Raw genomic sequence first — 57,671 nt, 5'->3', positions numbered from 1 at the left:
CACGCCATGTGGACGTACCTGACCGAGCCGTACGTCTTCACCCGCCCCGGGGTCGAGGTGGAGGAGATCGGCCCCTGGTCCGAGCGGGGGCAGACCTGGCAGCGCCTGCGGGTGCGCTTCCCCGACGAGATCGTCACCATGAGCCGCGAGCAGGTCGTGCACGTCGACGGCGACGGCCTGGTGCGGCGCCGGGACTACCAGGTGGACGTCATGGGCGGCTCCCCCGCCGCGCACTACCTCTCGGGGCACCGGGAGGTCGGTGGCATCGTCGTCCCCACCTCCCGGCGCATCTTCGTGCGCGGTGAGGACGGCCACGCCCTGCCCGAACCGCTGCTGGTCTCCATCGAGCTGACGGACGTCACCGTCGCCTGAGGTCGGCGCTGCCGAGGAGCCACCCGGAGCACGGCACCTGCCCGCGGCCTCGCCGCGGGCAGGTGCCGTCGTGCGTTCAGGCGGGCACGCCCGCGGGGACGGCAGCACCCAGCCGGGCGGCCAGCACCGTCACGTCGTCGTCGCTGGTCTCGCCGGCGACGCGCTCCAGCAACCTGTCCACCAGCGCCTGCGGCGGCAGGTGCGCCTGGCCGGCCAGGTCGGCGCGCAGCCGCTCCAGCCCGCCGCCGGCGTCCTGCGAGCGCGTCTCCAGCAGCCCGTCGGTGACCAGCAGCAGCGTCGAACCGGCTGGCACCTCCTGCTCGTGGTCGCGGCGCGCGGCCCGCGGGTCCACGCCCACCGGCAGTTCCGGAGCGCTCACCAGCGGCAGCACCCGCCCGTCGGGCAGCAGCACCAGCGGCGCGGGGTGGCCGGCGTTGGACCAGCGCAGCCGGTAGCCGCCGGAGGGCGCCGGCGCCAGCCGCAGCACCACCCCGGTCGCGCCGGCGGGCAGGTCGAGGCGCTCCACCGCGCGGTCCAGCCGGGTCAGCGCCTGCGCCGGGAGGTCCTCGAGGGCGTGGCTGGCCAGCACGCCGCGCAGCAGCGCGGCCGCGGCGGCGACCGCCGGGCCGTGGCCGGTGACGTCACCGACGACGAGCACCGTGGAGCCGTCGTCGGCGGCGAACGCGTCGTACCAGTCGCCGCCGACGTCCCCGCCGGCCCCGCCCTGCGGGCCCGGGCCGGCGGCCTGGCGCCGGCCGGCCAGCTGCACGTGCGGCGTCGAGGTCAGCTCCCCGGGCACGACCGCCTGCAGGGAGCGCAGCAGCGAGCGCCCCCGGGCGGCGGACAGGCAGCGCTCCAGCGTCTGCGCGCACCCGGCCGCGAACTCCTCCAGCGTCCGGCGCAGCTGCGCCGGCAGTTCCCGCTCGGCGTCCCAGCCGATCAGGAGGAATCCGGTGACCTGCCCGGAGACCGTCAGCGGCACGTCCGCCAGGGCGCGCAGCCCCGCCGCGCGGACCACGCCCTGCACGATCGCGCACCCGGTGCTGAAGGTGCTGAGGTCCTCGTGGAAGTCGCCGCGCCCGCGCCGGGCCGGGTCCAGCGAGGGCGACTCCTGCGCGAGCGAGGCCGTGCGCCAGCCGTGGGCGTCGACGTCGAGGCCGCCGCCGCGCACCGACCAGTGCCGCACCACCCGCGGGCGCGGACCGCGCAGCACGACGCTGACGAGCGCGGGTCCCAGCTCGTCGACGAGCTGCCGCGCGGCCGCGGCGGCCACCTCGTCGACGCTGACGGCGGTCACGACCGCCTCGGCGAAGCGGGCGAGCAGCGGCGGGCGGGAGACTGCCGGGGCGGCCGGGGCGACCGGGGCGGCCGGGGCGGCCGGGGCGGCCGGGGCGGCCGGGGCGACCGGGGCGACCGGGGCGGCCGGGGCGACCGGGGCGACCGGGGCGACCGGAGCGGCGACGACGACCCCGGTGCTGGGGACGGCGCCGCCGGGGACCGCGGGCGCTCCCGACGGTTCGGGCGCGGGTGCGCCGGGGTGCTCCACCGCCGCGGCCGGGGCCTCGATGGCATCGCGCAGCTGGGTGCGGTGGGTGATGCCCAGCTTGGGGAACACCTTGTACAGGTGCGCGGCGACGGTGCGGTGGGAGAGGTAGATCTTGTCGGCGATCTCCTTGTTGGTCATGCCGCCGGCGGCCAGCCGGGCGATCTGCAGCTCCTGCGGGGTCAGCAGCAGGGCGGGGTCCTCGCGGCCGGTGCGCGCCGCGCCGGAGGGGACGACCCCGGCGGCGCGCAGCTCCGCGCCCGCGCGCTCGGCCAGGGTGCGCGCACCGGCCGACTCGAACGCCGCCAGCGCGGCGGCCAGCGGCTCGCGGGCGTCGAGGATGCGCCGCTGCCGGCGCAGCCACTCCCCGTGCAGCAGCTGCGTGCGGGCCAGCTCCAAGCGCGAGGGGCCCGGCGCGCCGACCCGGGCGGCCGCCTCGAAGGCCGCCTGCGCTCCGTCGACGTCACCGGCCTCGGCGCTCAGCAGCGCGCGGGAGCGGTGCACCAGCGCCTGCAGGTGCGGGGCGTGCAGCAGCTGCGCGCTGCGCTCCACCTCGGCCACCGCGGCCACCGCGGCGCCGACCGCGTCGGCCCGCCCGGCGCGCACCGCAGCCTCCACGAGGTCGCCCAGGGCCAGGGCGGCGGTGGGCGGGTGCACGTCCACGCCCCGCAGCTGCTCCCAGGCGTCGCCGGGGCGCTGCTCGGCGAGGGCGACGAGACCGGCCGCCCAGCGGCGGGAGGCGACGGTGATGGCAAACGGCTCGGGGCCGGTGGCCTGCGCGGAGCGCGCGCAGGCGGCCAGGGCCTGCCCGTGCTCCCCGCGCCAGGCGTGGGCACGGGCCAGCGCGGCCTCGCCGTAGCCGGCCATCAGCATCTGGTCGCTGTCCACGGCGATCCGCAGGCTCAGCTGCAGGTCCGCGACGGCCTCCTCGAGGTGGCCGGTGACCACGCGCAGGCAGCCGCGCCCCAGCAGGGCGTGCGCCTCGTCGGAGAGGGCACCGGCCTCGTGGGAGCCGCGCACCGCGGCGTCCCACACCTCGTGCGCGCCCTCGAGGTCGTGGACGGCCTCGGCCACGTGCGCGACGTGGGCGACGGCGTCCGGCTGGTGCTGCGCGGCACCCGCGGCCAGGCTCGGGAAGCGCCCGCGGACCCGGTGGGCGTGCCGGTGCGGGTCCAGCGCGGCCAGCGCCACGTCCCGCAGCGGGTGGCCCGGGGGGACGTCGAGGGCGGTGAGCGCCTCTTCGACGGGGCGGCGCTCGCGCTCGTCCAGCCCGAAGCCGGAGGCCTGCACGGCGGCGCGGAAGAGCAGGGAGACCCGCTCGGCGGGCGCGCCGGCGCCGTCGGGGCCGCCGAGCCGGTCGGCGAGCTCGACCAGGCCGCGCACCAGGTCCACCGGCCCGCGGTTGTCGCTGCCGTGCACGACGGCCAGCGCGCTGGCCGTGGTGGCGAGCCGGGTGACCACGACGGGGTCCTCGGCCAGCGGCGCGGCCGCCCGCACCGTGCGGGCCGCGTCGGCGGCCAGCCCGGCGCGCCGGGCGACCTCGGCGGCGGCGGCCAGCCGACGCACGCGGGCGGGCAGCCGCGGGCTCAGCGCCGCCGCACGCTCCAGCGCCGCGAACGCCTCCTCGGGCGCCCCCCGCTGCACGGCGCGGTGCGCGCTGGCCTCCAGGGAGGCCGCGACCTCCTCGTCGGCGACGTGGGTGCCGGCGGCGCGGTGCCAGGCGGCCCGACCGGCGTCGGTGGCCACGGCGGCCAGCGCCCGGTGCGCCGCGGCCCGCTCGGGCAGCGCGGCGCCACCGTAGACGGCCGAGCGCACGAGGGGGTGGCGGAAGCGGACGAGGTCGCCGCGCACGCTGACGAGGTCGGCGCGCTCGGCGGCGTCGAGGTCGTCGACCGCCTGCTCGGGGACCCCGCTGGCCGCGGCCAGCCGGGGCAGCGGGATCTCCCCGCCCTCGGCCGCGGCCAGCAGCAGCAGCCGGCGGGTCCCCGCCGGCAGCCGGTCCACCTCGGCCAGGAAGGCCCGCTCCAGGCGCTGGGTCGTCGGCAGGCCCTGCCCGGGCGGGGGCACGGAGGCGAGGCCGGCCAGGGCGGCGCCCAGCTCGCGCAGCGCCAGCGGGTTGCCCCCGGCCTCGTGCAGCACGCGGGCGCGGGCGGCGGGGCGCAGCCCGCCGGCGGTGGCGTCCAGCAGCGCGGCCGCGTCGGCCGGCTGCAGCGGGAGCAGCTCAAGGCGCTCCCAGGGCGCCGCCCGCCAGGGGGCGGGCCGGGCGCTGCTGGTGCGCGCGGTGGCGAGCAGCAGCACGGGGGTGGTCGTCAGCCGGCGCGCCACGAAGGCGACGACGTCGGCGCTGGCCGCGTCGAGCCACTGCAGGTCCTCGACGACGACGAGCAGCGGGCACAGCGCGGCCGCCTCCTCCAGCAGCCCCAGGGCGGCCAGCCCGACGAGCAGGCGGTCCGGGGCGGGTCCGTCCTCCTGGCCGAAGGCGGTCAGCAGCGCCGAGCGCTGCCGTGCCGGCAACGCCTCCGCATCCCGCAGCAGCGGGTGCAGCAGCTCGTGCAGCCCGGCGAAGCCGCTGCCGGCGCCGGCCTCCACGCCCGTGCAGCGCAGCACCCGCAGCGGGCCGGGACCCGTGGCGGCCTCCAGTTGCGCCACGAGGGTGCTCTTGCCGATGCCGGCCTCGCCCTCGACGACGACGGCCACGCCGCCCGCCCGGGAGTCCGCCAGCCGCCGGCGCAGGTGCCGCAGCTCGGCGTCGCGCCCGAGCACGTCCCCGGCGCCCGCGTGCACCCAGCCCGGGGCCGCGCCGACCGGTGGTGCGCCGGCCGGTGGTGCGCCGTGCAGTGCCTCCGTGGTCGGGAGCGGGGACGCGGCGAGCGCGGTCGCGGCCACCCGCACGCCCTGCCGCACGCCCTGCCGCACGCCCTGCCGCACGCCCTGCCGCACGACCGCGGCAGCGGTCCGGGGGCGGTCATCGACGGCGCTCATGGGGTCCTCCCGGGGTCGACCGCTCGTGGTGCATCTCGCCCGCCCTCACCGGCCGGACGCCCCCGCCGCTCCGGAGGGCTCGCCCTGCGGGGCCGGTGCCCCCGCCGCGAACGCGGAGGTGGCGGAGAGGAAGAGCGTGTAGGGGTTGCCGCGGCTGCCGTGGCGGGCGTCGACGCGGGCGACGAGCTCGTCGGCGCTGTCGCTGGCGGCCAGCGCCTGCTCGTAGTCGACGAGGTACTGGCGCGTCTCGTCGAGCACGCGGGCCGCGTCGTCGTCGGGGGCGCCCGGATCGCGGTGACCGGCGACCACCCGGCGCGCGCCCAGCCGCTCGACGGCGTCCAGCGCGGCCAGCCACTCGTGCCGCCCCGCGGCGTCGGAACCCACCAGCCAGGGGTGAATGCCGTCGTAGGCGACGTCGCCGGAGAGCACGACGTCGGCGTCGGGCACGTGCACGACGGTCGTCGGGCTGGTGTCGCTGCGGCCGACGTCGAGGACGTGCAGCGGGCGGCCCTCGACCTCCAGCGGCCCGGTCAGCGGCGCCGGCTGCGCCAGCCGCGCCGGCAGCTGCCCGGGGAAGAGCCCGTTCCAGACGGCCATCCCCTCCGCGCCCAGCTGGCCGGCGGCCTCGGGCGCCACCTGCGGCAGGCAGACGAGGTCGGCGCCGGGGCTGGCGGCCAGCAGCCCCGCCAGGCCGAGGAAGTGGTCGCCGTGGCCGTGGGTGACGTAGACGCGCGTCAGCCGCTTGCTGCTGGCCAGCACCCAGTCGGCCAGCTCCCGCGACTCGGCATCGGTGACCAGGCCGTCGACGAGGACGGCCTCGCGCTCCCCGGCCACCAGGGTGCTCGTGGTGGCCGGCCAGGTCGCGGGCCGCGCCGGGTCCCAGCCGGGCGCGGGGTTCGCGACCCTCTTGTAGGGGGCGACGTGGACGCTGACCCGCAACCCGCCGGAGGTGCCGGCGGAGGTGGTGGAGGTGGTGGTCACGGCAGCGGACGCTAGGCGCCGCGGGCGGTCGCGGAATCCGTCGAACGACTCAGGTGCACCGCCCGGTCCCGCCGCTGGCGTGCCGCTGCCCCGTGGCCGCCGGCCGCGCCGGGACAGCGCCGGGCGGGGCCGCAGTCATCGTGCTGATGCCCGCGCGGGGCTCGGGCGAGCACGCTCGGCGTGCCCGCCCGAGCGCGTCGGGCGAGCTGAGGAGCACGGATGCTCGAGGAGGACCCGGTGCAGGCGAGACCCCTCGAGGCCCCGGCGCACGCAACGGTGAGCGGACCGGTCACCGGCACCGGCACCGGCGCCCTGGTGGCGCTGGTGGCCGGGCAGCTGGCCGGGCTCCCGGCGCCGACCCGCCGGGCGCTGCTGCTGGCCGCCGCGGGAGCCTCCTCGCCCGCGCCGGAGCTGCTGGCCGCCGCCCGGCGGCTGGGGCTGTCCGCGGACGACCTGCGACCGGCCGCGGCCGGCGGGCTCGTGCGGGTCGAGCACGGCCGGGTGCGCTTCCGGCACGCCCTGGTGGTCACCGCCCTCGAGCGCGAGGCCGCCGCCGCGGAGCTGGTGGCGGTGCACACCGCGCTCGCGGACGCCTGCACCGACGCGGCGCGCGCCGCCTGGCACCGCGCCGCGGCCCTGGCCGGTCGCGGCGACGGGCCCGACGACGCCGTGGCCGACGACGCCGTGGCCGACGCGCTGGAAGCGGTCGCGCTGCGCGAGGCGCGGCGCGGTGCCCGCGCCGAGGCGGTCACGGCGCTGCGCCGGGCCGCGGCGCTGTCCGGGCACGACGGCTCCCGGGCGCGCCGGCTGGCGCGGGCCGCGGAGCACGCCCGCGAGGGCGGGCTGACCGGGGAGGCGGTGCAGGCGCTGCGCGAGGGGTTCCGGGTGGCCGTGGACCCGGCCGTGGTGCGCGAGCTGACGATCACCGAGTGGGTGCTGGCGTACTCCACGGGCGTCACGGCCGGGCACTCGGTCGACGACATGGTGGACGCGGGCCTCGCCGTGGGCGCCGGGGACGACCCGGACGCGGACGACCGGCACGCGGACGGGCTGCGGGTGCTGCTGGCGGCGGCGACGCGGGTGTGGGCGTTCCCGGTGCGGGCGGGCGCGGCCGAGCGGGTGCGCGCGGCGCTGGACGCGGGCGCGGCGGGCGAGGGGCCGCTGGAGCGGGTGCTGCGCTCGGTCGGCCGGGTGCTGCTGGAGCCGGCCGCCGTACCCGCCCGCGAGCGCGCCGCCCTGGCGGACGTCGTGCCCGCGCTGGCCGCCCTGCACCCGGTGGTGCTGCCGGCGGCCGCCTTCGCCGCCGAGGCGGCGCAGGACCTGCGCACGGCCGCTGCCGCCTGGGACACCGGGGTGCGCGCCTTCCACGAGGGCGGGTCGGTGGGCGAGGAGTGCCTGGCGCTGGCAGGCCGGGCCGGCTCGCTCATCGGTGCGGGCCGGCCGGCCGACGGCCTCGCGGATGCGCAGGTGGGCATCCGGACCGCCAGCGACCTGGAGCTGCCGCTGCTGGCCGCCCTGGCCGCAGCCGGCGCCGCCCGCGCGCACGCCTGGCTGGGCTCGCGGGCCGAGGGCGAGGAGGTGGCGCGGTGGGCCCGCGAGCTCGTGCGGGACGAGCCGCCGTGCCGGCTGGGCCGGGCGCGCGGCGCGTGGGCGGTGGGGCTGCTGGCGCTGGCCGACGACCGCCCCGCCGACGCGCTGGCGCCGCTGCACCGGGTCGCGGTGCACGCCACGACCGCGCACTGGGCGCTCGCGGACCTCGTCGAGGCCGCCGTCGCCGTCGGCGACACCACCGGGGTGGCGGCGCGGGTGGCGGCCACCGCCCGCGCCGCCGAGGTCCTCGGCTCCGACCACCTGCGCTGCCTGGTGCACCGGGCGCGGGCGCTGCTGGCGACGGACCCGGTCAGCGCCGAGCGCCACCACCGGGCGGCGGTGGCGGCGGGCCGCACGAGCGGGGCCCCGCTGGAGCTGGGCCGCGCGCTGCTCGCGCACGCCCGGTGGCTGGCCGGGCGCGGGCGGGGCGGCGAGGCGGCGCAGCGGGCCGGCGCGGCCGCCGAGCTGTTCCGGGCGGCGGGCGCGCTGCCGTGGGCCGAGCGCGCGCAGGCGCTGGCCTAGCGCCCCGGGCCGTGCCGCAGCGCGGCCAGCGTGGGCAGCACGGTCGCCACCAGCAGCAGCACCAGCGCCGCCCCGGCGGTGGCCGCCGCCGCTGGCACCCCCGTCGTGGGCGCGGTGCCCGGGGCCGCGGCCGCCACCGTCCAGGTCGCCACCGCCGCGGTCACCAGCACGCCGAGCAGGCCGAGCAGGGTGGCGGTGACGACGTGGACCAGTGCCTCCCAGACCGCGGCGAGCAGCACCGTGGCGCGGGGAGCGCCGGCGGCCAGCAGCAGGGCGACCTCCCCCTCGCGCAGGCGCCCGGCCGTGAAGATTATCGCGGCGGCGCCGACGGCGGCCAGCAGCAGCGGCCCGCCCAGCAGCAGGACCGCCGCCCGGGCCGAGAGCGCGGCAGCGGGCACGTCCAGGGCCGACAGGGCGGAGCGGACGGTGCCGCCGGCCGCGTACAGGCCGCCGGTGAGGGCGACCGCGAGCACGAGGGGAGCGGTGACGGCGCCGCTGCGCCCGGAGCCGTGCAGGACCGCGGCGCGGGCCAGGTGCCAGGAGACCGACAGGCGTGCGGGCACCAGCGCCGTCCACGCGCGCAGCACCGGGACGACGACGAGCGGGCCGAGGGCGAGCAGGACGCCCGCGCTCAGCGGCGCCAGCAGCAGCAGCCCCGTCTCCGCGGCCGCCAGCTCCTCGGCGCTGCGGCGCCCGCCCAGGCTCGCGGTGACGGAGGCGGCCGCCAGCGCCAGCACGAGCGCGAGCACCCAGCGCAGCGGCCCGGGGCGCGGCTGCGGCGGGTCCGGCGTGCGCACCAGCTCCACGGGGTCGGCGCGGGCGGCGAGGGCCGCGCTGCGCCGGCCGCCGAGCAGGACGACGAGCAGGACGGCGGCCACCACCCAGCCGCTGCCGCCGGCCTGCAGCCGCACGCCCTCCAGCCCGCTGGTGCCGGCCAGCAGCCAGCGGCCGGCGGCGGGCACCAGCGGGCGGGCCAGCAGCACCCCGAGCACGGCGCCGGCCGCGCCCACGAGCAGCAGCTGGGCGAGCACGATCGCGCGCACCGCGCCCGGGCCGAGCCCGACGAGCTGCCACAGGGCGTGCGAGCGCCGCTGCAGCCCGACCACCAGGCCCGCCACGGAGCCCAGCACGGCCACCGCTGCCACGAGCGTGAAGGCCAGGACGGTGCCGCTGAGCGCGTACAGGGCCAGCGCCGGCGTGCCGCCGACGCGGCCGGCGGTGACGAGCAGGGCCGCCACCGGGGTCCCGACGGCGGCGGCGGTGGCGGCCACGGCTCCGGCGCCGGCCCAGGTGCGGGGGTCGGCGACGACGTCGGCGACGACGAGGCGGGCGAGCGGGCCCAGCCGTCCGCTCCCGCTCACCCGCGCACCGCGGCGGCGGCCACGGCCTCCAGCAGGTCCGCCGCGCTGGCCCCGCGCAGCTCGACGTGCAGCAGCCCGTCGCGCAGCACGAGGACCCGGTCGGCCAGCGCCGCGGCCTGCAGGTCGTGGGTGACGAGGACGACCGAGCGCGCACCGGAGGCGGCCGCGCGCAGCAGCGCCAGCACCTGCGCGCCGGATGTGGTGTCCAGGGCGCCGGTGGGCTCGTCGGCGAAGACGAGGTCGCGCTCGACGGCCAGCGCGCGGGCGACGGCCACCCGCTGCTGCTGCCCGCCGGACAGGGCCGCCGGCTTGGCGCGGGCCCGGCCGGACAACCCGACGTGGGCCAGCGCCCGCTCGACGTCCTCCTCGCGCACGGCGCGGCGGGCCAGCCGGGCGGGCAGTGCGACGTTGTCCCAGGCGGTGAGGGAGGAGATGAGGTCGTAGGCCTGGAAGACGAAGCCGACCCGCTCGCGGCGCACCCTCGCCAGGGCGCTGCGGGAGAGACCGGTGAGGTCGGTGCCGGCGATGCGCACCGAACCGGACGTCGGGCGTTCCAGACCGGACAGGCAGTGCAGCAGCGTCGACTTGCCGGATCCGCTGGGGCCGACGACCGCCACCAGCTCCCCGGCGGCGACCTCCAGGGAGATGCCGCGCAGCACCGGTGCGGGCTGCCCGTCGGCGCCCCGGTAGCTCTTCACGAGGTCGCGGGCGCTCAGCAGCGGCGAGGTCGTGGCCGGAGCGCCAGGACGCGGCCCGGTCACCGGTGGGGTGCGGGGTGGGGGTGGTGTCCCCGGGGTTCTCATGGTCGTGGACGCTACGGGCGCGCCCGCGGGCCCGGCATCGGTAGAACCACTGGACCCGGGCAGCGGGCCGGCCCGCACCGCGGCGCAGTGGTCGTCCTGCCAATGACGGCCCTCCTGCCCCGCCCCGACGATGGCGGGGGCGGGAGCGCCGGGCGGGCCGAGGCCGTTGTGCTGCACCGCTTCATCGGGCAGGCGCCGGCACCGGTGCGCGCCGCCCTGGGCGTCTCGGTGCTGCAGGTGGGCGGAGGGGTCGTGCTGGCGGCCGCCGACGACCCCAGCGGGTACTGGAGCAAGATCCTCGGCTTCGGCGTCGACGAACCGGTCACCGCCGAGCTGGTGCGCACGGTCTGCGGGTTCTGGCGCCACCACGGCGCCACCACGGCGTCGCCCGCGGTGTGCTGCAGATCGCCCCCGAGGCGCTGCCACCGGACTGGAGCGAGACCGCCGGGCGTGCGGCCTGAGGGCGGGCACCCCGTGGGTCGAGCTGCTGCGGCCGGCCCTCGCCCCCGCACCCGCCGCGGCCGGCGGACCCACCACCGCTCCCACCCGGCTGCAGGTCGCCCCGGTGGAGGTGCGGAACGCCGCGGAGGTGGCGGAGTGGGCCCGCGTCCTGGTGCGGGGGACGGGCATGCCGGCCGAGGTCGAGCAGCTGTTCGCCGCCGCCGCCGCCACCGCTCCGGAGTTCCTCCCCGTCGCCGCACGGGAGGAGGACCGGGTGGTGGCGGCGGCGCTGTCGTTCCGCGACGGGCCGGTCGCCTCGCTGTGCGGTGCGGCGACGCTGCCGACCCACCGGGGTCGTGGCGCCCAGAGCGCGCTGGTGCGGCTGCGGGTGCAGGAGGCCGTCGCGGCCGGGGCCGCGTGGATCTGCGCCGAGGCGTACCGGGCGGCGCCAGGGACGCGCAACCCGTCGCTGCACTACCTGCTGCGGGCGGGTTTCGTCCCGCTGTACGAGCGGCCCAGCTGGGTGTGGCTCCCCCGCTGGTCTCCTCCGCCGGTCCAGGAGGGGCCGCGCAGCACCCGGCGGGTCGGGGAGTGGTCATCGTGCTGATGCCCGCGTCCGGCGGCGGCTCCTAGGTTCGCGGTGGCGACGCCCCCGCTCCCGGTGGGGACCGCCCACTCCCTGCCGGAAGGAGACCGCCGTGCCCGCACGCCCCGCCACCGCCCGCCTGCTGCTGGCCGCCTCGATCACCGTGACCGTGCTGGCCTCCTCCAGCGCGCCGACCCCGCTGTACGCCACGTACGAGCGGGAGTGGGGCTTCTCGCCGCTGACGACGACCGTCGTGTTCGGCGTGTACGCCCTGGCCGTGCTGGCCTCGCTGCTGGTGCTGGGCCGGTTGTCCGACCACCTCGGCCGCCGCCCGGTGCTGCTGGCGGCCCTGGGCGTGCAGGTCGTCGCGATGATCGTGCTGGCCACCGCCCCCGGCGTCGCCGAGCTCCTCGTGGCCCGGGTGCTGCAGGGTCTGTCGACGGGCGCGGCGGTGGGGGCGGCCGGGGCGCTGGCACTGGACCTGGACCGGCGCCGGGGGGCGGTCGCGAACTCGGTGGCGCCACCGGTCGGCACCGCCACCGGCGCGGTGCTGTCGGCGCTGGTCGTGGAGTTCCTGCCCTGGCCCACGCACCTGGTGTACGTGGTGCTGCTGGTGGTGTACGTGCTGCAGGCCGCAGCGGTCGCGCTGGCGCCGGAGACTGCCCGCCCCGGTGACGGCGCCCGGGTGGCGGCGCTGGCCTCGCTGGCGCCGCGGATCGCCCTGCCACCGCGTTCCCGGGCACCGTTCGCGGTGGCGGCGCCGGTGGTGTTCGCGGTGTGGGCGCTGGCGGGGTTCTACGGTTCGCTGGCCCCGGCGCTCGTGCGGACCGTGCTCGGCTGGGACTCCCCGGTCGCGGGGGCCTCCGCGCTGTTCGTGCAGACGGCCGTGGCCGCGGTCGTCGTGGTGCTGCTGCGCCCGGTGGCGGCGCGCACCAGCGTCGTCGTCGCGGTGGTCGCTCTCGCGGCGGGGATGGGCCTGACCCTGCTCGCACTGCCGCTGGCGTCGGCGGCGGTCCTCTTCACCGGCACCGCCGTCGCGGGCGCGGGTTTCGGCGCGGGGTTCCAGGGCGGGATCCGCCTGGTGCTGCCGCAGGCCGAACCTCACGAGCGCGCCGGGGTGCTGTCCGCGGTGTACGTGGCCGCCTACCTCGGGCTGGGGTTGCCGGCGGTGCTCGCCGGGGTCCTCACCGTCCACGGAGGCGGGTTGCTGACCACGACCCGCGAGTACGCCGTCGCCGTCGTCGTCCTCGCGGCGCTGGCCGCGCTGTCCCTGGCGCGCCGGCCGGCGCGCCCCTGAGATCCCGACGAACAGGAGTTCCCGTGACCACGACCGACGAACCGACCCGCCAACCGACCCTCCAACCGGCCGCCGCGCCGGCCGCCACCGCCGGCACCTTCCGCATCGGCGGCGACCTGGCGGTGCACCGCCTCGGCTACGGCACGATGCAGCTGCCCGGCCCGGGCGTGTGGGGCCCCTCCCGCGACCGCGAGGGCGCCCTGCGGGTGCTGCGCCGCGCCGCCGACCTCGGTGTCACGCTCTTCGACACCGCCGACTCCTACGGGCCCGGTGTCGCCGAGGAGCTCCTCCGCGACGCGCTGCACCCCTACGACGGCCTCGTCGTGGCCACGAAGGTGGGGTTCACCCGCCCCGGCCCGGGACGCTGGTCGACCGATGGCCGGCCGGCTCACCTGCGGGCCGCCGTCGAGGCCAGCCTGCGGCGCCTGGAGGTGGAGCGCATCGACCTGCTGCAGCTGCACCGCATCGACCCCCGCGTGGCGCTGGCGGACCAGGTCGGCACGCTGGCGGACCTGCGGCAGGAGGGGAAGGTCCGCCACCTCGGGCTGAGCGAGGTCGGCGTCGCCGAGCTGGACGCCGCCGCCGCGATCGCGCCGATCGCCACGGTGCAGAACCTCTACAACCTCGCCGAACGCTCCGCCGAGCCGCTGCTGCGCGTCGCCGAGCAGCGCGGGATCGGGTTCATCCCCTGGTTCCCGCTGGCCACCGGGCAGCTCAGCGACCCGCGCGGCCCGCTGGCCCGGCTCGCGAGCGCGCTGGGGCTCGCGCCCTCGCAGGTGGCGCTGGCCTGGTTGCTGCAGCGCTCCCCCGTCGTGCTGCCGATCCCCGGCACCTCCTCGGTGACGCACCTGCAGGAGAACCTCGCCGCAGCGGCCGTCGACCTCGACCCCGCCGTCCTGGCCCGGCTCGACCACCTCGCGTGACCCGGCGCTCGATCCAGCTCCCCACCCGACGCTCGCCCCGACATCCACCCCGGCACTCGCCCCGGCACTCCAGGAGAACCCCGTGACCACTGCCAGCACCACCTCCGGCGCCACCGCCGACCTCGTTGCCGGTGCTGCACCCCGGACCGCTCGTTCCGCGCAGTCCGCCGCCCCCGGCGCCCCGCTGGTCCTGTTCGAGCGGCAGGTGCCGGCACCGGGACGGGGTCAGGTACGCCTGAGCATCGAGGCGAGCGGGGTCTGCCACACCGACTCCAAGGTGCTCGCCGGCGCCTTCGGCGCCGACCCCTTCCCGCTGGTGCCCGGCCACGAGATCGCCGGCCGCATCGAGGCCGTCGGCGAGGACGTGCGCCCCTGGCAGGTCGGCGACCGCGTCGCCGTCGGCTGGTACGGCGGGCACTGCGGCTGGTGCGACCCGTGCCGGCGGGGCACGTTCCTGCACTGCGAGAACACGCAGATCCCCGGTGTCGCCTACCCCGGCGGCTACGCCGAGGCGATCCTCGTGCCCGCCAACGCCCTGGCCCGCATCCCCGACGGGCTCACCGCGGTGGAGGCCGCGCCCCTGGCCTGCGCCGGGGTGACGACGTTCAACGCGCTGCGCCGCAGCGGCCTGCGGGCCGGTGACACCGTCGCCGTCGTCGGCCTCGGCGGGCTCGGCCACCTGGGGGTGCAGTTCGCCGCCGCGATGGGCCTGCGGGTGGTGGCGGTCGCCCGCGGCGAAGCCAAGCGGCGCCTGGCGCTGGACCTGGGAGCCCACGAGTACGTCGACTCCACCGCGGAGGACGTGCCTGCCGCCCTGCGCCGGCTCGGCGCGCCGCGGGCGGCGCTGGCCACCGCGGCCAGCTCCGAGGCGATGGTCACCGCCCTCGACGGCCTCGGCGACGAGGGCGAACTGCTCGTCATCGGCGTCGAGCCCGAGCCGATGCCGGTCAGCCCGCTGCAGCTGATCACCCCGGCCAAGAGCGTGTCCGGGCACCCGTCCGGCACCGCGACCGACGTCGAGGAGACCCTCGCCTTCGCCGCGCTCAGCGGGGTGCGGGCGATGGTCGAGGAGTTCCCGCTGGAGCAGGCGCCCGCGGCCTACGAGCGGATGGTGTCCAACCAGGCGCGCTTCCGCGCCGTCCTCGTCCCCTGACCGGGACCAGAACCCCTGAACCCTGAACCCTGAACCCTGAACCCTGAACCGGAGGAACCGTGAGCACCACGACCGTCGTCCCCGACCCCTACACCGCCGTCGCGCAGGTGCCCTCCTTCGAGCTCACGAGCACCGACGTCGCCGACGGCGAGCCGCTGGCGAGCGCGCAGCTGTCCGGCATCTTCGGCGCCGGCGGCACCGACACCAGCCCTCAGCTGTCCTGGAGCGGGTTCCCCGCCGGCACCCGCAGCTTCGCCGTCACCGTCTACGACCCGTCGGCGCCCACCGGCAGCGGGTTCTGGCACTGGGCCCTCGCCGACCTGCCCGCCACGACCACCTCGCTGCCCACCGGAGCCGGCGACGGCACCGGCGCGGGGTTGCCGGCCGGGGCGCTGCAGCTGAAGAACGACGCCCGCCTGGCGCGCTACCTGGGAGCAGCCCCGCCACCCGGGCACGGCCCGCACCGCTACTTCACCGCCGTCCACGCCTTGGACGTCGAGCACGTCGGCGTCGACCCCGAGGCGACCCCGGCGCTGCTCATGTTCACCCTCTCCGGGCACACGCTGGCCCGCGCGGTCATCGCTCCCTGGTACGAGGCCCCGTCGGCGCGCTGAGCGCCGGCACGGACGGAGGCATGAGCGGAGTCGATGGGTCTGCCAGGGAAGGTCCATCGCGGAACGGGACGAGGGCGGTGCAGCGGGACGTTGAGCCGGTCGTGACCAGCCAAGAACTCCCCGAACCGCTTCCCGGACAGCTCTTCGGGAGCACCGTCCTCGTCCTCGGCACCGGTGGCATCGCCGTCGCCACCGCCCGCCGCAGCGCCGGGGCCGGCGCCCGCGTCGTGGTGGCCGGGCGCTCGCCCGACAAGGTGGCGGCGGCCGCCGAGGCGGCCGGGGCCGCCGGCGAGCAGGTCGACCTGACCGACGAGGCCTCCATCGCCGCGCTGGCCGGGCGGCTGGGCGGCGTCGACCACGTCGTCAACCTCGCGGCGGCTCCGGCCAACGTGCCGCTGGCCGCGCTGGACCACGACTCCCTGGTGCGCGCCTTCGACGCCAAGGTGTTCGGCCCCGCGCTGCTGGCCGGGCGGTTGCCCATCACGACCTCGCTGACCCTGTTCTCGGGGTTCATCGCCTGGCGCCCGGCCGCGGAGCGGGTCGCGATGGCCACCGCGAACGGAGCCGTCGCCTTCCTCGCCCAGGCGCTGGCGGTGGAGCTGGCGCCGGTGCGGGTCAACGCCGTCTCACCCGGGGTCGTGGACTCCGGTTCCTGGGACGGCCTCGGCGAGCGCAAGGAGGCCTTCCTGCGCAGCACCGCGGCCGCGAACCCCGCGCGCCGCACCGGGACCCCCGAGGACCTCGCCGAAGCCGCCCTGTTCGCCATGACCAACCCGTTCCTGACCGCCACGACGCTGCACGTCGACGGCGGCGGGCGCTTCGCCTGACCACCCGCACGCACCCCGCACCGACCCCGCCCGCACCGCTCCAGCACCGTCACAGAGGATGACCACCATGAGCACCCCGAGCACCGTGAACGCCGTCGCCGCCCTCGACGGCCTGCCGATCTCCGACCCCGCCTCGCTGCAGGACGTGCGGGTCGAAGTCCCCGAACTGCGCCCGCACGACGTGCTCGTGCGGGTGCAGGCCGTCTCGGTGAACCCCGTCGACGTCAAGGTCCGCTCCGGCCTCGGTCCGCAGCAGGCCCCCAAGGTCCTCGGCTGGGACGCCGCCGGCACCGTGGAGGCGGTCGGCAGCTCCGTGACGAGCCTGTCCGCGGGCGACGAGGTCTGGTACGCCGGGGACATCACCCGCTCCGGCTCCAACACCGAGCTGCAGGCCGTCGACGAGCGCATCGTCTCCCGCAAGCCCGCCAGCCTGAGCTTCGCCGAGGCCGCCGCGCTGCCGCTGACCGCCATCACCGCCTGGGAGTCGCTCTTCGAGCGGCTGCGCCTGGGCGCCTCCTCCACCGGCACCCTCGCCGTCCTCGGCGGCGCCGGCGGCGTGGGCTCGATCATGGTCCAGCTCGCGAAGCAGCTGACCGGGCTGCGGGTGCTGGCCAGCGCCGGCAAGCCGGCCTCGCGCACCTGGGTGGAGCAGCTGGGCGCCGACGCCGTCATCGACCACCACGACCTGGTGACCTCGGTGCAGGCGGTGGCCCCCGAGGGCGTGGAGTTCCTCTTCTCGCCGAACTCGACGGGCAACGTCGAGGCATTCGCGCAGGTCGTCAAGCCGTTCGGGCAGATCGTGGCCATCGACGACCCGGTGGGGCTGGACCTGTTCCCACTCAAGAGCAAGAGCATCGCCTGGCACTGGGAGCTGATGTTCACCCGATCGCTGTACACCACCCCGGACCTCGCCGAGCAGCAGCGGCTGCTCGGCGAGGTGGCGGCCCTCGTCGACGCTGGCCGGGTGCGCACGACGATGACCACGGCCATCGACGACTTCAGCGCCGCGGGCCTGCGCGAGGCGCACCGGCTGGTGGAGACCGGGCGCACCGTCGGCAAGGTCGTCGTCCACCGCTGACGGCGACTGGCCGCCGTCGCCGGTGGAACGCCGGGACGCGAGTCCGGCCATCCCCCGGCGACGGCGGTCGCGCCGTGGTGCTGACGCGGGACGGTGGCCGACCCGCAGGTGCTCCCCGGTGGGACGCCGGTGGGCCGGTCGAGACGGTGGTGCAGGAGCGGGAGGTGTGAGCAGGAGGTGTCCTGGAGCCCGGCGCCTCGTCAGCGCAGGAAGCGCAGGACCTGCTCGCCGAACTCGGCTTCGTGCTGGAAGAGGAAGGCGTGCCCGGCGTCGCTGTACAGCACCGCCCGCGCGTTCGGCAGCCTCGTCGACATCGCGTAGGTCGCGTAGGCGTTGATCATCACGTCGTGCGAGCCGTTGGCCACCAGCACCGGCAGCCGCAGTTCCGGCAGCCGGGACCAGAAGCCCTCGGTGAAGGCGCGGATGGCGGTCAGCTGCCCCTGCACCCCCTCAGCCGAGACGACCGCTCGCGACGTGGTCAGCCGGTGGTCCAGGCGGCGCAGCGACGCTAGCCCGGCGGCCCTGCCCGCTGGTGTCTGGGGGAAGAAGAGGTAGAGGAAGTCCTCGTCGTCGTTGGCGCCGCGACCGGCGACCTGCCAGACCTTCGGCTCGGGCGCGGGTTGACCGGGCACTCCCTGGGAGGTGCTGCCGGCGACGACGAGGTGGTGGAAGCGCTGCGGCTGGGCGAGCACCGCGGCCTGGGCGACCATCCCGCCCAGCGACCATCCGAGGACGTCGACAGCGGCCAGGCCCAGCGCGTCCAGCAGGTCCAGCAGCCCCCGACCCATCTCCTCGATCGACTGCGCGGGCGGGCCGGAGGTGAGGTTCAGCCCACGGTTGTCGAAGACGATGACGTCGCGCTCGTCGCTGAGGACCTGCAGGAACGCGGGGTCCCAGTGGTCCATGGTGCCGCGGAAGCGCAGGCACAGCACCAGGGGCGTCCCGCCACGGGGGCCGAACCGCCGGTAGGCGTAGCGGTAGCCGCCGTGCTCGGCGAACTCGGTCGACGCCTCGTCGGAGCGGTAGCGGCCCGGCGCTTGCTCGAGGGAGGTTGCTGGTGCTGCGAGGCTCATGAGGTCTCCCTGGGGATCACCGCCGGGCGCCCGGTGGGTGCGGGAGGCCCGGCGTGGATGAGGTGGGCGCGGCGGTGCGTGGCCGGCCGCGCCGAGGACGCTACGGTTCTGCGGGGCCCGGGACATCAGCACGATGACCACCGTCGGGCGCGATCCTCGCCGCCTCGGGCGCCGCTGACGTCACCGATCGCTGCGGCTCCTACCGGGCGCTGCTGCTTCTACCGGGCGCTGGTGGCATCGAGCCAGGTGCTTCGTGCGCTGATGCGCCGGAACACCGGGTGGCTCAGGTGCGCGGCGACCAGGATCATGTCCTGGCTCAGTGCCTGCTCGAAGAGGTGGGCGCGGGCGCGCTGAGCGCTCGATGTCGTTCACGAAGTAGATGCCGGCGTCGCAGAGCTGCCCCGGGTGCTCCAACAGGTCCCCCCGAAGATCAGCCGCTGCCCCTGCGAGTCCAACGGGATGAGGTGGCTGCTCGGGGTGTGGCCTGCGACCGGCACAGCGCGGATGCCGGGCAACACTTCCACGTCCGCATCGACGTCGGCGGTCCCCGCCGCGCTGTCCGCGTCATCCGCGTCGTCCACGTGGCCGTCGCCGCCGGGGTGAGCGGACGGATCGGCGTTCGGACGCAGGACCTCCGCAGCGTGGACGGCTTGCACGATCTGGCGGGGTCGTCGGCGGGGACGCAGGCCACTTGGACCTGCCAGTGCTGCTGACCGTAGTGCACTGTTGCGTTGCGGAGTAAGGGTTTTCCTCGTGCATGAGGCAACCGGTGTGATCCAGGTGCAGGTGCCTCAAGCGGACGGCGCTGCTCTCGGCCGGGACGACGCCCGCCCGGGCCAGGGCGATCGGCAGGCTCCCTGAGGTCATCGGGTGCTCGGGCGGGTTGGTCAGCCCGTCGACCTGGATGATTCGCAGCGGGAAGGGCATGGTTGCCTCGCCGGCGTCGACGAAGACGGCGCCGCCTGGGCTGCACACCGGGAATGTCCCATGTGGATGAGGTAGGTGCCGCCCTGGTCCAGCAGGTCGGGGTGCTCGGTGAAGTCGGCGCCCGGGGAGGCCGAGGGGGGCATGTGGGCGGCGCCGTCCTGCAGGGCGATGACCTCGAAGACACCGAGGTGTGGATGATCGAGGGCGCGATCACAGACCCTACGATGCACTGACACCAACGCACTCACTGACGCGCCATCAGCAACAACCAGAGGCGCTCAGCTGGCGGCATCGCAGTGCCCGCCATCCCCCTGATGCCTCCCACCACGGCCAAGGGGGGTGCGAGCGCACACGAGAGGCGATCCGTGCGGAACTGTCCGCAGCCGCGATCTCCACCTTCGAGCAGCACGGTTTCGCCGCCACCACGGCGGAGGTCATCTCCGCGCGGGTCGGGGTGTCGAGGCGCGCATTCTTCAGCTACATCGCCTCCACGGTAGACGCCGTGCTGCAACCGATGGAACGCCTGAGCGCCACGGCCGCGGAGCGCTGGAGCCAGCGCCCGGCCGGCGAGGGGGTGCTGCAGGCACTGCCCCAGCCTCGACGTCGTCGTGGAGGCGGTCCTGGTCGACCAGGCGTTGATGCGCACCGTCATTGCCCTCAACCGCTCCGACCCGAACTGCGCCGTCGTGACCTGCAGCAGCACGACGCGTGGATCGACCAGCTCTGCCTCGTCGTGGCCCGGCGCACCCGCCGGGCGGAGGGCTCTGCGTCGGCGAGGCTGCCGTGCGCGGTCGTACTGGCCGCTTTGGAGAAAGCGCTCACCGCCTGCGCCGGGGGCGACGACTTCAGCCGGATCGGGCAGCAGTTCGACGACGCCCTCATCGAGGTGGAGCGCCTCTTCCACCCGTGAGCGGCCTCTTCCACCCGTGAGCGGCCTCTTCCACCCGTGAGCGGCGCCCCGTGGCGAGGGTCAGCTGCTCGTGGACCGCCTGGAGAGGCGAGCGACCACCTGCGGCTGCGCAGGCGGTCGCTCGGCTCGGCACTCAGCTCAGCCCTCGATGCGCCCGGCACGTCGCACCGAGGGCCGCCAGCTGCACCGCCGGTCGGCGCTGACTCCCGTGGGCGTGGGCGGTGAGCAGCGTCGGCGTCAGTGGCCGAGCACAGACAGGTCCAGCTCCGCGGCGTCCTCGCGACCCACCGACAGCGACAGCTCGCGCCAGCGCGCGTCCTCCTCCGCGCGGCGGCGGGCGATCGTGGCGGCGATGTCGACGGCGTCGGCACCCACGAGCAGGCGCAGCGGCGGCTGCTCCATGGCGGCGACCCGCAGGACGAGCTGGGCAACGCGGGCAGGATCGCTGGCCGAGCCGCCGGAGGCGAGCCTGTCGTTGAGCCGACGCATCTGCGCCATGAGGGGTTCGTAGACCTCGCCGGCCGGGTGCTCGCTCATCGAGGAGCCCGCCCAGTCGGTCTGCATCCCCCCGGGTTCCAGGACGGTCACCTTGACCCCCAGGCCCGCGGTCTCCAGGGCCAGGACTTCGGAGAACCCGCCGACGGCCCACTTGGCCGCCTGGTAGGCGCTCAGCCCGGGGGCCGCACCACGCCCACCGATGGAGGAGACCTGGATGACGTGCCCACCGCCTTGGCGGCGCAGCACCGGCAGAGCGGCCTGGGTGAGGGTGACCACGCCCAGCAGGTTGGTCTCCACCTGAGCGCGGAAGTCCTCTAGGGGGGTGTCCTCGATGCTGCCGAGGTTGGCGTAGCCGGCGTTGTTGACGAGCACGTCCAGGCGCCCGAAGGCCTCGACGGCTGCCGCGACGGCGCGCTGAGCAGCGGCCGCGTCGGTCACGTCGAGGGCGGCGGCCAGCACCCGGCCCCGAGGAGCATCGGGCGAGCCGTCGCCGGAGCTGTCGGGGGCGCCGGAGTAGGCGGCGACGAGGTCGTCGAGGTCCTGCGGGCGACGAGCCGTGGCCAGGACGCGGTGACCGGCCGCAGCAGCGGCTTCGGCGATGGCGCGACCGAGGCCGCGGGAGGCGCCGGTGATGAGGAAGACCTTGGACACGAGAAGCTCTCACCTTCCTGACTAACCGTTTGGTTGACAAGCACGACAGTACGCCCGAGCGCACCCGACGTCAACCAAACGGTTAGTCGATATGCTGGCCACATGGCGGGAGACGCGGAGGCGACCAGGAGACGACTGCTGCAGGCGGCGACGCAGGAGTTCTCAGCCCGCGGCCTGGCCGGCGCCCGCGTCGAGCGCATCGCCGCGGCCGCCGGGTCGAACAAGGCGCAGATCTACCACTACTTCGGCAGCAAGGACGGACTGTTCGCCGCCGTCTTTGACGCCCTCGTCGAGCGCACGACCTCCACCGTCCCGATGGACGTCGACGACCTGCCCGGCTACGCGGGTCGCCTCTTCGACTCCTACGTCGACCACCCGGAGGTGCAGCGGATAGCAGCTTGGCACCGCCTCGAGCAGACCGGTACAGACGGCACGACTCCTGCCGCCGCACGGCTGCGTTCGATCGAGCAGTCCAACCGCACCAAGATCGAGGCCATCGCCGCCGCACAAGCCGACGGGCGACTGCCCGGGCACTGGCTGCCGGAGGAACTGCTCGGCCTGGTGCTGCAGATCGCCGCCGTGTGGCACTCCTCCGTGCCCGAGTTCGACGACCTGCTCACCGGCAGCACCCGCGAACACCGGCGGCAGGTGGTCGTCGACGCCGTAGGCCGCCTGCTCACCCCGTGACCAGCATGTCGCAGGACGTGCGATGACCTCGAAGGGTCAAGACTTAGCACCCCGGCACCCCGGCACCCCGGCACCCCGGCACCCCGGCACCCCGGCACCCCGGCACCCCGGCACCCCGGCACCCCGGCACCCCGGCACCCCGGCACCCCGGTCCTCCCACCTGCTGGACCGGTACGGCGCCTGTGCACGGCGACGGACACAGCGTCCAACGGACATAACCCGCTCAAGGGCCCACATCAAGCGCCGTGGTCGCCGCCGCTAGCTCATCGCACGCGCCGACGCCTGCACGTCGTGCCTGCGAGCACCGAGGACGGCGCACTCTCCGGTACTCCTGCCGGCTGGTGCGCCTGCAGCGGGGCCCACACGGGGCCGGGCACCGGCAGTCACGAGCAGGGTCGGGCAGCACCACTCAGGCAGCAGAGCCCGGGAAGTGGGGTCAGTCAGCCTCAGCGCACCACCCGCTCCAGGCGGTAGCGCACCCGCTGCATGAACACCGCGTGCGCGATCGTCGCCACCAGCCACAGCGCGAACACCGTGACCCACCACCACGGCAGCGCGTCGGCGCCCGAGCGTGCGGCCTGGATCACCGCGAGCGTCGTGGACAGGACCAGCACGTTGGTGCCCGCCCCGAAGAGGAGCAGGTCCTCGCGCAGCCGCCGGCGCAACTCCGCCTCCAGCCCCGCCTCGATCCACCGCTGCTTGTGGGGCACGTTCACCCACTCCATCGACATCCGCGCGCTGCCGCGGGCGAAGGCCGCGAACATCCCGGCCATGCCGGCGGTGAGCAGGGCCAGGAACGTGACGGCTCCGGCGCGCGAGCTCCAGTCGTCCGCGTCGCCGGTGGCGCCGAAGTGCGTGGGGACCCGCTCGGGCAGCACGAGCGCGGCGACGATCACAGCTGCCACGGCGGCGACGGTGGTGAGAGCGAAGGCGACCGGTGCGGCGTTGCGGGACACGCCTTCGACCCTAGCCAGCAGATGACGCACCGTGGTGGACGACCCCGGTGAGCGCAGCACCGGCGGTGACCCTCGGGCCCCAGCACCCCTGCTGAATCCGCTGGCCCTGCTGAACCGGCTCCAGTCAGATTCCCAACGTGCCACCAGCTGCCAGGAGCGGGCAGTGCGCTAGGTCACGTCTGACGGATCTTCACTTGAGCCAGAGCAGCAGCGAGGCCAACACCAGCCCGGCGCGGTAGTGGTGGGCGTGCTTGTCGTAGCGGGTGGCGATGCCGCGCCACTGCTTGAGGCGGTTGAAGGCCCGCTCGACGACGTTGCGCTGGCGGTAGGTGCGCGCCTCGAAGCGGTACGGGCGCCCGCCTGAACTGCCGCGGGCGCCGCGGTTGGCGAGCTGGTCGGCGCGTTCGGGGATCGTGGCTGTGATGCCGCGGGCGGCGAGCAGGCGCCGGTTGGCGCGCGAGCTGTAGCCCTTGTCTGCGACCACTTGCCGTGGGCGGGTGCGCGGTCGACCCCGACCGCTGCGGACCACGCGGATCTCGCCCAGCACGGTCGCGAACATGCTCGTGTCATTGACGTTGCCGGCCGTCAGCACGATCGCCAGCGGCCGGCCGCGGCCGTCGACGGCCAGGTGGGTCTTGGTCGTCAAGCCTCCGCGGGAGCGGCCGATCGCGTGATCGACCGGCTCCGGCGATCGCCGTCCAGACCAGGTGAGCCCCCCGGGGGTGCGCTCCGGCTCGTGTTGGCGCCGTGCTGGTGCACCCGCACGAGCGTGGAGTCCACCGCCACCAGCCAGTCCAGTTCCCCGGCGGCATCGGCATCGGCCTGCACCGCTTCGAGAAGCCGCTGCCACGTGCCATCCGCCGCCCAGCGCGCAAAGCGGTCGTAGGCGGTCTGCCACGGCCCGTACCGCTGGGGCAGCTCTCGCCAGGGCGAGCCGGTGCGGTACTTCCACGCGATCGCTTCGATCATCTGCCGGTGATCTCGCCAGCGACCACCTCGCTGCGGCTTCGTCGAAGGCAGCATCGGCTCGATGCGCGCCCACGCTGCATCGGTGAGCACCTCGGTCTGTGCCATGTCGACCAGTGAACCGCCCCGCCCCATGATCTACCAGACATGGCCTAGTCCGCCCGGCCCATCCAGTTCGCCCATGGGCTCGCCATCCGGGTCACCGTCCGCATCGCTGCAGGCATCGCTGATGGCATCGGCGCAGCAGCCTGCTGCCGGGCCTTGCGAGCTCGCCGGGTGGAGCGTGCACCTGCACGAGGACGAGCAGAGCCCACCGGTGGGGCCACTGGGTGTCGCCGGTCAGCCGAGCACCAGGGTGTGGCACACCCTCACCCTGTGCCTGCGCGAGGACCCACAGGTGGCGAGCGCCCGCGCCGAGGCGCCCCGTACCCTGCACCTCATCCTCGACCGAGCGCCCGACCAGGACGCCGGTAGCGTGCTGGAGGCCGCCTTCGGGGATGCCGCCTTGGCGCAAACCTTGATCACTGGTTCCACGCACGCCGGAGCGGACGTCAGCGCATCCTGGCAGCGGAGGACCTGGCAGCGGACGGTCTGGTACCGAACGTCCTGGGAGCGCATGGTGTGGCAGGCGTGGGCGATGGCCTCCCCGGCCGCCACGCTCGCCGACGCCTACCGCAGCAGAGTTCCATCAGCAGGGCTGGCCGCGGAACACCACGCCCGACTGGAGACGGTGCAAGCAGCGCTGCACGGCATCGACGAAGCCGTGATGAGCAGCTGGCGCGAGCAGCTGCGCCAGCTGCTGCCGTACACCGCCGCAGCCCTGCACCGCCCCAGCGTGGCGGGCATCGCCTATTGGCACCACGCCGGCTTCACCCCCGCCCTGCTCGCCACCTGGCGAGGCCCCCACCCCGGCCCCCTGGTGGAGGACCCCGCGGTGGACGGCACTGCACTGCTGCCCTTCGCCCGGGCAGGTTGGAGCGCGCGGGAGCACCGGGCGCTGGCGCGGGCGCTCACCGACGCCCACGCGAACGCACACGCCGCCGCAGACGCGGTCGCAGCCACACACGATGTGGGCGCCGCCGTCGTGGCAGCGGTGACTGCCCACCCAGCTGCCCGGCCCATGCCGACACCGCCGCGGGCGCCGGTCGTGGAGCCAGGATGGGCTGAGGTGCCGAAGGCTGAGGCGCTGATCGCCGCCGCAGCAGGCTTGTCCGCGCAGGAGGTGCTCACCGCGATCGCCGCCGGCAGCTGGAACCCTGCTGTCGCGCGCGCCCTGGCCGCCTTGCGCCGTCCACCGCGCTGAGGTGCACACCGGACCCCACGCCCCAGCGGCTGAGGGCTGGTTGAGTGCGGCGCCTTCGGATGCTCAATCGCCGGCTGGGCAGCCGACAGCGTGGCGCTCGGGCGTTCGAGGGATGAGACTCATCGCGCGTCCGGCGGTGTCACCGTTGGGTGAAACGACGCGCACCCGTAGCCGCGGATCACCCCAGGATGCGGGGAAGCTGCCGCGAGGGCGGGGTGGAGCTTCTGCGTATCACACCGAGCGCGCATCACACCGAACGCGCATCACACCGAGCGCGCGTCAGCAGTCGGCGGCGGGCGCGTCGAGCGCGGTGCGGGGTGTCGTCCCCACCGGCAGGAAGAGCCTGGGCTCCGGGCGGTGCGCCGGAGGCCGACAGGGCCGGTGGGGAGGTCAGAGATGGATCGACAACTGGAGTGCCAATGGATTGCGTGCTGGTGGATCAGGAAGCGGTGCGGACGATGACGTCGTAGCGGTGCGCCAGCGCCTCACGCTCGACGGCGGTCAACCCGTCGCTGCCACGCAACGCCACCACCTCATCCTCAGCGGTGGGTCGCGCTTGGGATGCTCGTGGGGGTCGCTCGGCAGGAACGCCGTGACGGGTACCGGGCTCCAAGAGGAGATCGGGTGGGCGTTGGTGGCTCTGGTGCCGCTGATCGGCGGGATGGCCGAGGGAATGGCCGAGTGGGTGACCGGTGGTGGGTGTTCGGGGCATCGCGTCCTCCTCATCGCGTACTGGCTGCGAGCTGCGCGGGGTGCGCACCTTCCATGGAGCCACGCGCAGACTCGGCGCGCTACACGAGCGGCGCACTTGCGGTGACTGAGATGTGATCGAGACCCGCACGTGTCCACCGCTTGCCTGGTCCAGCTCGCTTGCTTCGTCCACCGCGACGGATTCGAACTGCCGTGCGAGCGCGAAGCGGCGACCCACGCTGACCTCAACTTCACCCTGCTCGAGCAGTGCGCCCACCACCCGGGCCGCGTGCGTCGGCAGGTGGCGCCGTCGACCCAGCCGTCGCCAATGCGAACGGTGTCGATGACGGTGGTGTCCACACCGAGTAGGCATCTACCTCACCGAACGCCGCCCCGACCGCCGCCCCGACCGCCGCCCCGACCGCCGCCCCGACCGCCGCCCTGGAGGACGGTAGCGGCCTCAACAGAATGCACGACGCAACCAGGATGCCCCGAGCATTGTCTGTCGGTGGCGAAGATGAGGCAGGAGCAGCGAACGACCCTTGAGCCTGCGGGTCACAGGAGCTGTGTGCGGGGGTTGCGCAGCAGGGCCGCCTCCTGCGGTGAAGCGAGCGCCGCTGGAGACGACATCATCGCGCGTTGCCGGGTTCCACACGTCACCGCCCGCAGCGACAGCCTGTGGCATCGCCGCCACCGCGCCAGAGGATCCGGCCAGCGCGGAGGTGAGGGACACGTTGGGCATCGTGCTCGTGGCACCGCGCCGCGGGTGCCGCGGTGGCCGGCGGTGGCCGGGGAGCGCAGCCGCTGTTCGTAGTACTCGCTCAAGGTGGCGCCACTGCGGCGGTGGACGCGCTCGTCGGCACTCAGCGGGTTCTCACCTCGGAACCCGCTCGCAAGGACAGTGCCGACGCGTGCTGCAGTTCCGCACGCCTTGTCGGAGGAGTTCGCCGGTAGGGACGCTGCACGTCGGGTGGCGACGCTCGCTGAGCATCTCACGATGCATGGGTGGATCGTCGTGGTGTCGCATGCTTCGAACCCTGGATCAAGAGGCTCGAGTGATCCTCACTGGTGACATCAACGGCTTGGAAGCGACCCGCACGATCACCTTCGCGTTGAAGGCGTGGCGTATGAGATCGACCTCAACGAGAACCACGCGGCAGCCATCGAGAAGTCCTTCCACGATTGGATCGAGAACGCCCCGCCGCATCAGCACCGCTCGCAGCGGCGGCAGGAGCACGGGCACCTCACGCAGAAGCGGTACCGTCGGCGCGCAAGGCACCGGTCGTGACATGAACGCGGTACGTGCATGGCTGCGCCAGAACGACCACCAGGTCTCCGACCGCGGTCGCATCGCCCAAAAGCTGCTCGATGCCTATGACGCGGCCTGCTGAGCCTCACCGCTCATGCTTCAGCCAGCAGGCGCGACAGGCGCTCGACCTCCGCCGCGACCGCCCTGCGGGCGGGGGTGAGGTACTTGCGAGGGTCCACGACGGCTGGGTCGTTGCCGAGGACCTCGCGTACGGCCTGTGTGAACAAGCCGTTGAGGTGCGTGGAGATGTTGACCTTAGTCATGCCTGCGCGCACAGCGGCCGACAGCTGATCGTCCGGTACTCCCGAGGAGCCGTGCAGCACCAGGGGAACCGATACCGCGCCGGCCAGTGCGGCGATCAGGTCCAGGTCCAAGGTGGCCACCCGTTGGGTCATGGCGTGCGAGCTGCCGACGGCCACGGCGAGGCTGTCGATGCCGGTGGCCGTGACGAAGGCGGCCGCCTGGAGGGGATCAGTGCGCGCGCCCGGGGCGTGCACGCCGTCCTTGCCGCCGACCTCGCCCAGTTCCGCCTCGACGGGTACCGCGTGCTCGTGGCAGTGCTCGACGACCTCGCGGGTCAGGCGGACGTTCTGCGGATACGGCAGGCGGGATCCGTCGAACATGACGCTGTCCACGCCGGCAGCGACGGCTGCGCGCACGAGGTCGACGTCGTCGGCGTGATCGAGGTGGACCAGCGCCGGAACCGGAGCGTGGGCGGCGAGAGCGAGGGTGGCCAGCAGCAGCGGCTCCAGGCCACCGTGGTAGGCGACGCAGTTCTGGCTGATCTGCAGGATCACCGGGACACCGGCCAGGGTGGCGCCCTCGACGATGGCTTCGGCGTGCTCGAGCAGGACCACGTTGAAGGCGCCGACGCCGCGGTGCCCGGCACGGGCACCGGTCAGGACGGCGGTGGCGCGGGATCCAGAGAGGGCGGTCACGGTGAGCTCCGTTCTCAGCCGGCCGCGGGGCCGGCCAGTGGGCCTTGCGGCGGGCGCGCGGGAATGGGTGCGGGGAGCGAGGAGGCCGGTGAGGTGCTGGGCGGGGTGGGCAAGCGCTCGGCGAGGGAAGACAGGTCCGCCAGGTCGATCTCGCCTGCGGACGGGCGCAGGACGGCAGCGGCGCCGAGCAGGCTCGCCCAGTGCAGCGCCACCGGCAGTGCGGCACCTCGGGCCCAGGCCGCGGCGATCCCGGCGGTGGCGGCATCACCGGCGCCGGTGGGGTTGCCGGTGACGTCGGGCACCGCGCCTTGGTGCAGCCGCCGGCCGTGGCTGTCCACGGCGAGCAGACCGCCTCGGCCTTGGGAGAGGACGATGCTGCGTGCGCCTGCGTGCAGCAGCTGGGCGATGGCGGCATCGACCTCCTGCGCGCCGGTCGCCTGCAGCGCCTCCTCGGCGTTGGGCTTGAGCAGGTCCGCCCCGGCGGCGGCGGCCGCCAGCAGGGCCGGGCCGCTGACGTCGACGATGACGCGGGCGCCCGCTCCCCGACCAGCGGCGATGAGGTCGCTGATGCGGGTGGGCGCGGCGCCCGGTGGCAGTGAGCCGGAGATGACGAGGATGCCGCCGTCGTGGCAGGTGAGCCTGACGCGTTCGCACAGGCGTGCCCATGCCTCCTCGGGGACGTGTGGGCCCGGTTCGGCGAGGACGGTGGGGTGTTCGACGTCGTCCACGACCGTCACCGTGCTGCGCGTCTGCTCGGTGATCGGGATGCTGTGGGCGCTGATGCCCTCGGCGAGCAGCCGCGTGTGGATCCATTCGCCTGCCGCGCCTCCAAGCGGCTGCACAGCGGCCACCTCGATGCCGAGGGAGCGCAGGACGCGGGCGACGTTGATCCCCTTGCCGCCGGCGCGGCGCAGGACCTCCAGCACGCGCACCGTGGAGCCGATGCGTTGCCGGCTCACCCGATAGGTGATGTCGATGGCGGGGTTGGGTGTCAGCACCGTCACGTGAGCCGCGTGAGTCACGTGCCACCGCCCATGGGCGGTGGAGTCGGGGTGGTGTGGCCGCGGTGGAGCGGCGCGGGCGCCGAGGGCGCCGCATCCGCTGCGCCACCGCGGGCGGTGGGCCCGTCAGCGCGCCGATGCCTGCAGGTCACCGCAGACCTCCTCCAAGCGTTGCAGGGCCACCTCCTGCGGGAGGCATCCGTCCAGGCGTGCAGCGTGCAGGGCTGCGCCGATGTCCGGCGGGAAGCGCGGGGGACGCAGCTCGTACCCCCGCGTGCTCAGTCGCCGGTGCAGCTCCTCGAGCACCTCGGGGATCGAGAAGACGCCTCCGGAGTAGGAGACGCGCACCACCTCCTGCGCGGTGTAGCCCAGGCGGGTGCGGGTGGCCTGCACCAGCTGCGCCAACTGGGCTCCGGCGTGCACCAGCAGCTCCGCGGCGGCTGCGTCTCCTGCTCGCGCGGCCTCGACCAGCGGCCGGGACAAGGAGGCCACCTGGCGCCGGGAGCCGTGCCAGCGGTTGATGACGACGTCGACGAGGTCGAGGTCCAGCTGCAGCGCCAGGTGATCGCGCAGCACCTGCAGCAAGGGCCCGCTGGGCTGGCGGCCATCGCTCATCCGCGAGAACAGCTGCAGCGCGTGGACACCGAGCCAGTGCCCGGAACCTTCGTCACCGAAGACCTCGCCCCACCCCCCGGTGCGCGCCTGCACCTCTCCTCTGCGGCCGTAGGCGATCGATCCGGTGCCGGCCACGACGTGGATGCCGTCAGCTCCCGCCAGGGAGCCGGCCCAGCCGCACACCACGTCGTTGCCGCAGTGGTAGCGCTCGTGCCCGAGGACGGCGCGCGGGAGGTCGTCCAGCGCCGCGACGTCGGCGCTGACTTCGCCGTAGGCGGGTAGGCCGAAGAAGGCGGACGTCACCGCGGCCGGTGTGGTGCCCGACATGGCGCACACCAGCGGGACCCATTCGGCCAGGACGTCCTCGACGAGGCCGATGCCGCGCTCGGTGTCATCCAGGTAGTAGCAGCTGGGACCTTGCACCCGGGCCAGCAGCTGCCCGTCGTCGGTGATCAGGCACAGGGCCGTCTTGGTGCCGCCTCCGTCGACGCCCAGGTACGCCTTCACCGCTGCACCCGCGCGCCGCTCAACGGCCCAGCGATCGGCCCCGTCACCGGCCTCGTCACCGGCCCGCCGAGGGGCAGCCCGGCCGCGGCGACAGCCGACTCGAGCACCGCCCCGGTGCCCGCCCCGGTCACCGCCGCGTTCCGGCATCGTCCAGCGGGTGGATGCTGACGCCCCGCACCACGCGGTTGACGACTCCGCTGGGGAAGGGGTTGTCCGGGGTTCCTCCGTGGGCCAGGGCGAAGCGCAGGGCGAGCAGCTGGGCGATCACTGCGTAGGGAAGCGCGAGCAGGACGTCGGGCACCTGGTCGGCGCCGTCCAGGGTGATGGTGGCAGGGCCACCGCTGCCCACGACGAGCACGTGCTCAGCGCCGAGCGCGCTCTGCAGTTCGGTGACGATGTCGTCGTCGTAGCGCTGGGTGTAGGGGTCGCTGGAGCGGAAGACTACGGCGAGCGTGCCGGTCCGCAGCATCGACTTGGGACCGTGTCGAAAGCCCAGCGGGGTGTCGAAGAAGCTGAGCACCTCGCCCGCGGTCAGCTCCAGCAGCTTCAGCGCCGACTCGCGAGCCAGTCCGGCGAGCACCCCGCTGCCGAGGTAGACGACGCGCTCGTAGCCGCGTGCGGCCAGCGCGGAGAGCTGGTCGGCGCTGCAGAGGGCCTGCTCTCCGGCGTGCACCAGGTGTTCGAGGTGCTGCTCATCGCGTGGTGGGCGAGCATCCGGTGCCAGGGCCAGCCAGCCGGCCAGCAGCATCGAGGTGAAGCTGGAGGTCATCGCGAACCCCCGGTCGTTGGTCACCTCCGGCATGAGCAGCACGTGCGAGGCGGCGGACGTGGTGTGCTCGCGGGCGAGCCGGCCGTGGGGGTTGCAGGTCAGCACCAGGTGGTGCACCGAGCGCAGGCAGCGGTCGGCCAGCTCGGTGGCTGTCATGCTCTCGGGGCTGTCCCCCGAGCGCGCGAAGGAGACGAACAACGTCGGCAGGTCCTCGGCGAAGACCGCTCGCGGGTCGGCGACGACGTCCGTGGTGGCCACGGCGTCCACCCGCCGCCCCAGCGCACGGGTCAGGGCGGGAGCCAGGATGTCGCCGACGAACGCCGAGGTTCCCGCCCCGGAGAGGATGATCCGCAGCTGCGGCTGAGCCAGCAACGGCTCCAGGAACGCGCGCACCTGGCTCTCGCGGGTGCGTGAGTCGGACTGGACGTGGCGCCACACCTGGGGTTGCTGAGCGATCTCGCGCGCGGTGGCCTGGGCCTCGGCGGCCTGCAGCTGCTCCTCCTCGCCTGCGGGGAACCGCCGGGCGGAGTGCTGGTCGGGCAGGGTGGGGATGGGCGTGCTCACGAGCTGCTCCTTCGAGCGTCGAGGGGTCGGAGCCTGGAGTCGTGGTGGCGGGGCTGAATCGCGGGCTGGATCGCGGGCCCGGCGCTGCAGGGAGGCAGGCGTGAGGTGCTGGCCCGCTGAGTGCCGGTCCGCTGAGTGCTGGGCGCCGTGATCAGGCGGGCGCGGTCGCCGCGGCGAAGGGCTCCAGGCCGGCGCCGTGCGCCTTGACCGCATCGTCGAGGATGGCTTCGGCCATGGTGCGCCCGGCGACCAGCGGGTCCAGCACGAGGGCCTGCACGGCCAGCTCGCGGCTGCCTTCCAGAGCGGCGCGCACCGTGATCTCCTGCTGCTGCGCGCGGGCGGTCAGAACCGCGGCGATGGCCTGCGGCAGTGGGCCGACGCCCAGCCCGGTGATCCCGCCGGCTCCCACGACCGCGGGCACCTCGACGACGGCCGTGGACGGCAGGTTGGGGATCTTCCCCTGGTTGGGGACGTTGACCGCCAGTTCCACGTGATCGCGTCCGGTGACGATGGCCTCGGCGATGGAGACGAGCCGCTCGGCTTCCTGGTTCTCACCTTCCGGCAGCGGCAGGGTGCCGTCGGCCTGGGCGTGCAGGCGCTCCCACAGGTCGCTCTTCTCACCGATGTAGCGCATGGTGTCATCGCGTCCGCCCTGCAGGCCCCAGGGCAGGTCGCTCTCGTCGGCCGGTGAGCCGTCGGCGGCGCGCAGGTAGTGGCCGAAGAACTCCGCGACGTGCCGATCCCCCGGTGCCGGGTAGCGCCCGAAGGTGCGGTACAGGTCCGCCGAGACGGCCAGGTGCAGCCCCTCCTCGCTGGTGGCGGGAGCATCGATGCCGCCGGCGCGTTCGGTGACGGCCTGGCGCAGGCGGGGGTAGAGGTCCTGCGGGCCGTGGTGCAGCTCCAGCAGCCAGCACAGGTGGTTCAGCCCCGCGAAGGTCGCGTGGACCTCCCCGGCCGGCACGCCGAGGTCGGCGGCGATCTTGGCCAGGGTGTGCATCGTGCCGTGGCACAGGCCCACCGCCTGCACCGGTGTCTGTGAGGTGATGCCCATGACGTTGGCGGTCAACGGGTTGGAGTAGTTGACCAGCTGCGCCTGTGGAGCCAGGTCTGCGACGTCGCGGGCGATGGCCACCAGTTCGGGCACGTGGCGCAGTGCACGCAGCACGCCGCCGGGGCCGACGCTGTCGCCCACGGTCTGGGCGATGCCGTAGCGGGTGGGGACCTCGACGTCGTGGCGCCAGCCCTCGGCTGCGCCGACGGCGATGGTCGTGGTGACGAAGCGGGCACCGGGCAGGGCCTCGCGGCGGTCGGTGTGCGGGGTGAACGTCAAGTCTGCGCCGCGCTGGGTGGCGATGCGTCGCCCGAGGCGGGCCATCGTGTCGGCGGCCTCGGCGTTGAGGTCGACCAGGTGCACGTTCCAGCCGTCGAAGATGCGGCTGGAGGCCAGGTCGGTCATCAGGCCGGGGGTGAAGACGGTGCTTCCTGCACCGATGAGGACGATGGACTTGTCAGCCATGAGGTGTGCCTCTTTCGCTCGTGCACGTGGTGGCGCCGCCCTCGCTATTGCGCGGAGTGGCAGCGCGGGAGGTGGCAGCGCGGGGGGGCGCTCACTTGGTGCTGCCGGCCAGCAGGCCGTTGACGATGTAGCGGTTGAAGATCAGGGCCAGGGCTGCGGGCACGGCGATGGCCAGCACGCCGGCGGCGTTGAGCAGGGTGGAGGGGACCACGTGCCGTCCCTGCAGGGAAGCGATGACGACCGTGAGCGGCTGGGTGGAGATGTCGCTGGAGAGGACCAGGGGGAAGAGGAACTGCGCCCAGGCGAAGAGGAAGGTGATCAGCGCGGTGGAGATGATGCCCGGGCGGGCCAACGGCAGCAGCAGGTGCCACAGGACCTGCAACCGGTGCGCACCGTCGACCAGGCCGGCTTCCTCGATGCTGACCGGCAGGCTGGCGAAGTAGTTGTGCAGGATCCAGGTGGCCAGTGGCAGGAAGCCGGAGACGTACACCAGGACGATACCGGTGTAGGTGTTCACCAGTCCCAGGCTGCTCATGATGCGGTACAGCGGGATGAGGGTGGTGTAGGCGGGGAAGGCCATGGTGGCCAGCAGTGCGTAGAAGAGCAGGTTGCGCCCGCGAAAGTGCATGCGTGCGAAGGCGTAGGCGGCCAGGGTCGCCAGGACCACGGTGATGATGGTGGCCAGTCCGCACTCGATGACGATGTTCAGCGAGGCGCGCCGGATCTGCTCGGGCACGTCACCGGATCCGGTGAGCAGCGCCCGGTAGTTGTCCAGGGTCGGTCGGGTCGGCACGTACTGGGCGGGGCTGGATCGGGCATCGGCTTCGGTCTGGATGCTGGTCTTGACCGCCCAGTACACCGGGATCAGCGACCACAGCAGGACCAGGACGATGCCGCTCCAGCGCAGGGCGGGGGTGCGGGTCCTCACAGCTCCACCTTGCGGTAGACCAGCCGGACCACCGCGAAGGAGATCACCAGGGTGGTCAGGGTGATGAGCAGCGACAAGGCGTACCCCTGTCCGAAGTCGAGGTTCTGGAAGCTGATGAAGTAGGTCTGCATCATCACCGAGGCGCCGGTGTCGGCTGCCCCGTTGAGGACGTACGGCTGGTCGAAGACGTTCAAGGTGGCGATGGCGGCTTGGACCATGGCCACTGCGATGCCCGGGCGGGCCAACGGCAGAGTGATGCGCCAGAAGGCTGACCAGCGCGAGCAGCCGTCGATCTGTGCGGCCTCGTACAGCTCAGCGGGGATCAGCTGCAGCGCGGCGAGGATGAGCAGCGCCGAGAGCGGGGTGATCTGCCAGACCTGCACGAGCTCGATGAGCGCGATGGTCAGCAGCCGGTGCTGGCCCAGCAGCAGCGTGTCGCCGGAGCCCAGGTGCAGCGAGGCCACCAGGCTGTTGATCAGCCCGGAGCTGGGATCGAAGATGCCGCTCCACAGGATGCCCTCGACCACCCCGGGCAGCGCCCACGGCAGGATGGCGACGGCGATCACCAGGCTGCGGCCGCGGAAGGGGCGCTGCAGCACCACCGCGATGGCCACGCCGAGCAGGGTGGAGAGCGTGACGCCGACGAGGACGTAGAAGCCGGTGTTGACCAGGCTGGAGACGACGGCGTCGTTGCGCAGCAGGCGGGTGAAGTTGCCGAGGCCGTCGAAGCGCGTCGGCGGGTCCAGTGCGCTGACGCGGAAGAAGGACTGGACGACGGTGAAGACCGCGGGGACCAGGGCCAGGCAGATGATGAAGACGGCGACGGGGGCGACGAGCAGGTAGGGCAGCAGGTCGACGCGGCGCCGGCCGGTGGCGGTGGCCTCGCCCGCAGCGGTGCCGGCGCCACCGGTGGCGCCCGGTGTCCTGGGTGCCTGCGAAGTCGATGTCACGAACCGCTCGCCAGTTGCTCGGCCTTGTCGGCGACGCCCTCCATGGCGGCTTGCACGCTCATCGAGCCGGTGGCTGCGGCGTGCAGGTTGGTGTAGACGGCGTTGGAGAACTCCGGGTACCAGGTGGGGGCCCCGCCCTCGAAGACCGGCCTCGACTTCTCCAGCATCGGGATCAGTGCATCGCCCTGCACGAGGTTGCCACCGCTGGTCATCGCCTGCACCGCCGAGAGACGGGAGGGGATCGGGTAGCCAGTGTAGGCCTTCTCGGGTCCGTTGACGCCGGCGAAGTCGGTCTGCTGCTGCTGGGAGGTGAACCACTCGATGAACTTGGCTGCGGCGTCGGGGTACCTGGCCTGCTTGGGGATGCCGATGCCGTCGGGGTTGCTGAGGTTTGCCGCGGGCCCGTCCACCCCCGGGGTGGGCAGGTAGCGGACCTTGCCGACGACGGTGCTGGAGGCGGGGACGTCATAGAGGGTGCCGACGGTGCCGGAGTAGTCGGAGAAGGTGCTGGCGACCTGCCCTTGGGCCATCAGCGTCTGCTGGCCCTGGCTGTCGGTGACGTTGATGCTGCCGGGCGCGACGAGTCCTTCGGTCAGGGCGCCCACCATCCACTCGGCTGCGCGGTAGCCGCCGGAGTCCGGGTCGGTGAACTGCGCCTCGCCGTTCTCGTCCAGGACGCTGCCCCCGAAGGCCGCGGTGGTCTCGTACCAGTAGGTGGAGAGTCCTTCGGCGGCCGCGAAGGGGATGTTCAAGGGGTGCTCGACTATGCCCCGGGCCTTGATCTGACGCAGGGCTTCGGTGTACTCCTCGATCGTCGCCGGCGCTGGGTCGACTCCCGCGGCGGTGAACATGTCGACGTTGATGGTGGTCACCATGAAGGAGGCGTCGTAGGGGATGCCGACCACGTGGCCGCCGGTGCTAAAGGAGGCCAGCTGCGGCACGTCCTCTGCCATGGCGTCGGTGTCGAGGTAGGACTCCATCGGGTGGAACCAGCCGAGCCTGCCCAGCTGCCCCACTCGGGACCAGTCGACGTTGGTGGCGTCGGCGAAGTAGGTGTTGGCGGTGGCTGCCGCGGAGATCTTGGTCTGCAGGCTGTCCCAGTCGAGGTTGACCCACTTGACGGTGATGCCGGTGTCCTGGGTGAAGGTGTCCAGGGCGGCCTGCGGCAGCGGGTCCCCGGCCAGCGCGACGGTGATGGTGACACCGCTGGTCTGGGTGGATCCGCCGCTGCTGGCGCCGCTGCCGCCGCCGCAGCCGGCGCTCAGCAGCACCGCGGTGGCACCGGCCAGCGCGCTGCGGCGCGAAAGCGCTGCTCGGGCTGCTGGTGCGCTTCCCTGCTTCGGCATGACGCCTCCCAAGTGCATGGATTTTGCGCAGATCGCTCACTTCACTGTGAGCACTTTTGCGCGGTTGTCGAAGTGAACACTAGGAGTCCACTCCATCGCCGTCAACGGCCTCATGTTGCGTTCTTGTTGCGGACACGCTCGTGAGTGAACGCGCAAAAGTGCTCACTCGGGTAGGGTCCGACGGATGCGGAAGGCTGAACGGCTCAGCGCGATCCTCGATCGCGTCTCCGACGGCGGATCGGTGGACGTCATCGAGTTGGCCGCAGCACTGGGCGTCTCCGGGGCCACGGTGCGCCGGGACCTGCAGACGCTCAGCACCAACGGCCTGCTGGTGCGCACCCACGGCGGAGCGGTGGCCAACCAGGTGGGCGATGAGCTGCCGGTGCGGGTGAAGGCGACGCGCCGCCACGGCGACAAGCGCCGCATCGGTGCAGCGGCGGCAGCCCTCATCCACGACGGCGCCATCGTCGGGATGACCGGTGGCTCCACCGCCCTCGAACTCGCCCGGGCCCTCAACGAGCGGCGAGGCATCACGGTGGTCACCAACGCGCTCGACATCGCCGTCGAGCTGGCCGGACGCAACGGCATCCGCCTAGTCGTGATCGGGGGCATCGTCCGCCACTCGCTGGAGCTCGTCGGACCGGCGGCGGAGTCGATGCTCTCCAACTACCACCTCGACATGGCCTTCATCGGCGTCGACGGCCTGAGCATCGAGGACGGCTGCACCACTTACGATGAGATGGAGGCGCAGACCGACCTCGCCTTCCTGCGCCGCTCTCGGCGCAGCATCGTCATCGCCGACAGCTCCAAGATCGGCAGGGTGACGTTCGCGCGCATCAGCGCCCTGTCCGAGGTCGACGACCTCGTCACCGATCGCGGCGCCACCCCTGAGGACCTGGAGGCCGTGCGAAGCGCAGGAGTACACGTCGTCACCGTGTAGCTCACCTCGCCGTGCAGCTCACCAGGCACGTCGCGCTCTAACAGCTCCTTTCACTGTGAGGTCGGGAGCTTGCGGTGGCTAGATCAGTGCGCACGCCAGCTGTAGCAGACCCAGATGCCGGTCAGCGCGCACCTCGTAGCGGGTACGCAGCCGCTTGAACTGGTGCAACGCCCCCGCAAGACATCCCACGGGACCAACGGTCAAGCGGCAACCACAGCCAGAGCTGGCCTAGTGCTGGGCCAAGCGATGGACTCGTCATAGGTCAGGTGATGGCGCAGGCAGCCGTGCAAGATGCCGACGAGGCGGTTACCCAGCGCCCGCAAGGCCTGGTGGTGGGTGGCGCCGGTGGCGCGGCGGCTGTCGTAGTAGGCGCGGGCTCCCGGGGAGGTGGTCAGCGCACTGAGAGCTTGGGCGTAGAGCGCATCGGCCAGACGACGGTTGCGGACATGACGAGCCAAGACGGCTTTGCTCTTGCCCGAGGCGCGCGTGATCGGTGAGGTGCCGGCGTAGTTGCGCCGCTACTTTACGTCGGCGTAGGGCTCAGCATCGTCGCCGAAATCGGCCAGCACCCGGGCGGCGAGGACCGGCCCGAGCCCGGGCTGGCTCGAGTAGACCTCAGCGTCCGGGGGCTGGCCAAAGTGAGCACTCACCTGCTCCGCCAGTGCTTGAACTTGCCGGGTGAGTTCGGCGATGACCGCGACCAGCGCGCTGACGCTGGCGCCGTAGGCGGTGTCCACGCCCTCACGCGCGGCCAGCCGCGGCGACTGTAGGGCGGCGTGCAGACGCTGTGCCATCACCGTCACGGACCGCTGCCGGCCCGCCGTTCGCAGCACCTTCTCCAAGCGAGCGATACTCAACCGTCGCCCTTGCGCGGGCGTGGGAGCGATTGCCAGGACGTCGGCAGCAGCTGGACTGAGCAGCCCGTCCTCCTCCTCGGCGAAAGCTTGCAGTGCAGCGGGGTAGAACTCCCCCAGCATCGAACGCAGCATGTTGACCTGCCGCTGACGCGACCAGACCAACGACTGATGAGAACGCGCCAGCACCTTGACCGCCTCGGCCAGCACTGAGTCGCCCGCGATGAGCCGGTGGTGCGCGCGGTCCAAGCGCACGAGCTCTGCCAGGGTGTGCGCGTCGCCGGCGTCCCTCTTGGCCCCAAGGCGCCGTGCCGTTGGCGGTAGCGAGCCGCCTGCAGCGGGTTGATGGCGTGGACCTGGGGGTACCGCCCGCTCGCGGGGGAATAGCCCGCGGCCATCAAGGCCGGCACCCACGGCCCGCGGTCGGTCTCGATGCCGACCACGACATCGGTGGGCTCGCCCCCATCCGCGAGATGATCGGCAATCAGTGCGTGCAGCGCCTCGACGCCTGCGATGCCCTCGCGCAGTCGTCGCCTCGCCAGGCGTCTGCCGTCCTCGGCGACGATCTCCACGTCATGGTGATCTTCCGCCCAGTCGTCCCCGATGAACAGCATCATCCTTCCCCGCTCTCCTCGACCGCGGATCCCGCACGAGCACCAACGCGAGCCGGAAGAGGACCGGAGCAACCTAATGGATTAGTGCTCAGCCACGATCAGACGGCACGACATCCCACCAGCCGTGCAGACCTCCTCGCCAACCGACTGGGGCACGCTTTTGCGGAAGACCTCGATCTGCAGGCCCGCGGGAGGAAGTGCTCACCAGCCAGCGGATCGGACACCAGCTTGGCCCATGACCAACCCGGTGCACACCCATTAGCGGGAGGTACTCCAGGACACCCTCACGGCCTTCGGGCACGGGATGGCCTTCGTCGGCCGGCAGGTGCACTTCCCCGTCGACGACAGCGAGATGGTCGTCGACCTCCTGCTCTTCTCCGTCGAGCAGGTACGCTACGTCGTCGTCGAGCTGAAGGTGGGCGCCTTCTCCCCCGCCTACACCGGCCAGCTCGGCGCATACGTGGCCCTCGTCGACGAGCGGCTGCGCCGGCCGGAGCGGCACGCCCCCACCGTCGGAATCCTCCTGTGCACCGAGGCGCCCCGCGAGCAGGCGGTGCGCTACGCCCTGACCAGCACCGCCGCCCCGGTGGCGGTGGCCGCCTACACCTACGACACGCTTCCACCGGAGGAGCAGGCCGCACTGCCGGACGCGGCAACCCTGGCCGCGGTCAGCCCCTCGTGACGATGTGAGCGCAGTTCCAGGTGACATGCCTACGGATGCGCGCTGCGCATCAGCAACTCATGGCATGTCACGCGGTCGCGTCAGGAGCGAACGGGGAGCAGGCCCAGAGGGCGCTCGTCCAAGCCGGCGCGGTGCTTGAAGCACGCATGGATCAGTTCCGGTGGATGGCCATCCGATCAGCAGCGCGTCGGTGCCACCTCGGTGAGAAGCGACAACAGTGATCGGTCCTGTCCGCGCGGGGCCAACACGCACAGACCGATGGGCAGGTCACCGACGCGGCCCCAGGGCAGGCCCAATGCGGGGACACCGGCTTGTGAGGCCAAGGTCGTCAGCTGCAGGGTGCCGTGCGGATTCTCTCGAGGTCATCACTGGTGGCTTCGATGGGCGGCGCTGGGCTTGCGGTGCTTGGCAGGCACAACCATCCCCGCTGCAAGATCGTCTCTAGTCGGGCGGCCGTCTGCGCAATCGTTGAGCGCGCCGCCTGCAGAGCATGCGCATCGATGTCGACTCCCGCCCGGAAGCGTTCCTCAACGTCCGGGGAGAGGGCACCAGGATTGGCGCTGATGAAGCCGCCGTGGTTGGCCCAGGCCTCGGCCGCCTGCACGGTACGGAAGGCGGCCGTCCAAGCCGCGACCTGCTCGAGGGTGAAGTCATCGTCAAGGTCGTGGATGGGCAATCCCGTCTGGACCGCCAGCGCCGTCATGGCGGCCTCCACGGCCAGAGCGGCCGGAGGTTGAGCCAGGTGCAGGAGCGTGCGAGAGCGCAGCAGTGCCTGAGCTCGCTGCACCTGAGCTCGAGGCAGCAGCGCTGCCGCGGCCGCCTCAAGCACGACAGCATCACGTGCCAGCAGACCCAAGGTGTCGAAGGAGTGAGCCAGTGGCAGGACGCCGGTGGTGTCAATGATGCCGTGGGTGGGTCGCCAGGCGTACAAGGCGCTGAAGGAGCCTGGTACGCGCAGCGAGCCTGCGGTATCGGTGCCCAGACCGAGCTCAGCAGCTCCCGAGGCCAGCGCGGCCGCTGATCCGGAGGAGGAACCACCGGGTACATGGCCGGGAGCGGCGGCGTTGAACGGCGTGCCGTAGTGGGCGTTGGTGCCCATCAAGGAGAAGGCCAGCTCATCGGTTCGAGCGATGCCGGCGATCTGGGCGCCGGCGGCCAGCAGGGCGTGCAACGCCGGAGCACTGTCCTTCTCGACAGCCGCCAGCTGCAGTCAGCGCGGCACGCCGCCTCCGATGCGCTGTCCGGCGATCGCGATGATGTCCTTGACGGCGATCCGTACTCCGAGCAGAGGTCCGCTGGCGCCGCCGCGCGGCAACTGCTGGCCCTCGCGGAGGGTCCGCCACGTGGCCTCGTCCTCGGTCGTAGCAGCATCCGACTGCGGCGATAGAGCGGGTACCGCGCTGGAGACGTGCGCAGCCATGATCTGCCAGCCGTGGTCCCTGCGGTGCCACAGCTGGTCTGCACGCCACTGCCGCCGTCGAGGCGTTCGGTCTCCGAGACGGTCAGCGCGTCGTCGGGGCTGATCCAGCGCACGTGCACACGCCGCAGCCAGCGCCGTGGCGCGCCTGCTCGCCGTCGGCGATGGGCAGCGACCTGCTCGTGACCGACCAGGGCACCGCCGGCTTCGGCGCGCAAGGTCGTCTGTGCTGGCGCAAAGAGAGCGTTCAACTCCTCGAGATCATCCTCTCGCAGGGCCTTCTCGTAGCGCGCGGCCGCTGCAAGCAGATCGGCCTCAAGCACGCTCAGGTTGAGCTGGCTGACATCGAGCGGTTCCGCGTTGCTGGGTTCATTCATGCCATCTCCGCCACGTGCGTGATTGCGGCATCGTGCTGTTCTCGTCGACGATGCTGTTGCGGCGCACCCGGCAGCTCAGCGAGGTCGACCTTGCGCAGCAGCCCGTGCGCGCCGCTGACGCGGTCCACCACCTGCGAGACCGCGAAGTCGCCTGCCGCGGACAGGTAGGCCAGGGCGTGCGGGGGGTCCATTCCGCGGTCGACGAGCAGGGCGATCGCGGTGCGCACGGCCGCGCGCACGGCCTCGTCGAGGTCGGCGTCGATGCCGATGGGCACCAGCAGCTCCGGCGTCTCGCCCCACAGGGCCTCGCGCACCCGCACGGCGTCGGCGGGGACAAGGGCCAGGCGCAGGCGCGCGCGCAGCGGGGCCTCGAAGGCGGTCAGCGCCACCTCGCCGTCGCCCTGGGCGTAGTGCGGGTCGCCGACGTAGAAGAGCGCGCCGTCGACCTGCACCGGCAGGTGCAGCGTCGAGCCGGCGCCCAGCACGGACACGTCGAGGTTGCCCCCGTGCAGCCCCGGCGGCACCGAGTGCAGGTGCTCGGGACCGGGTGTGCCCACGCCCACCAGGCCCAGGAACGGCTTGAGCGGGAAGCGGACCCGCGCGTCGGTGCCCGCCCCCGCGGGCATGCTGCCGCGCCGCGCCCCCGTGAGCGGGTCGGTCTCCACCCGGGCCAGGACCGAGAAGAGCCCGGCGCCGTCGAGGGGGAACTCCCCGGGTAGCGCGCCGCGCCCGTGGCGGTTGCTGACCACGCCGTGGTCGGCGCGCAGCGCCAGCGCCTCGACGGTGACCGAGAGCACGTCGCCCGGGCGCGCGCCGCGCACCCGCACCGGGCCGGTGACCACGTGCGGGCCCTGCACGGCCGGGTCGTGAGGGACGCTGCGGGCGATCTCGACGGCGTCGGGCAGGACGGCGGCGGCCTCGACGCCGCGGGCGGTGAAGAAGGCCACCGGGTCGCGGCCCTGGTCTTCGAGGATGCCCTCGTGGCTGACGGTGTCCACGACGAGCACGTCACCGGGATCGACCTCCAGGACGGGGCGGTCCCCCGCGCACGGCAGGTCGCCCCAGCGGACGGTGGACGGCGTCGAGGGCAGCTGGTGGACCGTCAACGAACCGTCACCGCGCCCGCGGATGTTGCCAGCCACGTGGCGTAGCGCGCGATGCCCTCGCTCAACGGCACCGTGGGTGCGTAGCCGAGCTCAGCGGCTGCGGCCGACAGGTCGAAGCGGCCCTGCGGTGGATCCAGCGGGTCCGGCCCGCAGCCGAACTGCGCCGTGGCGCCGGGCAGGACGTCGGCGACCGCCGCCGCCACCTGCGGCAGGGTGGGGTAGTCGCCACCGGTGATGGTCAGCACCCGCCGCTGGAAGGGCTCAGGGCGGTCCACAGCGGCGGTCAGCGCACGGACCACGTCGTCGAGGTGAACGAACTGGCGGTGGAAGTCCGCACCGTAGGGCAGCTGGAAGGTACGCCCTTGCAGCGCGGCCAGCAGCAGCTCACGGATGACGCAGTCGGTGGCGCGCCGTGGTCCGTAGACCCAGGACAGGCGCAGGCTCACCCCGTCCAGGCCGTACTGGTGTGCGTAGGCGTCGACCAGGTGTTCGCTGGCGAGCTTGCTGGCGGGGTAGAGGCTGGCCGGTGCCGGCAGGTGCTGCTCGTTGATCGGTCCGGGGCCGGTCGAGCCGAAGACGGTGGCCGAGGAGGCGAAGACGAAGCGGCGGGCGCCGTGGATGCGGGCTACTTCCCGCAGGTTGGCCGTGCCGACGACGTTCACCGCGACCATGGAGGCGGAGCGGTCGCGGGCGACCATGGGACCGGAGTGGGCGGCGCAGTGCACCACCGCATCCAGCGTGCCGGCGGCGCCGGCCAACTCGTGCAGGCGGTGCACATCGCAGACATCACCGGCCAAGACTTGGACGCCGTCGATGTCCCCGGCGACCTGGTCGACGGCGATGACGTGCCGGCCGCTGGCGCGCAGTGTGCGCGTCAGGGCGTGCCCGACCAGACCGGCGGCGCCGGTGACCAGGACTGCTGCTTCCACGGGGGTCCTCCTGCATCAAGGGGTGGTGCTCGTGTGCGCGCCGGCGGCGCCGGCTGAGGCGGTGGCTGAGATGCTGGCCGAGGCGGTGACGATGCTTGTCTCGGCGCGTGGATCACTCTCGCTCGTGTGCCACGGTCCGGGCGGCGTCTGCACCGCTGACGCCGCCCAACGGGCGGTCACCAACGGGCGGTGACCAACGGGTGGTTCACCAGCGGGTGGCGGTGCGCTGCGGCGAGCGGGGCTGCTCAGGCGGTGTACCCACCGTCGACGACCAGGGTGCTGCCGGTCATGAAGGCGGCCCCGGGTCCGGCCAGGAAGACGATGGGCTCGGCGATCTCCTGTGCCGTGGCCAGGCGGCCGAGGGGGTGCATGGCGACCAGGTCGTCCAGGGTGCCTTGGGGTCCGCGGCGCCCATCGGCGAACTGCCGGCGCAGCAGCGGCGTGTCGACCGCCCCGGGGCAGACGGCGTTCACCCGCACCCCGTCGCCGGCCAGCTCCAGGGCGGTGCTGCGGGTAAAGCCGAGGACGGCCGCCTTGGAGGCGGTGTAGGCCGCGAAGCGCTCTGCGCCCACCAGCGCCAGCTGAGAGGCGACGTTGATCACGCAGCCGCGGGCTCGGCGCAGGGCCGGCAGCGTCTCACGCAGCACCAGGAAGGTGGCGCGCAGGTTGGTGTGCAGCACGCGGTCCCAGTCCTCGGCGCTGGTCTGCTCGAGGCTGGCCACGTGCTCGATGCCAGCGGCGTTGACCAGGACATCCAACCTGCTGCCGTCGGGGACCGCGGCGCGCACGGCGGCGATGGTGGCTGCCTCATCGCGCAGGTCGACGGTGTGCGAGCTGACCCCTGCCACGGCGGGCACGGCGCCGGTGTCGCGGTCCAGGACCGCCACGTGCGTGCCGGTGGCGGCGAGCGCGGCCACCACCGCGGCCCCGATGCCTGAGCCTCCCCCGGTGACCAGCGCGGTGCGGGCGGGAGCGTGGACAGGACTCGGCGATGGGTCGATGGGTTCAGGCATGGCGGGCCTCCGCGGCGGTCGGGATGGCTCCAGCGCCGATCGTGATGTCTGTGGCGTGCTCGCCGGCGCCCGTGCCGCGGGCACCGCTGGAGTGGTCGGTGGGCGGGTCCAAGGACGGGTCCAGGGACGGGTCGATGCGGACGCCGGAGGTGTACAGGTAGGAGGCGCGGGAGAGCAGGACGTGGGCGCGCATGAGGCCATCGGCGCGCAGGGCGTCACCGGCGGCGATGGCGGCCACGATCTCGCGGTGCTCCTGCCAGGAGTTCGCCCGGTGGCGCACGTCCACGGTGTACAGCCACTCCAGCTTGGCCGACAGCTGAGCCAGCATCCGCTGCAGGCTGCTGTTGCCCGACATGGATGCGATGTGCTGGTGCAGCAGAGTGTTCAGGCGGGCGTCCTCGCTGATGTCGCCTGCCCGCTCGGCCGCTGCTCCTCGTTGGAGCAGGTCTTCCAGCACCGCCAGGTCGGTCGGTGAGCAGTTCCCCGCGGCGCGGCGGGCGGTCAGGCGCTCAACGGTCTCACGTACGGTGAACAGGTCGTCCGCATCGGCGGCGGTGATGATGCTGACCCTGACGCCCTTGTACGGGGCGATGGTGACGAATCCCTCGACCTCCAAGACCCGCAGTGCCTCACGCACCGGCACGCGGGAGACGGCATAGAGCTCGCCGAGGACCTCCTCGGTCAGGCGTTGGCCGGGTCGGAAGCGTCCACGCAAGATGTCCTGGCGCAGGCCGTCAGCTACCTGCTGAGCCCGGCTGGCTCCCGCTGCAGCGTGGGTGGGTGGTGCCGCTGCAGCGTGGGTGGGTGGTGCCGCTGCAGCGTGGGTGGGTGGTGATGCAGGGCGGCGGGCGGTCCATGGCGTTGCTTTCACGTCAGGCGCCGCAGGACATCTGGAGCCACCCGCACGGCATCGACCGCGCGTTCGACCTCGGCCAGCAACAATGGCGCACTCGAGTCCTCACCCACCTCCCAGCGGCCCAGGCCGAGGATCTGGGCCGGGGAGGTGGTGACGGCATGCAGCAGCTGCAGCTGGCCGGCGCGGTCGCCGATGTGGCAGACCAGGCTGGCCAGCCAGGCTGCGCGCAGCAGGCCACCGCCGCTGACGGGGGTGAAGGGGTTCTGGTGGTTGTTGCTGGCCAGGGCGACTCTCACCCCGGCCTCTAGCAGGGCGCGCACCGGCGCCACCCCGCGCACGCCGGGGCGCTGTGCGGTGCGTCCGGACAGCCACAGGTCGGTGGTCGGGATGGCGGTGATGGAGGTGCCGCTGTCGCGCAGGCCTGCCAGCACCCGAGCCAGGCGCTGAGGACTCATGGCGGACAGGGCGGTCATGTGACCGAGGTTGACGCGCCCTTCGAGGCCGGCGCGGGCCGCGGCTGCCAGCACCAGGTCGATCTGGGCGGCCTGCGGGTCGTCGGTGAGGTCCAAGTGAAGGTCCACCGGCAGCCCACGCTCGGCGGCCAGGGCGAAGACCAGCTCGAGGTGGAGTTCAGGGTCGTCGTCGGCGTAGGGGCAGCCGCCCACCACGGTGCACCCGTCGTCGAGCGCGCGGTTCATCCACCGTGCAGCGTCCGGATCGTGGCTGGTGCCCAGCTGAGGGAAGGCGACCAGCTGCAGCTGTACCAGGGGATGACGCGCTGCTGCCTCGCGGTGCACCTGCACGACCACCGGGTCGATGCCGGTGCCGACCTCCACGTGGGCTCGGGCGGCGACGGTGCCCTGTCGGGTCATCTGCGTCAGCAGCCGGTCCATCCCCTGGCGCACGATGTCCAGGCCGCGCTCTTCACGCAGTCGCTGTACGGCCGCCATCGCCTGCTGCAGGCCACCTGCTCCCGCCGCTCCACCTGCTCCCGCCGCTCCGCCTGCTCCTGCCGCTCCGCCTGCTCCTATTGCTTCGGTCGCTCCAGCTGTCGCGGTGACCGCGGTCCCCGCTCCACCCAGGGTGCGCTGCTGCCTGCAGTCGGCGTCACCATCGAGCAGGTGGCCTTCGGGCAGGTCATCCTCCTCGAGCAGGGCGAGCAGGTACGCCTTGTCCAGGTGGATGTGGGCATCGACGAGTCCGGGCAGCAGGCTGTGGCCTCGTCCGTCGACGTCGCCGCGGCCCCAGCGCGTGGGCTCGGTCTGCGGCGCGCTGAGGCGGCTGATCCGTCCCTCGCTGATGTGCACATCCATCGGAGCGGGGTGGGTGGGGGTGCGCGTGGAGCGGATGACGAAGGAAGCCGGGGCCGGGGCCGGGGTCGGGACAGCGGTGGGGTGGTGCATGTCGCTCCTCTTCTCGAGCGCCGGGGTGAGGGGGGCGCTGGTGCTCAAAAGGCCATGAGGTTCTCGCGCAGCTTGGTGCTCGAGTAGCCCGTCCGGGTCAGCCCCAGCCGCTGCAGCTCGGGGACGAGGCCTTCGGTGACGTCGAACAGATGCTTGCGGAAGGCACCGTTGTCGGTGGAGAGCAGGAAGCCGTCACCCTCGGTGGCCTCGTGCAGCTCACCCAGCTCCCGGGCCACCTGCTGGGGCGTTCCGATGATGTCCTGGCTGATGGTCAGCTGCTGCACGAGCTCACGCAAGGTCTTGCCCTCCTCGCGTGAGCGCAGCAGCCGGGCCAGGTGCCCCTTCTGCCCGTTGGTGCTCAGTTCACCGATCGGCTCGTCCAAGGGAAACTGCGCGAAGTCGATGCCGGTCAGGCTGGACATCACCGCCAGCCAGCGCACGACCGCCGACTCGTCCTTGGTGCCGGCCCGGGCGCGCAGCTCGTGAGCGGCCGCTTCGCTCTCGACCACCTTGACGCTGATGACGAACAGCAGCTTCAGGGCGTCCTCGGCGCGTCCGGCGGCGCGCACCCGCTCCCGCATGTCCTTGCGCAGGCTGATCATGTCCTCCAGGGACCCGGCCGAGCCCAGCATGATGTCGGCGGTGCGGGCGGCGAAGTCACGGCCTTGGGGGGATCCGCCGGCCTGGCTGATCACCGGTCGTCCCTGCGGCGGCCGCGCGGTGTTCAGTGGGCCGCGGCTTCGGTGGTAGCGGCCCTCGAAGTCGATCTGGTGCACCTTGGTAGGATCGACGTAGACACCGGCTTCACGGTCGGCGACGACCGCGTCCTCCTCCCAGGAGGCCCACAGTTGATCGAGCACCTGGACGAACTCCTCGGCCATCGCGTAGCGCTCGGCGTGGTCGTAGTGCTGCGACAGGCCGAAGTTCTGGGCGGCGGTGTCGCTGGTGGAGGTGACCAGATTCGCTCCGGCGCGGCCGCCGTTGAGGTGGTCCATCGTCGCCAGCAAGCGGGCAGCCAGGAACGGGGGGTAGAAAGAAGTCGACATCGTCGGGATCAGACCCAAGTGGCTGGTCACCTGTCCGAGGATCGCCATCAGCGGAACCGGGTCGTTCTTGGGCGCCCTCAAAGCGTTGCGCAGGTAGTGATCACGGGAGGAACCGTAGTCCTCCGGAACGAACACCGAGTCCTCGATGACCATGCAGTCGAAGGAGGCACGCTCCAGCGCTCGGGCCATGTCAGCCCAGTACGAAGGTGTCTGCCAGTCCCGGCCCAGCCAGCCGGACCACGGTTCGGTCCAGCCGGAGACCGAGAACCCGCTGCTCTGGAACCATCCCAGGTGGAACTTCGGAACGCTCATGGTGCTCTCCCTCTCGCGCCGGCTCAGCGTGTGCCGGCCTAACTCACGCCGACCACGTGGTCGGCGAATGCCCTTGCTCGCTCTTCTGTGCACGGTTGCCGCGATGACGTGTGACCACTCGCAGCGACGTCACCGGCCGGCCCGGTGGTCGCGTCTCCACCCCTGGACCGCCGCGCTCTTCGACCCGGTGCCGGCGACCACCGGCCGTGCGTGGTGATCCGCCGCGCAGGCCACTACTTGAAGGCTGCCGTTCGCACGTCCTTGCCGGCGATTCTTCCCTGTAGGTGTCCAGGTCAGGTGGCCGGCTTCAGCCACTCCAGACGGACGTAGGGCTCGGGACCGAACGCCACGCCGGTCACCTCGTCGGTGACCGCGACGGTGCGTCCGAGCACAGCCAGGGGCAGCAGGTGCGCGCTGTCGGCGAGCTTGGCCTGGATCGTGGCGTAGGCCGCCTTGCGGCCCGCTTCGTCGGTGGAGAAGCGGAACTGCTGCTGCAGCTGGTCGACTTCGTTGTCAGAGTAGTGCGCCCAGTTGGAGGCGCCGCTCGTGGTCGCCCACTGCTGCATGAAGGTGTCAGGATCGTCCAACCAGATGGTGGCCTCGTCCAGCAGCATCCCGACCATGTCGTTGTTGGTGCCGTGGATGCGTTCCTGGCGCATCGATTGCAGCTGCGAGCCGGGCCGGGCCTGCGGATTGGCGCTGATGCCGATGCTGGCCAGGGATTGCTGGATCAGCAGAGCGGTGTCCTCGAAGTAGGTGACATCGCCGTTGTACCAGATGTCCATGGAGAACTTGCCGGCGCCGGCCTGCTGCAGCAAAGCCTTGGCCGTGTCCACGTCGGTGTCGTACTTGGACCAGTCGGATGTCCCAAAGGGGTCCTGGGGGTTCAGAACGGTCGCGGCCCGCTCTCCTCGGCCGGAGAAGGCCGAGGAGATGATCTGCTCGTAGGGGATGGCGTAGGCGATGGCCTGGCGCACCAGGGGGTCTGCCGTCGGGCCGCGGTCCACGGTGACGTCGGCGCGCAGGATGTCGGCGACCTGCTGGTTGAGGACGGTGAAGCCGCTCGCTTCCAGGTCGTCGAACTGCCGTCCGGTCACTCCGGTGGAGACGTAGTCGACGACACCGCTCTTCATCTGCCCTACCGGGTCGGCGTCCCCGGTGACGCGCAAGACGACCTTGGCGAATCCGGGCTCGGTGCCCGTCCAGCGAGGGGTGACCGCCTCCAAGGTCAGCTGTTGGCCGGCCTCGCGACTGCTCAAGGTGTACGGGCCGGTTCCTGCGACGTTCTTGGCCAACCACTGCGAGGCCCACGGGTCGTCGGGAGTGGCGTGCTGCTGAGCGGTGACGGAGTCGATGATGCCGAACTGCAGGAAGCGCATGTTGGGCAGGGAAACGGGCAGCTCGGTGGGTGTCCCGTCGGGTGCCGTGAAGGTGATGGCGACGGTGTGGTCGTCGATGATCTCGATCTGGTCACCGCTGCGCAGGCCTGCGACTCCGGCCTGGTTGGCGCCGTTTCCGCCCAGTTCCGGCAGGCGCGAGAAGCTCCACTTCACATCGGCGGCAGTGAGGGGGTTGCCCGAGGAGAAGCTGATGTCGTCGCGCAGGTGGAAGGTGATCTTCGCTCCTTGCACCTCCCAGGAGCTGGCGATGCCCGGGGTGACCGCGAGGCCTTCCCAGACCAGCGAGCCGTCGGGGGACTCATCGAGCTGGAGGTTGACCAGTCGGTCGTACAGGTTGAGCACGACCTCCTGGTCCTGGGAGCTGAGGGTGTTGGCGGGGTCGAGGCTGTTGATGTCGGAAGGGATCGCCACGACCACCTGCGTGGAGTCGCCACCGCCGTCGTCGTTGTCGCCGGCTTCGGAGCTGCTGCAGGAGGAGAGCGTCAACGCGGCCGCGGAGGCGGTGGCGGCGCCTAGGACGGAGCGGCGGGTGAGAGCGGGCATGGGGAACCTCCGAAGGAGAGGGCGGGGGTGGCGCGGTGCGGTGACGGCGGTGGGTGCGCCGCGCCTGACGGTGGTGGTTGCGCGATGGTCGTGGCGCGCATCTGCGCGGCGGGACGGCCCTCGCCGTGCAGGGGCCAGCGGCTCGCCGCTGGGTGAGTGCGGGCGGAGCGCGTCTGCTGGGTGGGGCTGCGGAAGGGACGTCAGCAGGCGCCTCCCGGCTCAGGCGGCCGAAGCGGATGGGGCAGTGACCGGGCAGGCGGAGGTGTGGTGTGGGCCGATGGCCGTGAGAGGCGGCTGCGCGGTGCGGCAGCTGTCGCGCACCATGGGGCAGCGGCCGGCCAGGCGGCATTCTCGGCGCAGGCCGATGGGTGAGGGGATTTCACCTCTCAGGCGCAGGCGCTGGCGCTGGATGCCGTACTCGGGGACAGGGGCTGCGGACATGAGAGCACGGGTGTAGGGGTGGGCCGGTGCCGTCAAGACCGTGGTCGCCGGTCCCTCCTCCACCACGGCTCCCAGGTACATCACCGAGACGCGGTCGGCGACGCGGCGGACCGCGTGCAGGTCGTGGCTGATGAAGACATAGGTCATGCCCATGCGCTGTTGCAGCTCCAGCAGCAGATCCAGCACCTGCCCCCGCACGGAGACGTCCAGCGAGGAGGTCGGCTCGTCGAGCACGAGGACCTGCGGCTCGACGGCGATGGCGCGGGCGATGCCCACGCGCTGGCGCTGCCCACCGCTGAGCTCGTGCGGCAGCCGGTCGAGGTGCCGGTCGTCCAGGCCCACCAAGTGCAGCAGTTCGCGCACCCGTTCACGGCGCTGCTTGGCCGGTGTGTTCAGGTGCCGCTTCAGCGGCTCGGCCACGGTCTGCTGCACGCTGCGGCGGGGATTGAGCGAGGAGTTGGGGTCCTGGAAGACCATCTGCACATCGCGGTAGATGCGTGACATCGCCACCGCTCCAAGACCGGAGATCTTCTCCCCGTTCAGCAGGACGGTACCGCTGGTGGGCTGGACCAGTCCGGTCAGGCAGCGCGCGAGGGTGGACTTGCCGGATCCGCTCTCGCCGACCAGGGCGGTGGTGCGCCCGCGCTGCACCGACAGCGACACGCCGTCGAGGGCGATCAGCTGCTCCCGGCGCGCTCCGACCGCGTAGTGCTTGGTCAGGCCTTCGATCGCCAGCACCGGGTCGTCACCGGGCGGTGGTGTGACCGTCGAGGAGGCGGTCGTCGACGGCGTGGTGGGCTGAGCGCTCACCGGTCCTCCAGTCTGCTCGAGGCGATGAGGGTGCGGGTGTAGTCGTGGCGGGGGCGGTGGAAGATCGCCTCGGTGTCGGCGACCTCGAGGACCTGCCCGTGCCGCATGACGACCACGTGGTCGGCGCATTCGGCGACCACGCCCATGTCGTGGGTGATCAGCAAGGTGGAAAGTCCCCTGCTGCGGCCGAGGCCGACGATGAGCTCCATGACGTCGGCTTGGATCGTGACGTCCAGACCGGTGGTCGGCTCGTCGAGGATCAGCACGTCCGGCTCGCACAGCAAGGCCATGGCGATCATCACCCGCTGCGCCATTCCGCCGGAGAACTCGTGCGGGTACTGCTGGTAGCGGCGCACCGGCTCGGGGATCTGCACCTGGCGCAGCGTGTCCAGGACGATCTGACGGGCAGCGGGACGTGGAGTGCCGCGGCGGTGGCGGCGCACCACGTCGCTCAGCTGGGAGCCGATGGTCAGCACGGGGTTCAACGCCGCCCGCGCGTCCTGGAAGACGATGCTGATGCGTCCACCGCGGATCCGGCGCAGCTGGGTCTCGGTGCAGGCGGTGAGGTCGAGGCCGTCGAAGAAGATGCTGCCGGCGGTGCGCTGGAAGGTGCGCGGAGCGATGCCGAGGATGGTCATCGCGGTGATGGACTTGCCGCTGCCGGTCTCCCCGACCACGGCCGTCAGGCGGCCGGCGGGCGCGTCGAAGGTGACGTCGTGGAGGACGGGGGTGTAGTCCGCACCGCCGGGGCCAGCGCCGGAGGATCCCGTGAAGCCGCCGGTGAGTCCCCGGACGGACAGCGCCGCTCGCTGCCGCTCGAGCGTGGCCGCCGCCGCGCTGGAGGCGGGCGCGCTCGTCGAAGCAGACGAGGCGGACTGCCCGGCCATGCCGACCATCGGCCGGGCCCGTCCCTGCTCCTCCACCTGCTCACCCATGCGCCTGTCCGGCTGCCCGCCCACGTTCCTGTCCAGCTGTTCGCTCACCTTCTCGCCCACTTGCGCGGGGACGTGCGCCGGCCCGGGCGAGACAGCGGATGGTGTCTGCTCCGGCCCGCTCACCGGCGCCTCCTGGGGTTGAGGTGGTCGGTCAAGCCGTCACCGAGCAGGTAACAGGCACCGGCCAACCCGACGATCGCGATGCCGGGGAAGAAGGAGATCCACCACTGACCCGTCATGATGGCGTCCTGACCGCGGGCGACCATGCCGCCCCACTCGGCCGTGCCCGGCGTCAGTCCCAGGCCGAGGAAGCCCAGCGAGGCGGTGAGCAGCGCCACCCAGGCGGCGTTGATGCTGGTGTAGGCCAGCACGGGCGCCAGGCTGTTGGGCAGCACGTGCCGGAAGGCGACGCCCAGAGGGCGGTTGCCGACCAGGCGCGCGGCTTCGGTGAACTGCCAGGTGCGCCGGGTCAGCACTTCAGCCCGCGTCAACCGCAGGTAGGGGGGCATCCCGACGAACGCCATGATGAACACCAGGTTGAGGGTTCCCGGTCCCACTGCGGAGACGACCAGCATCGCCAGCAGCAGCGTCGGGAAGGCCTGGAAGACCTCCAGCAGTCGCATCACCACCGTGTCCACCAGGCCACCGAAGAAGCCGGCGACGGTTCCCAGGACAGTGCCCACCACCAGTGCGATCCCGACAGCGCACACGATGATGACCAGGTCAAGGCGGGTGGCCGCCATGAGGCGGGAGGCGATGTCGCTGCCCAGCCGGTCGGTTCCCAGCCAGAACTGCCTCGAGGGGGGCAGGTAGCTGCCGCCGGTTCCCAGTTGTGACGGATCGTGCGGGGTCCAGAACATCGCGGTCACGGCGATGAAGAGGTAGACGGCGAGGATGCCCAGCCCCACCCGGACCGAGACCGAGCGGGCGAAGGTGCGCATCGACGCCCGCCTGCTCCTGCCCGTCGGTGATGCAGGTGGCCGGGCCGGTGATGCAGGTGGCCAAGCCGATGATGCAGGTGGCCGGGCCGGCATGGTGGCGGCGCCGTCGCGAGCGGTCGGGCCGGTGGCGCCGGCGGAGCTGGCGCCGGCAGGCGCAGCGACAGAGGCAGAGGCAGAGGCGGACGTGGCGGTGATGCCGGCGGTTGGCTCGCTGGGGGTGGATGCGCTCACGAGCGTGTCCTCGGGTCGATGAACAGGTACAGGACGTCGACGGCCACATAGGCCAGCACGTGCAGGATGGCTGCGTAGATGACGAAACCCTGCAGTCCGGTGTAGTCGGAGGACTGGATGGATTGCAGCGCGTACTGACCCATGCCGGGCCAGGCGAAGATGCTTTCCAGCAGGATCACTCCGGAGAAGACGAAGCCGACCGTGCCGCCGAGGGTCGTGACGACGGGCAGCAAGGCGTTGCGCAGGGCGTACTTGAAGGGAATCACTGGTCCGTAGTGGCCCATCGCGACGGCTGTGCGCACGTAGTCGGAGTCCAGCGCTTCGACCATGGCGTTGCGGGTCATGCGCGCGATGGGGGCGGCCGTCGTCGCTCCCAGGACCAGGACCGGCAGGGCGATCTGGTGTGCGGCGGCGGCGAAGGTGGACCACTGAGCACGCAGCAGGGCGTCGACGAGGACGAGGCCGGTGATGCGGTCGGGTGTTTCCCAGCCGGTGGGCAGCTGCCCCTGTGGGCCGGGGAACCAGCCCAGGCGCACCGCGAAGATCCAGATGACGATCAGTCCCAGCCAGAACTGCGGCAGGGCCAGGCCCGCCAGGGAGATGCCGCGCAGCAGGAAGTCCAGGAAGCGGTCGCGGTGCACTGCGGCCAGGACACCCGCGGGAAGACCGATCACGAGGGCGACCACGATGCCCAGCAGTCCGATCTCCAGGCTGGCGGGCATCCGGTCCCACAGGTCGGCGGTGACGTCTCGCCCGGTGGCGAAGGAGGTGCCCAGGTTGCCGTGCAGCAGCTCGCCGAGGAAGTGCACGTACTGCAACAGCACGGGTTGGTCGAGTCCGAGCCGGGCGCGCATCGCTTGGCGGACTTCGTAGGTGGCATCGGGAGGCAGGTACAGGTTCGTGGGGTCTCCGATGAAGACCCGGGAGATGAAGAAGGTGGCCGTCACCACGCCGAAGGTGACCGGTAGGACCCACAGCAGCTTGCGCAGGACGATGCGAAGGGTGCTCACCGCGCTGGACCTTTCACCTCGAGCGGACCGGGTGGCGCCTGCAGGACCACCCGAAGTGGTCGGACCACTGGTTAGCAGTGGTCGGCTCACTGCGGTCACCGTATACAAGGCCCCGTTTCGGTCGCGTTACAACACGTGGTCTGCCCTGTAAAACCGCGCACCGCCGGCCCACGCGGAGTAGCCGGTAGGCGCCGCGCCGGTAGCGGGCGCCCGCAGGCAGCTGCCCGAGCCGGCACGTGCCCGACCCGGCACGTGTAAGCACGCGCAGGCACGATCCGCCCGGGCGCCGCCCTTGTGGCGGTCAACACCTGTCGTGTACAACTGGCGACCACTCCCCCGCAGTGAGCGATGCCGACCGACTCGGGAACGCCTGGCGGGAAACCCCACTTCCGCCTTCGGCGCCGCCGGCACGATGCGGCCCGCGCACGAAGCACCCCTCGAGGAGACAGCAGTGGACCGCACCCGCCGCACCGCTCAGCACCCCCCGCTGGACCACGTCCCGAGCAGCCCCGGCTCACACACCACGCGCCGCACCCTGCTGCGCGCGGCGACCCTGGGCGCAGCCGGGCTGACGGTGCCCGGCCTGCTCAGCGCCTGCGGCTCCGACGAAGCGGCCAGCGCCCCCGCCGCCGGCGCCGGCGACCTGGAGCAGAGCAGCGTCAAGATCTTCAGCGTCAAGGACCCGCAGATCTCCGCGCAGCTGGCCTACGCCCTGCAGGAGGGCATGTTCGAAGACGCCGGGCTGGAGGTGTCCATCGACTACACCATCAACGGTCCCGACATGGCCAGCCTGGCCGCCAGCGGATCGGTGCAGGTCATCTCCAGCGGCGTCGACCAGTGCGCCACCCTGCGCGAGGCCGGTCAGGACTTCTCCTACCTGATGAAGTTCTCCGAGATCTCCAACACCCAAGGCGTGGTGCTGGGCCCGGACGTCACGATCAACACGCCCAAAGACATCGAGGGCAAGCGGATCGGCATGTACAACGGAGCCGCCGTCGCGTTGGCCATCGAGAGCATGTGCCAGGCGGAGGGCGTGGACTACTCGGCCATCGAGTTCGTCAACCTCGAGGCACCCGAGCAGGTGACCGCTCTGGCACGCGGGGACATCGACGCGATGGCCGCCTGGGAGCCGTACCTGTCCTCCGCGGTCGCCTCCGGCGGCAAGTTGTGGTTCACCGGCAACCGCTCCTACCTGCACGCCGATGCCGGCGAGGACGTCGACTGGCTGTACCTGTCCACCGGCCTGGCCGTCTCCCAGGACTACCTGAAGGCCAACCCCAACACGCTGCTGGCGCTGATGCGCACCCTGGCGGAGGCGACCAAGCGCATCAACGCCGACTTCGAGGCCGCCGCCGAGCCCATCGGCAAGGAGCTGGACGTGCCTACCGACACGCTGGTGCCGGTGCTGGAGGCCAACGCCTACGACCCCGTCGTCGACGCGCGTTGGCTGGAGGGCACCAAGACCTTCATGGCCTGGGCGGCCCAGCCAGCTCAGGGCTTCTTCAAGGAGACCTGGGATCCGCTGCAGCTGGTGGACTTCAGCCTCTTCAAGCAGGTCGACGCCGAAGCGGTCCAAGTCTGAGGGAACCCTAGAGCGGATGCCTGAGCGGATGCCTGCAGGAGTGCCTGAGTAGGCGTCCGCGCAGACGCGCAGGCGAGGACTTGACCGGAGCGCGCACCGGAGCGCTGACTGCAGGCTTCCCGCTGCGCCGTCGCCGAGCACGAGGAGCACAGCCTGACCCGGGGCCTCGAGGTGCAGGCCCACGACCCTGCAGGGCGAGCTGGAGCAGCGCATCGAGGCGGGTCACGAGGCGTTGAGCGCGACCACGACGACACAACAGACCGAGGTGGTAACCAGATGGACACGGTGACGATGGACGGCACGGCAGCGGCAGTCGGCACCAGCCTGCACTTTCGCGGGGTGTCGATGAGCTATCCGCAGCGGCAGGGGCCACCCACCCAGGTGCTGGCCGACGTCGACGTTCGCGTGCAGCCCGGGGAGTTCGTCTGCCTGCTCGGCCCCAGCGGCTGCGGCAAGTCGACACTGCTGAACATCGCCGCCGGTCTGGCCGAGCCCACCGAGGGGGAGGTCCTCGTGGGTGATCGCCCCGTGCGCGGGCCGGGCCCGGACCGGGGGGTCGTCTTCCAGCAGTACGCCCTGATGCCGTGGTACACGGTGCGTCAGAACGTCGAGCTCGGTCCCCGCTGCCGCGGGCAGGACCCGGCTGAGCGCGCCCGCGCCGTCGATGAGGCCTTGAACGCCGTGGGCTTGCGCGAGCACGCTCAGAAGTACCCCAAGCAGCTGTCGGGTGGCATGAAGCAGCGCACGGCCATCGCCCGCACCTTCGTCAGCGACCCCGACGTCATCCTCATGGATGAGCCCTTCGCCGCCTTGGACGCCCAGACGCGCGAGCGCCTGCAGCAGCAGCTGCTCAGCTTGTGGGGGCAACGACGCAAGACGGCGCTGTTCGTCACGCACAGCGTGCAGGAGGCGACGCTGCTGGCCGACCGGATCGTCGTGCTCGCCGACGACCCGGACGTGGCTCCGCAGGTGCTGACCAACCCCCTGCCACGCCCCCGCGACCCGTTGACCGCTGAGTTCACAACCGCGGAGCGCGCCGTGCACGAGGCCCTGAACCGGGCCACCACCAAGTCCCCGGAAGGTGAGCAGTGAGCCAGACCCGCGTGCCGGCGCAGTCCTCCGGCCCGTCCGGCCCGGGCCTGAGCGCGAACCTCCTCGGCCGGCGCACCCGGCCCCTCGCGGCCCGGCGCACCGGTGGGCGCCGCGCCTGGCCGCGCTGGGCGACCATCGTCATCCTGCTGGCCACCTGGCAGCTGGCGGCCGTGCTCAACGGTGACGACCGCTTCTACAACGCCGCGCTCATCCCCTCTCCTTGGCAGGTGCTGCGCGCCGCCGGTGACCTGGCGGCTTCCGGGGAGCTGTGGACGGACACGTGGACCTCCACGCTGCGCGTGCTGGCGGGGCTGGGGGTGGCCGCGCCAGTAGCGGTGCTCGCGGCGGCGCTGACCACGGCCAGCCGCACGCTGTCCAACGTCCTGGACCCGGTCATCGACGTGCTGCGGCCCGTGCCCACCCTGGCCCTGCTGCCGATGTTCATCTTGTGGTTCGGCGTCGGGGAGACCTCGAAGGTGATGCTCATCGCTTTCAGCACGTTCTTCCTCATCTACGTGCCCTCCGTCGAAGCCATCCGCAACGTCGATCCGGTGCTGGTGCAGGCCGCGGGCACGCTCGGCCTGACCCGCACGCAGCGCTACCGCCACGTCATCGCCCCCTCAGCCGCCCCGGCCATCTTCGTCGGACTGCGCATGGCGCTGGGGACCGGCTGGTTCCTGGTCGTCGGCGCGGAGTTCATCGCCGCCGACAACGGCTTGGGCTACCTCATCAACTTCTCCCGCATTTGGTTCCGCGTCTCCGACATGCTCGTCGGCGCTGCGGTGATCGCCGTGCTCGGCCTGCTGGGCAACGCCCTGCTGCTGCGCCTGGAGCAGCGGCTGTTCGCCTGGCGTGAGCGCGCCTGAGCGCTCGTGTCGGCACACCATCGGCGTCAGGCCCCGCTCCCAGCACAGGACTGTGAATTCTACTCCCAGCACGGGACTGTCGACTCCCGTGCCC

At 73.0% G+C, this 57,671-nt stretch carries 46 protein-coding genes and 3 pseudogenes (1 of these 49 only partly in view); 18 read left to right on the top strand and 31 right to left on the bottom strand.

Annotation, left to right across the window (positions count from 1 at the left end; translation table 11 throughout):
- Positions 1–372: the 3' portion of a hypothetical protein gene (locus ACRYM2_RS00475; RefSeq protein ID WP_432519077.1), read on the top strand. Its footprint begins 348 nt before the window's first position; 372 of the gene's 720 nt are visible here — the last part of the coding sequence; the start codon falls outside the window, past its left edge; it ends in the stop codon at positions 370–372.
- Between the two features lie 76 nt (positions 373–448).
- Here the strand turns inward: ACRYM2_RS00475 and ACRYM2_RS00470 are convergent, their stop codons facing one another.
- Together ACRYM2_RS00470 and ACRYM2_RS00465 are read right to left on the bottom strand one after the other, a co-directional pair.
- Entirely contained in the window at positions 449–4,897 is a 4,449-nt protein-coding gene (locus ACRYM2_RS00470; protein WP_432519075.1) for a SpoIIE family protein phosphatase, read from the bottom strand.
- Between the two features lie 45 nt (positions 4,898–4,942).
- Positions 4,943–5,878 (bottom strand): MBL fold metallo-hydrolase, encoded by a 936-nt coding sequence (locus ACRYM2_RS00465; RefSeq protein WP_432519073.1) that lies wholly within the window; start codon positions 5,876–5,878, stop codon positions 4,943–4,945.
- A 219-nt stretch (positions 5,879–6,097) separates the two neighbouring features.
- Between ACRYM2_RS00465 and ACRYM2_RS00460 the strand changes: the two genes are divergently transcribed.
- The gene (locus tag ACRYM2_RS00460) at positions 6,098–7,990 is read left to right on the top strand and encodes a hypothetical protein (RefSeq protein WP_432519072.1); all 1,893 of its coding nucleotides are present in this window, start codon (positions 6,098–6,100) and stop codon (positions 7,988–7,990) included.
- Here ACRYM2_RS00460 and ACRYM2_RS00455 read toward each other — a convergent pair.
- Both ACRYM2_RS00455 and ACRYM2_RS00450 read right to left on the bottom strand, forming a co-directional pair.
- Entirely contained in the window at positions 7,987–9,351 is a 1,365-nt protein-coding gene (locus ACRYM2_RS00455; RefSeq protein WP_432519070.1) for an FtsX-like permease family protein, read from the bottom strand. The genes ACRYM2_RS00460 and ACRYM2_RS00455 overlap by 4 nt on opposite strands.
- Positions 9,348–10,112, bottom strand: coding sequence for an ABC transporter ATP-binding protein (locus tag ACRYM2_RS00450; protein WP_432519069.1), 765 nt, complete (start codon positions 10,110–10,112; stop codon positions 9,348–9,350). The genes ACRYM2_RS00455 and ACRYM2_RS00450 overlap by 4 nt, the downstream gene beginning before the upstream one ends.
- Positions 10,113–10,719: 607 nt before the next feature.
- Here ACRYM2_RS00450 and ACRYM2_RS00445 point away from each other — a divergent pair.
- The 7 genes from ACRYM2_RS00445 (at position 10,720) to ACRYM2_RS00415 (ending at position 17,073) form a co-directional block, all read left to right on the top strand.
- Positions 10,720–11,202 (top strand): GNAT family N-acetyltransferase, encoded by a 483-nt coding sequence (locus ACRYM2_RS00445; RefSeq protein ID WP_432519068.1) that lies wholly within the window; start codon positions 10,720–10,722, stop codon positions 11,200–11,202.
- Positions 11,203–11,293: 91 nt separating this feature from the next.
- Positions 11,294–12,478: an MFS transporter gene (locus ACRYM2_RS00440; RefSeq protein ID WP_432519067.1), complete on the top strand. Its 1,185-nt coding sequence runs from the start codon at positions 11,294–11,296 to the stop codon at positions 12,476–12,478.
- A gap of 23 nt (positions 12,479–12,501) precedes the next feature.
- Positions 12,502–13,401, top strand: a complete 900-nt coding sequence (locus tag ACRYM2_RS00435; RefSeq protein ID WP_432519066.1) for an aldo/keto reductase — start codon at positions 12,502–12,504, stop codon at positions 13,399–13,401.
- 184 nt (positions 13,402–13,585) lie between these two features.
- Positions 13,586–14,554, top strand: a complete 969-nt coding sequence (locus ACRYM2_RS00430; RefSeq protein WP_432519141.1) for an alcohol dehydrogenase catalytic domain-containing protein — start codon at positions 13,586–13,588, stop codon at positions 14,552–14,554.
- Between the two features lie 59 nt (positions 14,555–14,613).
- A complete protein-coding gene (locus tag ACRYM2_RS00425) occupies positions 14,614–15,168 on the top strand; it encodes a YbhB/YbcL family Raf kinase inhibitor-like protein (protein WP_432519065.1) in 555 nt (184 codons plus the stop codon).
- A gap of 101 nt (positions 15,169–15,269) precedes the next feature.
- Entirely contained in the window at positions 15,270–15,995 is a 726-nt protein-coding gene (locus ACRYM2_RS00420) for an SDR family oxidoreductase (RefSeq protein ID WP_432519063.1), read from the top strand.
- Between the two features lie 67 nt (positions 15,996–16,062).
- Positions 16,063–17,073, top strand: coding sequence for a zinc-binding alcohol dehydrogenase family protein (locus ACRYM2_RS00415; protein ID WP_432519061.1), 1,011 nt, complete (start codon positions 16,063–16,065; stop codon positions 17,071–17,073).
- A gap of 200 nt (positions 17,074–17,273) precedes the next feature.
- Here ACRYM2_RS00415 and ACRYM2_RS00410 read toward each other — a convergent pair whose 3' ends face one another.
- A complete protein-coding gene (locus ACRYM2_RS00410) occupies positions 17,274–18,146 on the bottom strand; it encodes an alpha/beta fold hydrolase (RefSeq protein ID WP_432519060.1) in 873 nt (290 codons plus the stop codon).
- Positions 18,147–19,263: 1,117 nt separating this feature from the next.
- Between ACRYM2_RS00410 and ACRYM2_RS00405 the strand changes: the two genes are divergently transcribed.
- On the top strand, positions 19,264–19,983 hold the full coding sequence (locus ACRYM2_RS00405; RefSeq protein ID WP_432519059.1) for a TetR/AcrR family transcriptional regulator: 720 nt from the start codon (positions 19,264–19,266) through the stop codon (positions 19,981–19,983).
- A gap of 237 nt (positions 19,984–20,220) precedes the next feature.
- Here the strand turns inward: ACRYM2_RS00405 and ACRYM2_RS00400 are convergent, their stop codons facing one another.
- A complete protein-coding gene (locus ACRYM2_RS00400; RefSeq protein ID WP_432519058.1) occupies positions 20,221–21,132 on the bottom strand; it encodes an SDR family NAD(P)-dependent oxidoreductase in 912 nt (303 codons plus the stop codon).
- 102 nt (positions 21,133–21,234) lie between these two features.
- Here ACRYM2_RS00400 and ACRYM2_RS00395 point away from each other — a divergent pair, with 102 nt between their 5' ends.
- On the top strand, positions 21,235–21,819 hold the full coding sequence (locus ACRYM2_RS00395; RefSeq protein WP_432519057.1) for a TetR/AcrR family transcriptional regulator: 585 nt from the start codon (positions 21,235–21,237) through the stop codon (positions 21,817–21,819).
- A gap of 446 nt (positions 21,820–22,265) precedes the next feature.
- On the opposite strand, the gene ACRYM2_RS00390 is transcribed toward ACRYM2_RS00395, so the two are convergent.
- A complete protein-coding gene (locus ACRYM2_RS00390; RefSeq protein WP_432519055.1) occupies positions 22,266–22,775 on the bottom strand; it encodes a DUF1648 domain-containing protein in 510 nt (169 codons plus the stop codon).
- A 190-nt stretch (positions 22,776–22,965) separates the two neighbouring features.
- Positions 22,966–23,849 (bottom strand): IS5 family transposase gene (locus ACRYM2_RS00385; RefSeq protein ID WP_432519054.1). Its coding sequence is split into 2 segments (ribosomal slippage): positions 22,966–23,501 and positions 23,501–23,849, totalling 885 coding nucleotides; the frame shifts between segments, so codons are not numbered across the junction.
- On the opposite strand from ACRYM2_RS00385, the gene ACRYM2_RS00380 reads away from it, so the two are divergent.
- Both ACRYM2_RS00380 and ACRYM2_RS00375 read left to right on the top strand, forming a co-directional pair.
- The gene (locus tag ACRYM2_RS00380; RefSeq protein ID WP_432519052.1) at positions 23,827–25,044 is read left to right on the top strand and encodes a hypothetical protein; all 1,218 of its coding nucleotides are present in this window, start codon (positions 23,827–23,829) and stop codon (positions 25,042–25,044) included. The genes ACRYM2_RS00385 and ACRYM2_RS00380 overlap by 23 nt on opposite strands.
- A 1,715-nt stretch (positions 25,045–26,759) precedes the next feature.
- Complete coding sequence (locus tag ACRYM2_RS00375) at positions 26,760–27,125, top strand: Lsr2 family DNA-binding protein (protein ID WP_432519051.1); 366 nt, start codon at positions 26,760–26,762, stop codon at positions 27,123–27,125.
- A 10-nt stretch (positions 27,126–27,135) separates the two neighbouring features.
- Here ACRYM2_RS00375 and ACRYM2_RS00370 read toward each other — a convergent pair whose 3' ends face one another.
- The 8 genes from ACRYM2_RS00370 to ACRYM2_RS00335 form a co-directional block, all read right to left on the bottom strand.
- Positions 27,136–27,981: a class II fructose-bisphosphate aldolase gene (locus tag ACRYM2_RS00370; RefSeq protein WP_432519049.1), complete on the bottom strand. Its 846-nt coding sequence runs from the start codon at positions 27,979–27,981 to the stop codon at positions 27,136–27,138.
- A 14-nt stretch (positions 27,982–27,995) separates the two neighbouring features.
- Positions 27,996–28,985, bottom strand: a complete 990-nt coding sequence (locus ACRYM2_RS00365) for a 1-phosphofructokinase family hexose kinase (protein ID WP_432519047.1) — start codon at positions 28,983–28,985, stop codon at positions 27,996–27,998.
- A gap of 123 nt (positions 28,986–29,108) precedes the next feature.
- Positions 29,109–30,104 (bottom strand): N-acetylglucosamine kinase, encoded by a 996-nt coding sequence (locus tag ACRYM2_RS00360; protein WP_432519046.1) that lies wholly within the window; start codon positions 30,102–30,104, stop codon positions 29,109–29,111.
- A 127-nt stretch (positions 30,105–30,231) separates the two neighbouring features.
- A complete protein-coding gene (locus ACRYM2_RS00355) occupies positions 30,232–31,437 on the bottom strand; it encodes an SIS domain-containing protein (RefSeq protein ID WP_432519044.1) in 1,206 nt (401 codons plus the stop codon).
- A 151-nt stretch (positions 31,438–31,588) separates the two neighbouring features.
- Positions 31,589–32,953, bottom strand: a complete 1,365-nt coding sequence (locus ACRYM2_RS00350) for a family 4 glycosyl hydrolase (RefSeq protein WP_432519043.1) — start codon at positions 32,951–32,953, stop codon at positions 31,589–31,591.
- Positions 32,954–33,044: 91 nt separating this feature from the next.
- Complete coding sequence (locus ACRYM2_RS00345) at positions 33,045–33,881, bottom strand: carbohydrate ABC transporter permease (RefSeq protein ID WP_432519042.1); 837 nt, start codon at positions 33,879–33,881, stop codon at positions 33,045–33,047.
- Positions 33,878–34,831 carry a carbohydrate ABC transporter permease gene (locus tag ACRYM2_RS00340; RefSeq protein WP_432519040.1) on the bottom strand — a complete coding sequence of 318 codons (954 nt, stop codon included), beginning with the start codon at positions 34,829–34,831 and terminating at the stop codon, positions 33,878–33,880. Before ACRYM2_RS00340 ends, ACRYM2_RS00345 begins: the two co-directional genes overlap by 4 nt.
- A complete protein-coding gene (locus ACRYM2_RS00335) occupies positions 34,828–36,177 on the bottom strand; it encodes an extracellular solute-binding protein (RefSeq protein WP_432519038.1) in 1,350 nt (449 codons plus the stop codon). The genes ACRYM2_RS00340 and ACRYM2_RS00335 overlap by 4 nt, the downstream gene beginning before the upstream one ends.
- A gap of 184 nt (positions 36,178–36,361) precedes the next feature.
- Here ACRYM2_RS00335 and ACRYM2_RS00330 point away from each other — a divergent pair, with 184 nt between their 5' ends.
- Complete coding sequence (locus ACRYM2_RS00330; RefSeq protein ID WP_432519037.1) at positions 36,362–37,117, top strand: DeoR/GlpR family DNA-binding transcription regulator; 756 nt, start codon at positions 36,362–36,364, stop codon at positions 37,115–37,117.
- A 78-nt stretch (positions 37,118–37,195) separates the two neighbouring features.
- Here ACRYM2_RS00330 and ACRYM2_RS00325 read toward each other — a convergent pair.
- Positions 37,196–37,285, bottom strand: a pseudogene (locus ACRYM2_RS00325) (IS5/IS1182 family transposase); the annotation flags it as partial.
- Between the two features lie 32 nt (positions 37,286–37,317).
- Positions 37,318–38,585: pseudogene (locus tag ACRYM2_RS00320) on the bottom strand (IS110 family RNA-guided transposase).
- Between the two features lie 283 nt (positions 38,586–38,868).
- On the opposite strand from ACRYM2_RS00320, the pseudogene ACRYM2_RS00315 reads away from it, so the two are divergent.
- Positions 38,869–39,267: pseudogene (locus tag ACRYM2_RS00315) on the top strand (PDDEXK nuclease domain-containing protein); the annotation flags it as partial.
- Positions 39,268–39,595: 328 nt separating this feature from the next.
- Here ACRYM2_RS00315 and ACRYM2_RS00310 read toward each other — a convergent pair.
- The 13 genes from ACRYM2_RS00310 to ACRYM2_RS00250 all read right to left on the bottom strand — a co-directional run bounded on the left by ACRYM2_RS00310 (position 39,596) and on the right by ACRYM2_RS00250 (position 54,037).
- A complete protein-coding gene (locus tag ACRYM2_RS00310) occupies positions 39,596–40,471 on the bottom strand; it encodes an amidase family protein (RefSeq protein WP_432519140.1) in 876 nt (291 codons plus the stop codon).
- Complete coding sequence (locus tag ACRYM2_RS00305; protein WP_432519036.1) at positions 40,366–41,061, bottom strand: AtzH-like domain-containing protein; 696 nt, start codon at positions 41,059–41,061, stop codon at positions 40,366–40,368. Before ACRYM2_RS00305 ends, ACRYM2_RS00310 begins: the two co-directional genes overlap by 106 nt.
- Positions 41,058–42,203 carry an acetamidase/formamidase family protein gene (locus ACRYM2_RS00300; protein ID WP_432519035.1) on the bottom strand — a complete coding sequence of 382 codons (1,146 nt, stop codon included), beginning with the start codon at positions 42,201–42,203 and terminating at the stop codon, positions 41,058–41,060. Before ACRYM2_RS00300 ends, ACRYM2_RS00305 begins: the two co-directional genes overlap by 4 nt.
- The gene (locus ACRYM2_RS00295; protein ID WP_432519034.1) at positions 42,164–43,096 is read right to left on the bottom strand and encodes an NAD-dependent epimerase/dehydratase family protein; all 933 of its coding nucleotides are present in this window, start codon (positions 43,094–43,096) and stop codon (positions 42,164–42,166) included. The genes ACRYM2_RS00300 and ACRYM2_RS00295 overlap by 40 nt, the downstream gene beginning before the upstream one ends.
- Before the next feature lie 245 nt (positions 43,097–43,341).
- A complete protein-coding gene (locus ACRYM2_RS00290) occupies positions 43,342–44,109 on the bottom strand; it encodes an SDR family NAD(P)-dependent oxidoreductase (protein ID WP_432519032.1) in 768 nt (255 codons plus the stop codon).
- Positions 44,102–44,980, bottom strand: coding sequence for a GntR family transcriptional regulator (locus ACRYM2_RS00285; protein ID WP_432519031.1), 879 nt, complete (start codon positions 44,978–44,980; stop codon positions 44,102–44,104). Before ACRYM2_RS00285 ends, ACRYM2_RS00290 begins: the two co-directional genes overlap by 8 nt.
- A complete protein-coding gene (locus ACRYM2_RS00280; protein WP_432519030.1) occupies positions 44,977–46,278 on the bottom strand; it encodes an amidohydrolase family protein in 1,302 nt (433 codons plus the stop codon). The genes ACRYM2_RS00285 and ACRYM2_RS00280 overlap by 4 nt, the downstream gene beginning before the upstream one ends.
- Positions 46,279–46,412: 134 nt before the next feature.
- Complete coding sequence (locus ACRYM2_RS00275) at positions 46,413–47,726, bottom strand: NtaA/DmoA family FMN-dependent monooxygenase (RefSeq protein ID WP_432519029.1); 1,314 nt, start codon at positions 47,724–47,726, stop codon at positions 46,413–46,415.
- A 293-nt stretch (positions 47,727–48,019) separates the two neighbouring features.
- Positions 48,020–49,669 carry an ABC transporter substrate-binding protein gene (locus tag ACRYM2_RS00270; protein ID WP_432519028.1) on the bottom strand — a complete coding sequence of 550 codons (1,650 nt, stop codon included), beginning with the start codon at positions 49,667–49,669 and terminating at the stop codon, positions 48,020–48,022.
- Between the two features lie 219 nt (positions 49,670–49,888).
- On the bottom strand, positions 49,889–50,920 hold the full coding sequence (locus ACRYM2_RS00265; protein WP_432519027.1) for an ABC transporter ATP-binding protein: 1,032 nt from the start codon (positions 50,918–50,920) through the stop codon (positions 49,889–49,891).
- Positions 50,917–51,903 (bottom strand): ABC transporter ATP-binding protein, encoded by a 987-nt coding sequence (locus ACRYM2_RS00260; protein ID WP_432519026.1) that lies wholly within the window; start codon positions 51,901–51,903, stop codon positions 50,917–50,919. Before ACRYM2_RS00260 ends, ACRYM2_RS00265 begins: the two co-directional genes overlap by 4 nt.
- A gap of 71 nt (positions 51,904–51,974) precedes the next feature.
- Complete coding sequence (locus ACRYM2_RS00255) at positions 51,975–52,796, bottom strand: ABC transporter permease (protein ID WP_432519025.1); 822 nt, start codon at positions 52,794–52,796, stop codon at positions 51,975–51,977.
- 227 nt (positions 52,797–53,023) lie between these two features.
- A complete protein-coding gene (locus ACRYM2_RS00250) occupies positions 53,024–54,037 on the bottom strand; it encodes an ABC transporter permease (RefSeq protein WP_432519024.1) in 1,014 nt (337 codons plus the stop codon).
- Positions 54,038–54,488: 451 nt separating this feature from the next.
- On the opposite strand from ACRYM2_RS00250, the gene ACRYM2_RS00245 reads away from it, so the two are divergent.
- The 3 genes from ACRYM2_RS00245 to ACRYM2_RS00235 all read left to right on the top strand — a co-directional run bounded on the left by ACRYM2_RS00245 (position 54,489) and on the right by ACRYM2_RS00235 (position 57,577).
- Positions 54,489–55,619, top strand: coding sequence for an ABC transporter substrate-binding protein (locus ACRYM2_RS00245; protein ID WP_432519022.1), 1,131 nt, complete (start codon positions 54,489–54,491; stop codon positions 55,617–55,619).
- 276 nt (positions 55,620–55,895) lie between these two features.
- Positions 55,896–56,711 (top strand): ABC transporter ATP-binding protein, encoded by an 816-nt coding sequence (locus tag ACRYM2_RS00240; protein ID WP_432519021.1) that lies wholly within the window; start codon positions 55,896–55,898, stop codon positions 56,709–56,711.
- A complete protein-coding gene (locus ACRYM2_RS00235) occupies positions 56,708–57,577 on the top strand; it encodes an ABC transporter permease (protein WP_432519020.1) in 870 nt (289 codons plus the stop codon). The genes ACRYM2_RS00240 and ACRYM2_RS00235 overlap by 4 nt, the downstream gene beginning before the upstream one ends.
- Positions 57,578–57,671 lie beyond the last annotated feature (94 nt).

Origin of the sequence: Kineococcus aridisoli (assembly GCF_050871885.1) — a bacterium.
Classification (GTDB): Bacteria; Actinomycetota; Actinomycetes; order Actinomycetales; family Kineococcaceae; genus Kineococcus.
Note: the sequence above shows the minus strand (reverse complement) of the source record. Positions and strands in the feature narration are given on the sequence as shown.

Coding starts and splice junctions, on each gene's coding strand:
- ACRYM2_RS00470 (WP_432519075.1), bottom strand. CDS start 4,897: ATGAGCGCCGTCGATGACCGCCCCCGGACCGCTGCCGCGGTCGTGCGG.
- ACRYM2_RS00460 (WP_432519072.1), top strand. CDS start 6,098: ATGCTCGAGGAGGACCCGGTGCAGGCGAGACCCCTCGAGGCCCCGGCG.
- ACRYM2_RS00415 (WP_432519061.1), top strand. CDS start 16,063: ATGAGCACCCCGAGCACCGTGAACGCCGTCGCCGCCCTCGACGGCCTG.
- ACRYM2_RS00410 (WP_432519060.1), bottom strand. CDS start 18,146: ATGAGCCTCGCAGCACCAGCAACCTCCCTCGAGCAAGCGCCGGGCCGC.
- ACRYM2_RS00395 (WP_432519057.1), top strand. CDS start 21,235: ATGGCGGGAGACGCGGAGGCGACCAGGAGACGACTGCTGCAGGCGGCG.
- ACRYM2_RS00375 (WP_432519051.1), top strand. CDS start 26,760: ATGCTTCGAACCCTGGATCAAGAGGCTCGAGTGATCCTCACTGGTGAC.
- ACRYM2_RS00350 (WP_432519043.1), bottom strand. CDS start 32,953: ATGGCTGACAAGTCCATCGTCCTCATCGGTGCAGGAAGCACCGTCTTC.
- ACRYM2_RS00335 (WP_432519038.1), bottom strand. CDS start 36,177: ATGCCGAAGCAGGGAAGCGCACCAGCAGCCCGAGCAGCGCTTTCGCGC.
- ACRYM2_RS00330 (WP_432519037.1), top strand. CDS start 36,362: ATGCGGAAGGCTGAACGGCTCAGCGCGATCCTCGATCGCGTCTCCGAC.
- ACRYM2_RS00305 (WP_432519036.1), bottom strand. CDS start 41,061: ATGAATGAACCCAGCAACGCGGAACCGCTCGATGTCAGCCAGCTCAAC.
- ACRYM2_RS00290 (WP_432519032.1), bottom strand. CDS start 44,109: ATGCCTGAACCCATCGACCCATCGCCGAGTCCTGTCCACGCTCCCGCC.
- ACRYM2_RS00280 (WP_432519030.1), bottom strand. CDS start 46,278: ATGGATGTGCACATCAGCGAGGGACGGATCAGCCGCCTCAGCGCGCCG.
- ACRYM2_RS00275 (WP_432519029.1), bottom strand. CDS start 47,726: ATGAGCGTTCCGAAGTTCCACCTGGGATGGTTCCAGAGCAGCGGGTTC.
- ACRYM2_RS00270 (WP_432519028.1), bottom strand. CDS start 49,669: ATGCCCGCTCTCACCCGCCGCTCCGTCCTAGGCGCCGCCACCGCCTCC.
- ACRYM2_RS00255 (WP_432519025.1), bottom strand. CDS start 52,796: ATGCGCACCTTCGCCCGCTCGGTCTCGGTCCGGGTGGGGCTGGGCATC.
- ACRYM2_RS00240 (WP_432519021.1), top strand. CDS start 55,896: ATGGACACGGTGACGATGGACGGCACGGCAGCGGCAGTCGGCACCAGC.